This is a genomic window from Stenotrophomonas sp. (assembly GCF_032066555.1).
Lineage (GTDB): Bacteria > Pseudomonadota > Gammaproteobacteria > Xanthomonadales > Xanthomonadaceae > Stenotrophomonas.
Genome location: NZ_DAMBKV010000009.1, coordinates 77,667 through 126,096, shown reverse-complemented (window position 1 = coordinate 126,096; position 48,430 = coordinate 77,667). Strand labels below are relative to the sequence as shown.

Here is a 48,430-nt window from a genome sequence, read left to right as displayed (position 1 = left end):
CTCGGCAGAAGCCTTCCCGGCAAAGCCCAATGTAGTGCCGAGCCATGCTCGGCAGGGGCCTTGCCGACGCGACCCCGGTTGAATCCAGGGCTTCGCGGCTTACGCCGCTCCTACGGAGGCTTTACCGGGAAGGCCCCTGCCGAGCATGGCTCGGCACTACAGTTGACGCCTTCCCTCCCGGGTGCTGTCAGGACCCGGATTTTTCCGCAGCCGCAGCCCGCGCGCGATCTTTCTTGCTCGGCCGGCGGCCCTTGATACCGCCGTTGTCGTCGGCGACCACGCTGGCCAACGGCGCTGCCTGCGTAGGCTCAAAACCCTCAAGCACCTCGGTCTTGCTCTGCAGGCCATGGCGTTTGCAGATCAGGCGCCAATGCGCCATCGCCGCCGAATCGACGAAACTCAGCGCCAGCCCCTTTTCCCCTGCCCGTCCGGTGCGGCCGATACGGTGCAGGTAATCGGCTGGCGCACGCGGCAGGTCGTAGTTCACCACCACCGGCAAACGCGTGATATCGATACCGCGCGCGGCCAGGTCTGTAGCCACCAACACCCGCACCTCACCATCCTTGAAGTCCTGCAGCATGCGGAAGCGCCGCCCCTGCGAAAGCTCACCATGCAGCGCCTGCGCGTTGATGCCGGCCTTGCGCAGTTGTGCAGCCAGACGGTCACCGTCGCGGATGCTGCCGACAAAGACCAATACCTGTTGCCAGCGCGGATCTTCCAGCAAGGACAGCAACAACTCGGCACGTCGAGCGCTATCGACGTGGATGGCGCGCTGCTCGATCTCCGGCGCTGACTGCTGCCCGATTTCCAGCCGCTGCGGATCCTGCAGCCCCGCCGCAGCCAGGCTTTCGATATCCGCTGCGAACGTGGCCGAGAACAAGGCGGTCTGCCGCTTTACCGGCAATTCGGCCAGGATCTGCCGCAGCTCATCGCCGAAGCCCAGTTCCAGCAGACGGTCCGCCTCATCCAGTACCAGCAGTTGCACCTGCTTCAAGGACAGCGCGTTATGCGCCAGCAGATCCAACAGGCGCCCGGGGGTGGCCACGACGATGTCGGCACCACCGCGCAGCGACATCATCTGCGGATTGATCGACACGCCGCCCACCGCACAGACCAGGTGCGGCCGTCGCGGCAACTCGCGGCCCAAGGTGGCAAACACGTCGCTTACCTGCAGCGCCAGCTCGCGGGTCGGCACCAGGATCAACTGGGCCAGCACGCGCGGCTTGCGCGGCGTTGCCATGAAGAAACGCTGCAACGCCGGCAGCACGTAGGCGGCGGTCTTGCCTGAACCGGTCGGCGCCAGCGCCACCACATCGCGGCCCTTCAGCAGCAAGGGCACGGCCTGCTGCTGGATCGGCGTCGGCGCCAGGTAGCCGGCCTGCCGCAGGGCCTGCTGCAACGCTGGCAGCACATAGGGAGACAGGCCGAGTTGGGAGAAAGGCATGGTGCGGTTCCAGAACGCCGCCGGATGGCGGGAGGCGAGTCTACGCTGTTACCTGTGGCAGGCGGGCCACAAGGCCACGGGCCTGCAACTGCTGCAGCACGGCTTCGATGATGGCCAGGTTGTGGCCATGGGCGGCACCTTCATGCAGCAGGACGATGGCCCCAGGCCCGAGGTCCGGCGCAATCCGGGCGACAACGCCCTCCGGCGTGCAGTTGACCCCATCATATCCACGCGCACTCCAGCCTATCCGCGCCAGGCCGTGGCGCTTGAGCGCGGCCGCCACAAACGGGTTGGTCATGCCTACCACCGAGCGGTACCACCGCGGTGCTGCCCCGGCTATCGTGGTGAGCGCCTGCTGGCATTGGCCGATCTCAGCCGCCATCTGCACGGGGCCCAGCGCCCAGAAGCGCGCCTGCGGGTGCGAATAGCTGTGATTGCCGAGGTCATGCCCGCGCCGCAGCACCTCGTGCACCAGCTCCGGCCTGGCCAACGCACGCGCGCCCACCATGAAGAAGGTGGCCTTGGCGTCATGCCGGTCGAGCAGCTCCAGCACCGCCAGGGTCTCATCGGACGGGCCGTCATCGATGGTCAGCCACACGTCCCGGCCGGGCGCACGGCTGACGACCGGTGCATAGAAGCGGCTGTTGGGCAGGAAGATCGGCACGATGAACAGCGCGTGGCTGAGCAGCAGCAAGGGCAGGCCCCAGATCCAGCCCAACTGCCACCACAGCAGCGCAACCAGCAATTGCGAGACAAGCAGCCAGGGCAGCCAGCGCCAGGGGTGGACGGGAATGCGATGCAGGGTTTCCGGGGCAGTCATTCCCCATGATGCCATGCAGCGTAGAATCAGCTGGTCTACGACCACCTATACGAGTTCACGATGTCCCTGGACCCCGCCCTGCGTTCGCGCATTGAATCCATCCTCGGCGCCGACCGCGTCGTCCTGTTCATGAAGGGCCAGCCGACCATGCCGCAGTGCGGCTTCTCGGCCAAGGCTGTTGGCGCGCTGCAGGACCTGGGCGTGCAGTTCAACCACGTCAACGTGCTGGCCGACCAGGAGATCCGTGAAGGCATCAAGGCCTACGGCGACTGGCCGACCATTCCGCAGCTGTACGTGGACGGCGAGCTGATCGGCGGCAGCGACATCATCCTGCAGATGGCCAGCAGCGGTGAACTGAGCAGCCTGCTCGGCCTGGCCGCCCCGGACCGCACCCCGCCGTCGATCACCGTCACCCCGGCGGCGGTGGAAATGCTCAAGGGCGCACTGGCCGACGCCCCGGGCGCTGCGCTGCAGTTGAGCATCGATGCCAGCTTCCAGCCGAACTTCCAGCTGGCCCCGTTCGACGCCAACGCCATCGCCGCCGAATCCAACGGCCTGCGCGTGCAGTTCGATTCCGCCAGCGCGCGTCGCGCCGAAGGCATCACCATCGACTGGGTCGACGACATCCGCGGCCAGGGCCTGGCGATCAACAACCCGAACGCCCCCAAGCCGGTGCAGGACCTGGACGTGCGCAGCGCAGACGACCAGCTGCGTGCCGGCGCCATCACCGTGGTGGACGTGCGCCCGGCCGACGAACGCGCCATCGCCGCGATCAATGGCAAGTTCGAAACCTTCGACGGTGACAACCGCGCCAAGCTCGAGGCCCTGCCCAAGGACACCGCCCTGGCCTTCCTGTGCCACCGCGGCGGGCGCAGCGCGCAGGCGGCCGCGCAGTTCCTGGCACTGGGCTTCACCAATGTGTTCAACATCACCGGCGGCATCGATGCCTGGTCGGAGAACGTGGACAACAGCGTTCCGAAGTACTGATCGGAGCACGCCGCAGCAACAGGAAAAACGCCGGCATAGCCGGCGTTTTTCATGCCTGCACCATCCCCTGCATCGGCAGCTTGCAGCCTGCCTGGCGCATTGCAGGCGCAGGCCAGGCAGTCGCGCGGCAGGCTCGCCTTCGAACCACCCGGTGTGCCGGACGCAATCGTTCAGAACTGGATCGACCAACGTGCGCTGAGCGATGGGTCACGACTGGCACTGCCGTGCTGACCGCCGTAGTCCAACTCCAGCCGCTGCCGCGGACTCAGCCAGGCCGACAGCCCCAGCTCGGACGCAACGGTGCTTGCGTCCAGCGCCGCGCCCGTCACGCTGAAACGTCCCGTCTCCGCCCAACCCAGTTCTGCCACCTGCACTCGATCCCCGCTCACCCGCCGATAACCCAGGCCACCACGCAGCTGTAAACCACTCTGCGCCTGTCCTGCCGCTTTCAAGCCATAGGCGAAGCGCAGCCCAGCGGTGCCCAGCGTGCTGCGGGTGTTCTTCACCCGTCCCTGCAACGCGGCGACACCACCGTGTTCGTGGATGCCGGCCACGTCCACGCCCACCCGCGCCACCTGCAGATAGGGTTCCAACGCACGCCCGGCATCGCCCAGGCGGTAGCCAAACTCGATGAATGCCTGCCGTGTCCGTGCGTCATGGCGCGCCGCCAGGCGATCACTGAAACCGGCAAAGCTGACGCTGCGCGTACTCTCCACGTCGTGCCTGCTCACCGCCAGGCCCGTGCCCAGGCCCAGCCCACCCCATGTTCTGCCGGCATAGATGCCGGCGTGGCGGTTATCGATCTTCGCCTTGCTGGCGCGGCCTTGCGCCTGCTTGACGTCGCTATGCCCATTGCCCAGCAGTGCCCCCACCCTCCAGGCAGCAAGGTCGTGCTCCAGGCCCACCAGCACGCCATTGCTGTTGGCATCGGTACGTGCGGCGTTGAGACCGCCGTGCAGGGCACTGCTGCCGCCCAACACCTGCACCCAGGCCGCACTGCCGCCATCGCTGGCGTCAACCAGCGGCTGCGCCGCGCCCCTGCGCAATGCCGCATCGCGCAGATAGCGGCTGCTTTCCAACAAGGCGATCGGGGTGGCTGCGTACAGTTCACCCCCCAGTGCCTCCAGCGCGGCCCCCAACTGGGCGGGAAACAATTGCGTCAGTGGCTTTGGCAGCCCCTGTTCAATGGCGGCTGCATCAGCGAGCGCGGCCACCTGCAACTGGTTGGCCGTCACCGCTGCACTGACCAGGCTGGCGCCCCGTGCCACCTCGAGACGGGCGCCATCACTGGCATAGACCAGTGAAAACTGCAGGAAAGGCGAAAACGCACTGAAGTCCGTGCGCGCGAAACGTCCGATGACGCCGGCATCGGCATGCAGGAAGTTGAATTCCTCGCCCAGGTAGTACGTCCCGGGTTCGGGCAACGCAACCAAGGTGCCATCCAGGCGCGCCGTGCCGGTGACATGCAGCAGATCGCTGCGGCTACCGGGCGCGAGCTCGGCCAGCAACGACGCCGTCGCCGTCTGCTCGTAGTTGCCGTTGACGGTCAGCGTGCCGATGGAATTGCCCGGTGCGATCACACCTTCGACCCGGGTATCGCCCAGCTCACCGGTACCGGACAGTGCACCCTCGACGCCCACCTGCGTACTGCCGCCACGTTGCACGCCGTTGAATGACACAACGCCTCCCAGGACCGCCAGGTCAGCCCCCAGCAGCTGCGCCTTGCTGCTGATCCAGCTGCTGCCGCCAAGGTTGTGGAGTGCGGTCTCCTGCAGGATTCCATTCAGACGGAACTGGCCACCCTCCACCGTCACCGCATCCGTGAGGCGGTTCAGTCCATCCAGCTCCAATACACCGGCACGCACCACCGCGCCGTTGAAGCTGTTGTCACCACTCAGACGCAGCCAGCCAAGGCCGGATTTGCCCAGCTTGCCAGGCCCACCAATGTCGTTGCGCCAGTCATCCCAGGCGTCGCCCTCCCAGACCTTGGTGCCTCCCGCCTTCTGGTCCATCACGATGTTGGTATCCACCCGCAACTGCCCATAGCCGTCAACCGCCTTGGCCAGATTGACCAGGCCCCAACCATAGACTTCGTCCACGCCCGGTGCCCCCAGATCGGTGGCCGTGGTCAACAGCACGTCGCGCACCTGTGCGCTGTCCAGGTAAGGAAAGCGTTCGAACAGCAGGCCCAATGCACCGGTAACGTGAGGGGCCGCCATCGAGGTGCCGCTCATCGCCGCATAGTCATGGCTGGGGACCCTGTCCAACACGTCCAGCACTGCGTTGCCAGCCGCATCGATCAATAGATCCGCCTGCAACTCCGAATCCGGCCCGTATACGGTGGACACGATGTTGCTGCCTGGCGCGGCAAGGCACCAGTTGGCGGCGTAGCCGCAGCGATGCGATAGATTGTTCAGTTGCAGGTTCTGGTCAACATTCACCACCGCCAGCCAGTACGGCTCGACATCGTCGAACGCACGCGGCAGGCCTGCATGCACGTCGGGCAAGGGAGCTTGCTCCGGGCTTGGGTTGTAAGCGCTGGAGTTACCTGCTGCCCAGACCTGGATCAGGCCGCCGCTGCGCGAGCCCTGCGCGAACATATCCAGGTAATCGCGATACTCCTGATCGGCGAAAATCCCATCGACTTCCTGCAGACTCTGCGCCTCGTGGCTGAACCCCCAACTGTGGTTGAGTGCGCGCGCACCCTGCGCCTCCAGTTGGGCATAGAGCTGATTGAATACATCCGGGCCTGGCCCGATCCCCGCTACCGTGATGCCGGTCAAGTTGCTGGCCGGATCCACCGTGAGCATCGCCACACTGCCGAAGAACAGGCGCGCCACCGACAGGTTCGATGCGAACGCCACGCCGTGCATGCCCTTGCCATCGCGGTTGGCGGCAATGGTGCCTGCCACGTGCGTACCGTGGGTAACGAACTGCGGCCCTTCGAACAAGCCGTTCTGATGCAGGAACTCCAGCTGCGCCGGCGTGAATGCCGGATCGAGCAACAGATAGTCGATTGCAACCTGGTCGCCCTCACTACTGAAGCAGGCCGAGGGCCCAGACAACACTGTCGTGTTGCTGCACAGACTGCCATCGGCCAGCACGTCGGCCAGGTGCAGGCTGCGATTGTCCTTGCCGGCAAACTCGTCATGGTCCAGGCCGCTGCCGCTGTCAAACACGCCCAGACGCACGCCTTTGCCGGTCAGGCCACGTGCATAGGCGGCATCGGCGTTGATTGCCTGCAAGCCCCAATCGGCATTGAACTCATCGTTGCGCCACTGGGTGACATCGCTCGCATCCGCAGCAGATGCAGCAGGTACGCGGGCGGGCGCGTTGGATTCGTGTGCAGCCGCAGGCCCCTCCACAAAGGTGGATTGCACGGCACGCTGCCAGAGGTGCTGCTGCAGCGTGTCCGTTGACGACTGCGCGGCCGCGGTGGCGCTGACCACCAGGGTGGCGGCAATGGCCTTGGCCAGGAGATGCGGTACAAGCTGCCGTGCATGTGCCGCGTTGCTTCGCGTGATGGACATGATTCACTTCCTTGAGAGGACACAGCCGAGCCGGCGGAAACCACACGCGTGCTGCGTGCGCATCCGGATCGGACGTTCATCCTAGTCACGGAAAATGACTGCACATCGGCATCATGCGCGCTCAGCGCATGATGCTTTTTCATATGAGAAAGTCAGTGACGCTTGCAGTCACACGGCAAGTCAACGTCACAGGTCACGCGGCCGGCATTGCAGCTCCCCACGTCTGCGACCAACACACCGCCAGCTGTCGAAACGCTCAACCGGCAAACCCGCCCTCGGCGAGGAAATGCAGTTCCTCGGCGGTCGGGATGCGGCCGAGCACTGCGTTGCGGTGCGGGAAACGGCCGAAGCGGCGGATCACATCGCGGTGCACTTCCGCATACTTCAGGTACTCCAGATCACCGAGCACCTCGAACATCGCCACCGCCCGCTCCTGGTCCTGCGGGTCCTCGGAATGCTCGAACGGCAGATAGATGAAGGCACGCAGTTTGAGCGGCAGCTCACGGTCCAGGCCTTCCTCGATGGTGCGCATGGCGTAATGCCGGGCCAACCCATCGGTAGCATAGGAATGCGCGGTACCGCGGAAGCAGTTGCGCGGAAACTGGTCCAGCAGGATCTGCAGCGCGAGCGCGCCTTCGGCGTTTTCCAGCCAATCCTCGCAGGCGCGTCGGGCCGCTTGATAGTGCAGGTCGAGGAATCGCTCCCGGAACTGCGCATCAAACGCCTCGTTACGCTCAAACCAACGCTGCGGACCTGCCGCGCGCCAGAATTCAACCACCGAACTTGCCGTTTCCATTACTGACCCCTGGCTCACCACCTACCGTCAGGCGGTGACACTCCCCACCCATGCCGTCGCACCCGGGGAGCTCGCCGCAGTTGCTGGGGTGTAGCTTAATGGCCAGCCCCGCGCGAGGAAATGAGGAAATGGTGAAAAAAGATGCCATTTATTGCGAAGATGGCCGCAGAAACCATCTCTGCCTGCCGGAAATTGCGATAGGGTTCTGATCTTTCGAAACTGTTACGACCAGGGGGACACAAGCACATGCGTATTGGAATCGTGGTCGACTCGGCCTGTGACCTGCCCGCAGGTTACTTGCAGCGCAACAATATCGTGTTGCTCCCCATCACCGTACGCATCGGCGACACCCTGCTTCCCGACCACCGGGATGAGGAATCCACCTTGGCGTTCCTGCAAGGGCCGCTGAGTGAGCGCAGCGCCGAAGCCGAGACCATCCCCTACAGCGCCGAACAGATCCGCGAGCTGTTCCTGAGCCGCCTGGTCACCGATTTCGACCAGGTGTTCTGCATGACCATCACCCGTACCCGCAGTCCGCTCCATGACAACGCGGTGCAGGCCGGCTACAGCATCCTCAACGAGTACAAGCCCATTCGCCAGGCCGCCGGCTACAACTCGCCGTTCAGCCTGCGCGTCATCGACACCCAGAACCTGTTCGCCGCCCAGGCCGTGAGCGCGGTGGAAGCGGTGCGCCTGCGCGACAGTGGCGCTACCGTGCCGCAGATGCGCGAACGGCTGGAGCTGGTCGCCAGCAACGTGCACGGCTATATGGTCACCCGCGACCTGTACTACCTGCGTGCCCGCGCCCGCCACAAGGGCGACCGCAGTGTTGGCCTGCTGAGCGTCGCGCTCGGCAGCGCGCTGGACATCAAGCCGATCCTGCACGGCTACCGCGGCAACACCGAACCGGTCGCCAAGATCAAGGGCTTCGACAGCGCGGTGCAGGCGTTGTTCGATTTCGTCGGCAAACGTGTGGCGCATGGCCTGATGACCCCGGTGGTATGCATCAGCTACGGTGGCCCCCTGGACGAGCTGCGTGCGCTGCCCGGCTACCGGCAGCTGCGCGACAACTGCGACCAGCACGGCGTGACGCTGCTGGAAGCGGTGATGAGCCTGACCGGCATGGTCAATGTCGGCAAGGGCGCGGTCACCATCGGCTTCGCCGATGAACCCCATACCTTCGGCAACTGAGACTTGCACGCGATCTGTACACCATCGCCACGGCAGGCGCGCTAGTCTGACACTTCATCAAGGAGGTCCCCATGTCCGTGCACTACTCCATTTCGCTGCCCGACCCGGCCAAGGCGCGTGGCGCCGACCCACGCCTGTCGTTCACCGCCAGCGGTGCCGAAGCCTTTGCCGAGCAGTTGCAGGCAGCCCTGCGCACGCCAGAGCTGTTCGAGCGCTGGAAGGCTACCCAGGACGAACCCGATGACGTCGACCCGGGCCTGGGCGCCACCGATCCGCAGGCCACGGTGACCGGCCAGCAGGCCGACCTGCGCATCAACCTGGTCGCCAGCACCACCTTGTCCGGTGATCTGTTCAAGCAGCGCATGCGCTGGCTGGCCGGCAACCACTGGGAACTGCGCGATGTCCGCTGAGCCGTGAGTACCCCGGTTCTGCTTTCCTGGAGCGGCGGCAAGGATGCCGCCTGGGCACTGCATGCCCTGCATCAGCGCGATGACGTACAGGTGGTGGCACTGCTTACCACCCTGACCGAAGGCCATGCGCGCTCATCCATGCAGGGCGTGCGCCATGCCGTGCTGCAGGCCCAGGCCGAGGCGGCCGGCTTGCCGTTGCTGGAGGCCTGGATCCCCCAGGACTGCGACAACGCGCTGTACATGGCCGCGATGCGCGATGCCCTGCAGCGGGCCCAACAACGCTGGCCCGGCATTGCCAGCATTGCCTTCGGCGACCTGCTGCTGGCCGATATCCGCCAATGGCGCGAACAGCAGTACGCCGCGCTTGGTTGGCAGACCCTGTTCCCCCTGTTCGGCCGCGATACCGCAACGTTGGCCCGACAGATGGTCGATGCAGGACTGCAGGCACAGCTGTGCTGCGTGGACAGCCAGCAACTGGATGCAGGTTTCGCCGGCCATGCCTTTGACCACGGCCTGCTGGACGCCCTACCCGCCGATGTCGACCCTTGCGGCGAGAACGGCGAATTCCACACCTGCGTCAGCGCCGGGCCGATGTTCCGTACCCCGTTGCGTCTGCAGCAAGGCCAGACCGTGCTGCGCGAGAATCGCTACGCCTATACCGATTTCATCACCCCGGCAGTGGCGGCGTAAGCCGCAGGGCCAGCGCAGCCTCAACCGCGGGCAGGTGCTGCGTATGCAGAGACCACGCTGCCGCGATGCCTCGCTGCTTACGCCGCACCTATCGGAGGCGGTATATGGGCCGGTTGCGGCGTCTGCACGGTTCCCATGCAGACGCGATTGCGGCCAGCATGCTTGGCCGCATACAACGCAGTATCGGCCTCGGCCAGCAGCTGCCGCATGTCCCGCATGCTGGACGGCTGCACGAAGGCCACCCCGATGCTGATGCTGACCGGCCCCTCCGGCAGTGCCAAACCGGCCACCGCCAATCGCAGGGTTTCGGCAAGGGCCGCTACATCGCCCAGCGCAGCCTCGGGCACGATCACCGCGAACTCCTCGCCGCCATAGCGCGCCAGGCAATCACCCGCGCGCCGTACATTCGCCTGCAGGCGGGCCGCCACGGCCTGCAGGCAGCGGTCACCGGCGGGGTGGCCATGGGCATCGTTGAACGCCTTGAAATGGTCGATATCCACCAGCAACAGACCCAGTCCACCGCCACTGCGGCACGCCCGGCTCCACTCACTCTGCAACACCGCATCGAACTGCCGGCGGTTGGCCACGCCGGTCAGCCCGTCCTGCCTTGCCAACTGGTCCAAGGCCGCCTGGCGCTCCAGCAGACCGATCTGCAACAGCATGCTGCGCAGACCAAACCCCAGCGTGGCCACCACGAAGCCGGCCACTGCCAGCGCGCGGGCATGGTCGACCACCAGGGTGCCAATCACCAGCAGCAACAAGGGCAGGATCATCGGCCCGCCCGCCTGCACAAGGCGGGACAAGCGAGGGCTGGGCGCAAAGCTCGAAACGCGCACGGGCTTCACCGCCAACCAGCCCAGTATCAGAAAGGGCAGATCGATCAGCAGGTCGTTGTATGCGCCGAACGAATCTTCCGAAGAAAAATGATTGATGTAGCCCGCCGCCAGCAGGTAGCCCACGGCATACAAGGCCAAAGCCCGGAACAGGCCGCGCCACTCCGTCGTGTCCGCGGCCAGCCACCGCACGATGGCAAAGCCGGCGATGCACAGGTTCTGGATATCGAACATGTAGCGCATGTTGTCCAGCGCGGCATCGTCGACATCGACACGGTCGGCAAAGAATCCGGTATGCACGAAAAACAATACGCCCAGCAATCCCGCCATGATCGCGTCGATCAGACTGATGCTTGGGCGCTCGGAGCGCGCGCGGGCAAGAACGAACACCAATGGCACGGCATACAGCACGTACAACAACATGCTGGCACGCGGCGTGAGGTCTGTGCGGCCCGCTGCCAGCGCATCGACCAGGTTCAAGGCCATGCCGCCCGCCCACAGCAGCATCGCCACTGCGATCGCGCACCACCCCAAGGCGGCGGCATCCCGCCGGGCACGCCACAGGCAGCAGCCGGCGGCCAGCAACGGCGCCGCGATCAAAAAGCCGAAAGAGCCCGTGCCGGCGGTACCTGCCCCTGCAGCGAGTACCAGTCCATGACAGACCACGAACAGCAGGAACAGCAGCAGCGGCATGCATCCCCCGTCGAACAGGTCATTGCCTGCACGATAACCCGGCCACGACGCCGGCAACGTGACCCAGACCCCGCCACGGCATCACCGCCCCAAGCCTACGCAACCCGTCCGTAGTGCCGAGCCATGCTCGGCAGGGGCCTTACCAGCCCCTTCGCTGCGCGAAAGGAAGGGAGCACGCCGTAGTGCCGAGCCATGCTCGGCAGCGGCGTTACCGGCAGAACCTCAGCCGAGCATGGCTCGGCTCTACCAGAAACGGCTCAGCGCATCGCTTTGGCGTGATGGGCGATATGTTCGCCGATGAAGCTGCTGATGAAGTAGTAGCTGTGGTCATACCCCGGCTGCATGCGCAGCTGCAACGGATGCCCTGCGGCGTCACACGCCGCCTGCAGCAGCTGCGGCCGCAGCTGGTTCTCCAGGAATTCATCCGCACCGCCCTGGTCAACCAGCAAGGGCAGCTTTTCCTGCGCCCGCGCCACCAGCTCACTGGCGTCATGGGCTTTCCAGGCGTCGCGGTCTTCGCCCAGATAGGCGGCGAAGGCCTTCTGCCCCCACGGCACCTGCGACGGTGCCACGATCGGCGAGAACGCCGACACACTGCGATAGCGGCCCGGATTCTTCAGCGCGATGGTCAGCGCGCCATGCCCCCCCATCGAATGCCCGCTGATGGCGCGCACGTCGCTGGCGGCCACGTTGGCTTCCACCCACCTCGGCAACTCATCGACGATGTAGTCATACATGCGGTAATGCGCAGCCCACGGTGCGCGGGTGGCATTGAGATAGAAGCCCGCACCCTTGCCCAGATCGTATCCCTCGGCATCGGCGACGCTGTCACCGCGCGGGCTGGTGTCCGGCGCCACCAGGATGATGCCGTGCTCGGCCGCATAACGCTGCGCCCCGGCCTTGGTGATGAAGTTCTGCTCGGTGCAGGTGAGCCCGCTCAGCCAGTACAGCACCGGGCACGGACCGTGCGCGGCCTGCGGCGGCAGGTATACGCCTACCGTCATTTCACACCCCAACACTTTGGATTCGTGCCGGTACACGTCCTGCCAGCCGCCGAAGCAGGCGCGGTGTTCTAGTCGTTGCATGGTTTGGAATCCTTGGTTGCTGGGTTGCTGGGTTGCTGGATCTAGTGCGACTGATGGAGTGCGAGCTTCGCGGCTTACACCGCTCCCACAAACCAGCCTCAGTAGTGGATGACCGAGCGGATCGACTTGCCTTCATGCATCAGCTCGAAGGCTTCGTTGATCTTGTCCAGTTCCATCGTGTGGGTGACGAACGGCGCCAGTTCGATGTCACCCTTCATCGCGTCTTCGACCATGCCCGGCAGCTGGCTGCGGCCCTTCACGCCGCCGAATGCGGTACCCATCCACTTGCGGCCGGTCACCAGCTGGAACGGACGGGTGGAGATTTCCTGGCCGGCACCGGCGACACCGATGATCACGCTCTGGCCCCAACCACGGTGTGCGCATTCCAGCGCCGCACGCATCACATGGGTGTTGCCGATGCACTCGAAGCTGTGGTCAACACCCCAACCGGTCATTTCGACGACGACCTGCTGGATCGGCTTGTCGTGATCCTTCGGATTGACGCAGTCGGTGGCACCAAACTGCTTGGCCAGTTCGAACTTGGACGGGTTGGTGTCGATGGCGATGATGCGGCCGGCCTTGGCTTGGCGCGCGCCCTGGATCACCGCCAGGCCAATACCACCCAACCCGAACACGGCCACGCTGTCGCCTTCGGCCACCTTGGCGGTGTTGTGCACCGCGCCGATGCCGGTGGTGACGCCGCAGCCCAGCAGGCAGACATGCTCCGGGTTGGCTTCCGGGTTGACCTTGGCCAGCGACACTTCGGCCACCACGGTGTACTCGGAGAACGTGGAGCAACCCATGTAGTGGTAGATCGGCTCGCCGTTATAGGAGAAGCGGCTGGTGCCGTCCGGCATCACGCCCTTGCCCTGGGTGGCGCGCACCGAGGTGCACAGATTGGTCTTGCCGCTCTTGCAGAACAGGCACTCGCCGCACTCGGCGGTATATAGCGGAATGACGTGATCGCCCGGCTTCACCGAGGTAACGCCCTCGCCCACCTCGACCACGATGCCGGCGCCTTCATGGCCGAGCACGCAGGGGAACAGGCCTTCCGGGTCATCACCGGACAGGGTGAAGGCATCGGTATGGCAGACACCGGTATGGGTGATCTTGACCAGCACCTCGCCGGCCTTCGGCGGTGCGACGTCGATCTCGACGATCTGCAAGGGCTGGCCCGGACCAAAGGCAACGGCGGCACGTGATTTCATGGTTGTTCTCCTGCGGGAATGGCGAAGGACAGCGCAGTGCGCCGCCCGGGATTATTTGAGATAGGAACGGATCAGGCTGGACATCTCGGCAACACGCGCGGCCCGCTGCGCGTCCGAGCGCGCCGGCTGGCCAAACTCCTCGCGCAGGTGCGCCTCCATCACCTCCGACATCAGCCCGTTGACCGCCCCGCGGATGGCTGCGATCTGCTGCAGCACCGGGTTGCAGTCCGCGCCGGCTTCCAATGCGCGCTCCAGCGCATCGCACTGGCCGCGGATGCGCTTGACCCGGGCCAGGACCTTCTTTTTCTCTTCGGGCGAGTGCGGCATGGCGGCCCCAATATCCTGTACTGGGGGATAGTATATTTACGGAGCCAGCGGATTGCCATCGCCCAACTTGCAGACTCGGGAAAAGCCCTGCAGCTGGCTGCGGCCAGCGCTTGCCGCTAGCCCCGCGTCAGCCCGCGAAGCAGCAGATCCAGGGCAGCGGTGGACTTGCGCAGGCGCGCATCACCATCAGCGCCTTCGGCTATCCAGAAAGCAGCCTCGGCCAGGCTGCCATAGATCATTGACGCCAGGGCCTGGGCATCCACCTCTGCAATCAATCCCTGGCGAGCAAGTTCCTCGATCACGCGCTGCATCGAATCCACGCAATGCCGCTGCGAATCCAGGGTGGCGCCGCCGAGCACCGCACGTGCGTCGCGCAGGACGATGCGTTGGACCTCCGGTTCCAGCGCCATGTCCAGATAGGCCCGGCAGCGTTGCTGGAAGCCCTGCCAGGGATCGGTGGCGGCATCACTGATGGCCTGCAGCCGCGCGTCGGTCTCTGCATCGATCTGCTCGACCACCGCCGCCAGCAAGCCCTGCTTGTCACCAAAGTGGTGATACAGCGCGCCGCGGGTCAGGCCTGCCTGGGCAGTCAGCTCATCCATCGAGGTATTCGCATACCCGCTGTCGGCAAACATGCGACGGGCAGTAGCCAATAGCGAGGCACGGGTGGCCTCCATTTCAACGCGGGTGCGACGGACCAAAGTGATCTCCTTTCATACGATGCGTATGTTTATTTACATTCACGGCGTATGTATATAGTCTTTTACGTACACCTCGTATGTATTGTTACGGCGCGCACTTTCACAAGCAAGCCGCAGTTCCTGGAGCCCCCATGGTCAGCGCCTACCGCACACTCTTCTCCGTTCCCGGCGCCATCGCCTTCACCCTGGCCGGCCTGTTGGCGCGATTGCCGCTACCCATGACCGGCATTGGCATCATCACCCTGCTGGCCCAGCTGCGCGGCAGCTATGCCCTGGCGGGCGCGGTATCGGCCACCTTCGTCCTGAGCTATGCGCTGGCATCGCCGCGGATCTCGCGTTGGGTAGACCGCCATGGCCAGGCAAAGGTTTTGCCGTTGGCGGCCACCGCCAGCGTCGCGGGCATGTTGCTGCTGCTCCTTGCCAGCCACTGGCAGGCACCGGACTGGCTGCTTTTCACGGGTGCCGCGCTGGCCGGCTGCATGCCGAGCATGTCGGCAATGCTCAGGGCGCGCTGGACCGTCATCTACCGCGGGCAGGCACCGCTGCAGACGGCTTACTCGCTGGAAACCGTCTTCGACGAGCTCGGCTTCATCGCCGGCCCGCCCTTGGCCGTGGGGCTATCCGTTGCCTTGTTTCCACAGGCCGGCCTGCTGTGTGCCGCGCTGCTGCTGGCCTTGGGTACCGGCATGCTTGCGCTGCAGCGGGCAACCCAACCACAGCCCGATCCGGAGGCCACAAACAGCGCTGGCCGATCGGTGATCGCGGCGACGGATGTGCGACTGCTTGCCGTGCTGATGGTGGCAATGGGTGTGATCGTCGGCAGCATCGACATCACCAGCGTCGCCTTTGCCGAACAACACGGCCAGCCTTTTGCCGCCAGCATCGTGCTGTCGGCCTACGCCGTGGGCTCCTGCGCGGCAGGCCTGGTGTTTGGCGTGCTGAAACTGACCACACCGTTGCAACGCCTGCTGCTGTGGTGCGGCACCGCGACGGCACTGTGCACGCTGCCGTTGCTGCTGGTGACCAGCCTGCCTGCGCTTGCAGCAAGCGTGCTGCTGGCCGGCACCTTCTTCGCCCCCACGATGATCGTGGTCATGTCGTTGATCGAGCGCAGCGTGCCGCCACGGCAGCTGACCGAAGGCATCACCTGGCTGCTGGCCGGATTGAACGTTGGCGTGGCACTCGGCGCCGCAGCCACCGGACAGCGGGTGGACGCGGCCGGTGCCGGTGCGGGCTTCGCCGTGAGTGTGGTTGCCGGGGCCGCGGTGCTGCTGTTGTCGATCTGCGCTGCCCGCCGCCTGCGTCCCCGCCTGTTGCAACCCAGCAACGCCTGCTGACACCCAATACTCTCCCGGACCGGAACAGACCGTGCAAACACCATCCTCCCCGGCAGCCGCCGCGAATCATCCGTGGCTGGCAGTGCTGGCCGTCGCGCTGGCGACCTTCTCCGTGGTAACCACCGAAATGCTGCCGGTCGGCCTGCTTACCCCCATCGCCCACGACCTTGGCATATCCAGCGGCAGCGCCGGCCTGCTGATTTCCGTGCCAGCACTGCTGGCGGCAGTATTTGCGCCGCTGGTGGTTATCGCCGCTGGCGGCATCAACCGGCGCAGGATCCTGTGCGGCTTGCTGATCCTGCTTGTAGCAGCCAACTCGGCATCGGCGCTGGCGCCGAACATGCACTGGATGCTCGCTGCCAGGCTGCTGGTTGGTGTCTGCATGGGCGGGATCTGGGCGATTGCAGGCGGACTGGCGACACGCCTGGTCCTCCCACAGCGCGTGGGACTCGCCACCGCCATCATCTTCGGTGGCGTCGCGGCCGCCTCGGTGTTGGGCGTGCCGCTGGCTGCATGGACTGGCGAACTGCTCGGATGGCGTCAGGCATTCGCCGGCATGGCATTGCTGAGCGCGCTTGTCTTGTTGCTCCACCTTGCAGTGATTCCCTCGCTACCCGCGGTGGCATCGGTGCAGCTGCGCCACTTCGCCGAACAACTGGGCAGCCGCCGCGTACAGCTCGGGCTCGGCGTGACGCTGCTGCTGGTAACAGGACATTTCGCGGCATTCACGTTCATCCGGCCACTGCTGGAGTCGGTCTCCGGCGTGGGGGCTTCCTGGATCGGCGGGCTGCTGCTGGGCTATGGAACCGCCGGCATAGCCGGCAATTTCCTGGTCGGGCTGGTCGCCCCCCGCCATGTCACCGCCACCGTGATGGCCATTGCAGCCGGCCTCCTGGCCACGGCACTGCTGTTTCTTTGCATCGGCCATGCCCCGCTCAACGGAAGCATCCTGCTCTTGCTCTGGGGTCTGGCCTACGGCGGGGTATCGGTTGGACTCATGACCTGGATGATGCAGGCCGCGCCGAATGCGATAGAAGCAAACAGCGCCCTGTATGTGGGCGCATTCAATGTCGCCATCGCAGTGGGCGCATGGGCAGGCGGCCGATTGTTGGACCAGCTTGGCCCTGCAGGAAACCTCTGGGCCACAGCGGTGCTTTCGATGGCCGCACTGCTGTGCTGCATCGCTGCATTGGCTCCCGGACGCCACCGCTGATGCAGATAACCCGCGCCGGTCGACAGCCCCCCCGTCCTGAACCACCAACCCTGTCGAAAGGATCGAGGAAACAAGGAACAGACGGCTGAACTTCGACGCCCACGGGCACATGACTTCCGGCAGGGATGCATGGTGTTATACCTAACTATAGTATCAACACACTGAGCGGAGCGGTTCGCAGGTCGTCGCAGAGCCGTCCGCGTGTTCCTGCAAGCATCTGCACCAGCGTCCAAGGGGAGCAAATGAGTACAAACAGCATCAAGGTGTGGGCCATGGCAGCCTTGCTGATGGCTGCCTCCAACATCGCCCACGCCGGCGAGATATTGGTGGACCGCGGCGCCTACAGGCTGAGCGCCGAGCAGTCCGGAGCCGGACCGGTCACGGTGGTCTTCGAGTCGGGCTTCGGCCAGGCCAAGGACACATGGAAGGACGTGATCGCTGCGCTCGGCCCCGACTACCGCAGCATCAGCTATTCACGCGCGGGGCTTGGCAACTCGGGCAGCGATGGCAAGCCCAAGGACATCGACGCTCACCTCGTTGACCTCGGTGCCGTGATCAGTGACCTCGCCGGTGGACAGAAGGTCGTGCTGGTCGGCCACTCGTATGGTGGACTGCTGGCCACCGAGTTCGCACGCCGCCATCCGCAACAACTGCAGGCGCTGGTCCTCGTCGACCCGGCCACCCTGGGCCAGCGACACGCGTTCAAGCAGGCCGATGCAGCACGCGTACTGGCCGATGATGCCGCTCTGCTGGGCATGCTGCCGCCGCCCATGGCCGCCGACTATCGGGCATTGATCACCCAACTGGATGCGCCTGGCGCGCGCACGCCCAGCGCCATGCCGGACCTTCCGGTCGCGCTGCTCACCGCCACGCAGGTCGCCGCCGAACCCTTCGTTTTCGAGGAAACAGCTGCCGGCAAAGCGCTGTGGAAGGCGCAGCACGCCGCATTGTTCAGCGCCTTCGACCGTGGCTTCCAGCGCTACTTCGTCAGCGGCCACAACATCCACCGCGAGAACCCGGCAGCGGTTGCCGATGCGATCAGGGACATTGCAGGCAGGCGTTGAACTGCCTGCTCCTTGGCACGGCAGCCGGCACAACGTGAAGCCCGGGCAACATCTCACCATCACCGTCATGCACCCGATACTGATCCCAGTACCGCGTCGCCATCGCCTTTGATTGAACAGACCCGAACGAGATGAAGAGATTGGCTGCCTTGTTGATGCTTCTTCCGGCCTTGGCGCTCCCGCTATCGGCGCATTCGGAACCTCATCCGTCACAAGCAGTGCATGCGGAAGTGCATGCAGAAAGGCTTGATGACTTCATCAACCATGTCGAGGACAGCAATGGCGGCATTGGCAGCCTGTCCATCTTCAAGGACGGCCGCGAGGTCTATGCCAGAAGCTTCGGGCAACCGAACCTGCCTGGTGTTGCTTACGACGAGAGCAGCAAGTATCAAATCGCATCCGTAACCAAGATGGTCACAGCGATCCTGGCCTTCAAGCTGATCGAAGACGGCCGTCTGAGGCTGGATGACAGACTGTCCAGCTTTTTCCCGGACATGCCTTCCTCACATCGGATAAGCATCGGCAACCTGCTGGAGCACACCAGCGGTCTTGGCAACTTCGCGATCAGGAATGGTCAGGTATGGGTAGTTGATCCGCTAAGCCAGGATGACATCCTGCAGGAAATACGAACCCAGGGTGCTGCATTCGAACCTGGTGAACGCGTTGCCTACTCCAACTCCGCCTACTTCCTCCTGCGGATGATCATCGAGCGGGTAGATGGGCGCGACTACCACGATATCGTCGCGCAGGAAATCGCAGCGCCTCTTGGCCTGCGCAACTTCGCTTCCACGCGTTCCCACCCCGGCAACACCTTCAAGTCCTATGCATTCGCCGGGCAATGGCGGCAGATCAAGGATATCGAGTACACCAACGTGATCGGCGTGGGTGACATCGCAGCCACCACACACGACCTGAATGTACTGATCACCGCGCTGTTCGAGCACAAGCTGCTGCACACGGAGACTGTGGAGCAGATGCAGCCGCGACCGGGTGGCAGCGGCTGGGGGCGAGGACTGGCTGAGTTCACGTACGACGAGAATCATTTTTTTGGTCACGGTGGTGACGTGCTGGGCTCGCACGCGCGCGTCATTTACAACCCGGCGGATGACGTGGCGATCGCGTACGCCACCAACGGCGAGCGCATTCCTACCAACGAATTCCTGCGCACGATCGTGGAGATCGTCTATGGACGCAACGTTGCGCCACCGGCGTTCAAGTAGTTGCATGACTGCGGCCAGAGCCAGACTTCAGGAAAGCCCGACTCTGACGCCGACTCAGGTCCTGCTTACAGTGCCGAGCGGTCAGTGACGAACACCGGCAGCGGTACATCCAGCACGTCCGCACTCAGCCCCCGCCCCGCCAGGAAACCGGCGATGTTGTCGGCGATGGCGGGATTGCCCAGCCACATCTCATTGTCGTGGCTCGCGCCGCGCACCAGCAGCTCCTTGCCTTGGCTGAAGCCGGGAAGCAGCGCCTGGGCGTTGGCATGCGGGGTGCGGCCATCGAGCGTGCCGCTGATGAACAACACCGGCACGTCACTGCGCAGTGGCGCACGGAAGGCGTCTCCCAGATCCAGCATGCCCAGCCCATCGGCAACTTCCGGGAACGGGAAGTTCAAGGCGTCGCCGAGCAGACTCTGCCGTGCCTGCGCCGCCGCCAGTGCGCGCCGCTGTGGACTCTGCCCGGAAGCCACATCCATTGCCGTTGGCATGGCGCGCCAGCCGCCCAGGCCCTCGCGCACCATCAGGGCGATCGCACCGAGCAGGTCGTAGTTGCCGGCCTCGGCCTCACGTAGCGCCAATGGCAGCACGCGCTGGGTGGAGCGGCGACCAAGCGCGATCGCTATCGCCATCTGTGCGTCGAACTCACCAATCGTCACCTTGCGGCCGTCATGCATCGGGCTGCTGCCCTGCCCCGGCTGCTGCCGCAGCTTGGCCAACACCCGCTGCGCCGATCCCTGCAGATCCTCGAAGCCATCCTTTCGGGCGATGACCGCCAGCTCGGCTAGCAATGCGTCGGCAGCCAGCGGTAGCTTGATCGTATCGTCCGGACCTTCGCTGCCCATCAACACCACGCGCTCAAGGCTGCCCGGATGCCGACGCACCGTGGCCAGGGCCAGATGCGTGCCGTAGCTCATGCCCCACAGGCTCAGCTTGGGCAATGCCATCGCCTTGCGCAGGTACTCGATATCGTCGGCGCTCTCGGCGGTGGTGTAGGCGCCCATATCAACCCCGGCGTCCTTCCAGAACCCAAGGCAGCTGACCAGTGCCGCCTTCACTCCGACCAAAGCCGCGTCACGCTGCAACGGCTGGGCGTCGTCGAACTTCTGCTCGTGCGGACACTCCGGCGGCATTTCGGAGAAGTCGGTGCCGCGCTGATCAAGCAGCAGCACATCGGTCTCGCGGCGAACCCGGTCGAATACCGGCCAGCGCGGGCCCAGTGCGGTGCCGAAGCCAGAGCCACCCGGGCCGCCGGCCAGATAGACCACCGGGGCACTGCGGCCATCGCCACCGGTCGCCGGCAAGCGCACCACACGCAGGCGGATGCGCGGCCCGTTCGGCTCACTGTGGCGACGCGGAACGTCGAGGAAGGCCTCTTCGCTGGCGATGGTGCCATTGCTCCTGGTCTGCATCGCATAGGGTGCGAACACCAGCGGCGCAACCGAGTCCTTGGCCAGCGCCGGCGAAGCGCAGGCCAGGGTCAGGCAGAGCACCAACAGGCGAGCGGCACGTCCCGGCTTGCCCTTGCCGGTCGCAACCGCCCCACCAACGCCGGGTTGATGCGCAGCGACAAGCGATGCGGTGGAAGAAGCCGCCGAGAACTGCAGGCAAGGATGACGGGCAGTGGAAACAGACGAAGGGTTGATGGACATGGCGGGCTCCTATCGGGAGGGAAGGTAGGTGTTGCCGTGGCCTCTGCAACCCGGAGAAAGCTCCCGTCGCCTTTGCCACGGAGCCAGCATCCCTCCCCCAACGGCGCCTGCGGGGCGCGCGTCCGCCGAACGGCTCCAACTCACCGCCCAGCGTCTCCGCGCAGCCGATACGATAGGCCCATGCCGATCCTACGAATCCTGAGCGTACTGGCCGTGCTGGTCTTCGCGGTCGCCGCGTGGCTGGCTGTGCTGCTGCGCGACGTCAACAGCGTGCAAGTACTGAGCGGAGAGATGGCACCCGCCAGCGTGACCTCCGCGGGTAGCTTGCCGACCTCGCCGCCCGCCGACATCCATTGGCAGCCCATCGATCAACAAACGCTGGCCAGCTGGCGCGGCCCGTACTGGCTGCGCTGGCAATCGCCCGCGTCCACCCAGCCGGACGATGCTGGCCGCGCCCTGCGCCTGTCACTACGTGGCGCCAGCCAGCTGTACTGGAACGGCCAACCGATGCTGAGCAACGGTGTCGTCGGCATCAGCGCCGAGCAGGAGCAGCCCGGCCTGGTCGACATTACCCGCGTACTGCCGCCTTCCTCGCCCACGGGCAGCGACGAACTGCTGGTGCTCGCGTCCAGCCACCACCAGCAGTTCGGCCTGTACAGCGCCGATGCCCTGGTAGCAGTGGCGCCGGCCGTGGTGTTGTACCAGCGCATGGTTCTGCCTTGGCTGATCGCCGCCCTCGCCACCGGTGCACTCGCAGCAGCCTGTCTGTACTTCCTTGCGCTGCAGCGCGGCCGGCCGCAGATGCCGGGCGGGCAACTGTTGCTCGCGCTGTGCGCGGTCGGGATTGCATTGCCGGTGATCGAAGGCTGGCGACCATTGCTCGGCTATCTCTATCCGTGGCACGGCCTGCGCCTGTATGCGCTGCTGGCCTTGCACGTGGCAGCGGCCATGCTGCTGCCTGCCTATCTTGCGCGGCGCTACGGCGTTGCCATGCCCAAGGGGCTGGGCATCGCTTACGCGACCGCGCTGGTGTTGGCCGCCGTGCTGCTGCCCAGCTTCGATATCCGCTCGGCGATGGCACTGCTGCTGAGCCTGCTGGCCTCGTCTGCGTTGCTGCTGCGGGCCAAAGGTGAACGCGAAGAACGCTGGCCGATCCTGGCCCTGCTGGTCGCCGGCGTACTGGCCTTGTTGTTTGCCCCCGGGGCCTTCCTCGATGGCCCCTACTTCCTGCTGCTAGCGGTGCTGGTGGGTTTCCTGCTGCTCTGCCATGCGGCGCAGGTTCGAGCCTTGGATATGCACAACGCACGCCTGCGCGAAGAACGTGCCAGCCTGTCGCTGCAGTTGCTGCAGCGTGGCATCCAGCCGCACTGGCTGATGAATACCCTCACCTGCCTGCAGGAACTGATCGAACAGGCTCCGACCAAGGCCAGCCGCCTGGTCGAGTCACTGGCCGAACAGTTCGACCGTTTGCGCGAGAGCAGCAGTCGCCAGAGCGTTCCATTGAGTGAAGAGCTGGCCCTGTGCCGCAACCATCTGGACATCGTTGGCCAGGCCCTGGACCAACCGATGACGCTGGAGGTGGACGCCGACGACCTGCAACTCTCGCTGCCGCCCGGCGTGCTGCATGCGCAGGTGGAGAACGCGCTGACCCATGCCGGCGCGGTCGCCTGTGCGCAACGACCGTTCCGCCTGCGCGTGCAGCGCGACAAGCAACACTGGGTGCTGGAACTGCGCAGTGCACGTGGCTCCGCTCCGCACCGAGGCCAGGGCACCGGAACCCGTTACATCGAGGCCAGCCTGGCCGCCTCCCACCCCAACCGCTGGCATTACAGCCAAGGCGCCGATGGCGCCGACTGGTGCAGTCGGATCGAACTCACATGCGCATATTGATCGTCGAGGATGAGCCGTTGGTCCGCCAGCGCCTGTTGCGCCTGTGCGCTGAACTGGCCGGCACGCGTGCCCGCTTCGATGCGGTCGCCGACCTCGATGCCGCCGGCGACCGGTTGCAGCGCAGCGTCTACGACGGCCTGCTGCTGGACCTCAACCTCGGCGGTGAGGACGGCTTTGAGCTGCTGCGCAGCGCGGTGGCTGGCCGTTACCACTGCGTGGTTGTATCCGCCCATCGCGAGCGCGCCCTGCAGGCCTTCGAGCACGGCGTGCTGGACTTCGTACCCAAGCCGTTCTCGCGTGAGCGCCTGGGCCAGGCACTGGAGCGCCTGCTGGATGTAGGCCGCTACAGCTCAGGCCGCGCACGTTACCTGGGCATCTGGCGCGCGCAGGGCACGGCCCTGGTCGAACTGGCCGATGTGCAGTGGATCCGGGCCGACGGCGACTACAGCGAGCTGCGCATGCGCGACGGTCGCAGTGAGCTGCACGACAAGTCACTGGCGGGCCTGAGCGCGGTATTGCCGCCGGACTTCGTCCGTTGTCACCGCTCCTACCTGGTCAACCTGCGCCACATCAGCACCCTGCATTCGGGTAGCGGCAGCCGCTATTGGCTGGTGCTCACTGGCGGTGCGGAGCTGCCGGTGGGCCGCGCCCATGTGGCCGGCCTGCGACAGGCACTCGCGCTTGAGTGAACCAGCCGCCGCATGGAAGTGCGCAGACGCCGTAGCCCGGGTAAGCGCAACGCACCCGGGAACTTGCAGAGCGGTGCGAAGTCGCGTGCCCATACAAGCATTGCAATAAGCACATCAACGCCCTATCTGACTCAACGATTCCCCGGGTGCGCTGCGCTTACCCGGGCTACGTGGTTACGCTGAAGATCTCAGGCGGTTCGTCTGCCGATGGAATCTGCGGCGCCTGCTCAAGGGCGCTGGGGAGTGGAACGCGCCTTGCTCAAGGCATCCTCAAAACTCTCCTTGTGCGCGTCCACCAGCCGGGCGAGCAGGTCAGGGTCCACAAATGCATCCTCGTCGCCATCGGCACGTTGCGCCTGCCGCTCCAGGATGCCGGTGGTGTCGGGATGACCGCTCAGGACGATGTCCGCCTGCATCGCGCCAAGCTTTGCAAACGTCGCGCGGAAATCCTCGGCGATAGTCGGGTAGCTCCGGTTCCCAATCAGCGTATTGCCGGCGACGGTAATGCTGCACAGGAACAACACCTCGCGCGACGTGCCGCGGTCGTTCACGGTCATGCTCCAGCTGGTGCAACCGGCGGTGTGCCCGGGCGTAAGATGCGCCGTCAGCTCGACGTCACCAAGCCGGAGCTTCTGCCCATCGCTGACGACCTCATCCAGCTTGATCGGATCGAAGGGCTGGATGCCGTAGTTGTTGTCGCCCTGGTTCCTGCCGTTCTCAAGCGCCCAACGGTCGCCAGCGCTGGCAGCATAACGTGCACCGGTGTCGCGCTTGAGTGCTGCCATCGCACCGACATGATCCGCATGGGCATGGCTGCTGAGCAACAGCCGCACATCATGCAGCGGCACACCCAGGCTTTCGATGTTGCGCTCGATCTGATCCGCATTGGCAGCAAGCGGAGCATCCAGCAGGATCGCCCCCTGCTCCGACACGATCAGGTAGGCCGCCAGTCCCTCGCTGCCTACGTAGTAGATGTTGTCGACGATATGAAATGGTTTGATCGGTGTCGTCCAGTCCGCGGGCGGTCCAGCCCACGCCGCCGCCGACGCCGCTCCGGCAAGCACCAGCGCCGCCACCTGCAATCTCCTGCGAATTCCCTGCTTCTGCATCATCTCTGCGCCTTGTCCAATACGTGCAGGAACTGTGCGCCGGGGAGGAGCTTGCGACAAATGCGTAGAACTGGGTCGAGGCATGAGTTTTTCTTGGCCTTCGCCTATCTGCGGGCAGGCCGGCACGATACGTGCCAGGCACCTCGCCATCCGGCAATAAACGGCCGGCGTCCGCAGCGCACCGTAATTGCGATTCTCCGGTCCGCATTTTTTACGGTGTTTTCATCGCGGCGTATCACCACCCAGCCGCGCCCAGCAGTATCTTCGCGTCCATCCACCCCGAGAAGCCACAATGATCCGTCGATCCTTGTCCCTGCTGCTTCCATCCCTGTTTGTGGTTGCAGCGCTGTCGGGCTGCGACGCTCCCGACAAGGCCACCGCCGTTGCCAATAAGGCCCCGGCAGCAGATGCCAATGAACTCCCGCTGTTCGACACCTTCGGCGACCTGCACCGCGACATAGGCAGCAAGGTGCCACTGGCACAGCGCTACTTCGACCAAGGCCTGCGTCTGGCCTATGGCTTCAACCATGAAGCTGCCGGACGTGCATTCGCCGAAGCCGCGCGCTTGGACCCGGCATGTGCAATATGCATCTGGGGCCAGGCCTTGGTGCTTGGGCCAAACATCAATCTGCCAATGGACCCGGCAGCCGCCAAAGATGCCACGGCATTGGCCGCGCGTGCTGCCTCCCTTGCCACTGGCGCGCGACCCGTCGATCAAGCGCTGATCCAGGCGCTACAGAAGCGTTACGCCGACCCTGCACCGGAGGACCGCAAGCAGTTGGATCGCAACTACGCCGATGCGATGGCTGGGGTGGTCGCTAAGTTCCCTGAAGACGATGATGCCGCAACGATGTACGCGGAGGCCTTGATGGATCTCTCACCATGGGCTTATTGGCAGGATGGCAAGCCCGCCGAGTTCACCCAGGCATTGGTCGGCGAGCTGGAGCGCGTGCTGGCGCGCAACCCGCGCCATATCGGCGCGATGCATTACTACATCCACGCCATGGAATCCTCGCCCGAGCCCAAGCGTGCCGAGCCCTACGCAGATGCGCTGGCTGCGCTGGCACCGGGATCCGGCCACCTGGTGCACATGCCTGCGCATATCTACATCCGTGTGGGCCGCTACCACGATGCGACGATGACCAATCTTTCCGCCACTACCGCCGACAAGGATTTCCTTGCAGTCTGCCGTGGCAGCAACGGCGTCTATCCGCTGGGCTACGTGCCACACAACTGGCATTTCGCGACGATGACCACCGGCCTGACCGGCTCGCGTACCTTGTCACTGCAGGCCGCGCAGCAGACCGCCGCGCGCGCCGACCGCAAGGTGATGGGCGAAGCGCCAATGCAGTTCATGCAGCAGTTCGTGGTCACCCCGCTGCTCACCCAGGTGCGGTTTGGCGACTGGGACGCGATCCTCGCCGACAGGCCCGCCGCAGCGGAACTGCCCTACCCCGCTGCGATACGCCACTTTGCGCGTGGCATGGCGCAGGCGCGCAAGGGCAACCTGGAGCAGGCGTTTGCCGAGGCCAGTGCACTGCACACGATCGCCGCCGACCCGGCAATGGCACAGATCAGCTTCTTCGACATCAATCATGCCGATGGTGTGCTGCGGGTAGCCGACGCGTTGTTGCAGGGCGAACTGCTGCGCACGCAGGGCAAGCACGATGCGGCGGCGGCCGCGCTGCGGGATGCGGTGCGCGCCGAGGACGTCCTGGCCTACAACGAGCCTGCCGACTGGCCCTTGCCGGTACGCCCCTATCTGGGGGCCGCGTTGTTGGAAGCCGGCGATGCCAAGGGTGCGAGCGCCGCCTTCGATCAGGACCTTAAAACCTATCCCGCCAACGGTTGGTCCCTGCAGGGGCTGGCACAGGCGAAACAGGCACTGGGACAGAAAGAAGCGGCTGCCGAAACCCAACGCCAGCAAGAAGCCGCCTGGCAATGGGCCGATGCGCCACTGACTGCAGCGCGTTACTGAACCGGCGGCGCCGCAGTGGCTTGATGGCCAGCCTGCTGCAGCTCGGCCATCGCCGCCAATGCGGTCGTCTCTCGCTGCTGCCAGCTGCCGCGCAGCTGGCGATAAGGCACCTGGCGCGCTTCAAGCTCGCGCAGGTACCAGCCATGCTGCCAGCGGCGGAAGTCCGCATCACGGCGCGTGCCGTCCTGCACGAAGGGCACATCCGGCGCGCACAGCAACACCAGGTCGTAATGACGGGTCGACAATGCCAGCAGCAACGGATCGGCACGCCCGAACATGGCATGTGCATACATCAAGGTGGTCAGCGGCGAGGTGTCGCAGGCCAGCCAGGTGCTGGCAGTTTCCAGCAGGGCCTCCTCACGCGCGATCTGGGTCTGGGCGATATGCAGCAGATCGGCTTCCTGCAGTTGGCCATTGTTCGCCTCCCACAGCTCCCGCCCGTACTCGGCGGCATGCACGCTGCCACAGCATTCGGCCAAGCGCTGCGCCAGCGTGGACTTGCCGGTGGACTCGCCACCCAGCAACACCACCCGCTTGACGAAATGGCGGTATACCTGCGGTGCCAGCTGCTGCCGCTGCGCATGCAGATCGGTACGCAATGCAGTTCCCGAGATCGGCACCGTGCGCCGTGCCGGGTCCACCGCCACATGTACCACCGCAGTGCCACCGTGCAACTGCTGTTGCTGTGACAGCACTTCGGCAAAGCCGGGGCCGTAGTCCTCACTGCTGAACACCACGTCCACCTGCTGGCGGATCACCTCACGCAGCAACCAGGCCATGAACAGCCGGTGCACCGCGTCGCTGGCGTCGTTGTCCGGCAGAGCGCGCTTGGGCAAGCCCAGCCGCTGGCAGTGCGCGGCCAGGCGCGCATCGTCCAGCACCCAGTGCTGGGCGCCCGGGTACAGGCTGCGCAGCCACTGCTCACGCCGCTGCGGCTCCATTCCGGCGAACTCGGGCTTGGTATAGCTGACCACGATCAGCTGCGCGCAGGCGGCCTGCGCATGGTCCAGCAGCAACTGATGGCCGCGATGCAGCGGGCAGAACTTGCCCACCACCAGACCGGTGCGCGGCATGCTCATGCCTGAGCGCCCTGCGTGCGCCACAATTTGCGCCAGTGCCGCCAGGCCAGCCATGCATTGATCCAGTAAGCCGCGTATAGCACGGAGGTCAGGGTGAGCCCGCGCGAGGCGTACAGCGGCACCGCGATGGTGTTGACCAGCACCCACACCGGCCAGGTCTCGATGCGCCTGCGCATCAGCAGCAGCTGCGCCAGCACCGACAGGCACAGCACCGAAGAATCGGCGAACGGCGCGTAGGCGTCGGTGAAGCGATGCAGCACCAGTCCGTAAGCAGCACCGGCCAGCAGCGCACCTGCGCCCATCAGCGCAAAACTGCGCAACGGCGTGCGCTTGATCTGCAGTGCCGCATGGCTGGCACTGGCATGCCAGTTCCACCAGCCGAACATACTGGCCACGACGAAGAACACCTGCAGCAGCACATCGGCATACAGCTGGGTATGCCAGAACAGCAGGCCGAACAGCGAGCAACCGATGATGCCGGTCCACCAGGTGTGCACGCTGTTGCGTGCCGCACACAGGATGGACGCGGTGGCGAAGGCGTTGGCGGCGATTTCCAGTGCGGTCATGCGCCCAGGCCTTCATCGAGATCGGTGGTGTATTGCAGCACTTTGTCCTCCGCGTGCATCAGCACGACCTGCACCGGCAGGTCGTCCAGGGTATGTTGCAGGGCCGCTTGCGCCTGCTGTGCGTAACCGCCCTCGGCGACCGGCAGATGCAGGCTCACGCTGCCATCGCCGCCTTGATGCACGCGAAAGCGCGACAGCGGCAGCGCCGCCAGGGCGTGGGTCAGGTCGATGTTGTTGATCCAGCGACCGCTGCGGGTGCGGTAGCGTACCGGTCGCCTGCCCTGCAGGTCGACAATCATCGGCACATCGCCGCACATCGCCAGCGCGCCACGGTCGCCGGTGCGGTAACGCAGCAGCGGCAGGCAGAAGTTGAAACCACCGGTCAGGGTGATCTCACCGAACTGGCCATTGGCGACGGCACGACCGGCATCGTCCAGCACCTCCACATACATGCCCGGCTGCAGCAGAACGTGGCCACCGGCGGCGGCATCATGCACCGCCAGCGGACCGGCTTCGTTCATTGAATAGATGTCCAGTACCGGGCAGTCGAAGCGCTGCTGCAACGCCTGCCGCAGGCCCGGCGACAAGGCCATCGACACCGACAGCAGCGCGCGCGGCCGGTGACTGACCTCCAGTTCCAACAAGGTGGCGAAGGAGATCGGATCACCAGCGATCACCTCCGGCTGCAGCGCATCGATATAGCGCGCGCGGTCATCGGGGTGGCGCCACTCGTCCGGATGCAGGTTGATCTTGGCCAGCCCGGACTCGTCCATGCTCGGCGTCACCGACACGTAGGTAAAGCAACGCTGCTGCATGCCCAGCAGCATCACGCCCATATGCCCTCGCCCGTTGCGCAAGGCCACGCCAGCGCGTGCCAAGGCACGCTTGTGATACGCCAGGTAGCGGCCAGCCACGAGCGGATGCGAGGGCAGCACCAGCGGATGGCCGGTGGTACCGGTGGTGCGGAAATTCATCATCCGCTGCAATGACACCGGATCGGGAACGAACTGGGCGATGTCGGCAGCCAGGTCACCGCGATAGGTGGTGGCGATGTCCTCGAAGCATGCAGCATGCCCGCGCGCGCGGAAATACGGCACCTGTGCCACCACATCCTCGACAAAGCCCTGCAGCCACGGTGGCGGTGAACCCGGCTGCCACTGGAAACCAGCGCTGAGGATGTCGTGCTCGTACGCGCGCAGTTGCTGCACTTCCTCGGCGAGCAGACGATTGCCGCTCTGGTTGCGGTAGCGCGGTGCTGCCGGGTGCTCGCGCATCCGCTGCAGCATCGCCCTGCCCGCTTCGCTCAGGGTTGGATAGCGCTCACCGTCGTGCGGGTCTTGATTCACTCGCGCGGTCACTCGCGCGTCCATTTGTCCGCCGATTCCTCGGCGGCCTTGCGTGCCAGCGCCTCGCGGATGGCACGCGCGCGCGCTTCGGCAGCGCGGCTGGCGTCCAGCAGGCGACGGCGTTCGACGCTGCTGACGCTGGCCAGGCGATCAGCTGCCTGGGCGGCGGTTTCACCCGCAGGCAGCAGGCCCAGCCGCGCGATGGCGGTACGCACCAGTTCCTCGCGCCGATCCGGGTCATGTAGATAGCGGTTCACTGCGGCCTCCGCTGCCAACGCAGGCACCGCTTCGGCAAATACCGGCAGCAGCACCTCGCGCGGGAAGCGCAGCGCATGCCACGCTTCATCGGCGAGCAGCCAGGCCATCACCGCGGACAGACTCAGCTGGTTGGCGGTGACCGCGGCCAGGTTGCCGGACAGGCTGGCCTGCAACGCAGCAGGCAAGGCGACACCATGCAGCGCCAGCACGTCGTTGACCACGGCGGCGACCTGCAGCTGTCCTTCGCGGCCGCGCCGTGGCGGATCGAGGAAGTCCGGTGGTGTATCGATCAGGCGACGCAGCAGGGCGTCCAGCGAGGCGCTGTTGCTCATGGTTGGTTCCGTAAGGTGGTCTTCATCGGCCAGCCATGCCCGATGACTGGTAATGGCGTTGACTGAACTCGCGCGCGAAGGCCAGCAGGTCGGTCATGTCACGCACGACGTGGATATCCCAGCCTTGCTCGCGTGCGCGCAGCAGGTCGGCGGTCCAGCCTTTGGCGCCGACCATGCTTGCTGGCAGCGGGCTGTAAAGATTGAGCGCCATGGTGCCGCCAGCCCGGGCCGCGCGCAGCGCCTGCGCGGCGACATCCCAGCCGCTGTTGCCGCGCTCGTCCTGCTCGAACATGGTGGTGATGCCATCGTCGGAGATATGCAGGATATGCACGGCTCGCGCAGCCGCCGGCCGCTGCGCGTAGGTGCTGCGCAGGCGATGGATGGGAAAGGCGGTCGCCCCGCCGAAATAACCCACCAGCACCTTGAGGATGTCGTCCTCGCTGCGCACGAAGCCATCGGTGTGCAGGCATTGCTGCTTGCCACTCCACAACGTGGCCTGCACGCGCGCGCCCGCACGCAAAGCCGACAACGCGATCACCGCACCGGCCAAGGTCAGCCAGGAGGTGACGTGCTGCGGATCGGGCATGGAGCCTGAGCTGTCCACGTACAGGTCCAGATCAATCGGTTCATTGGCAGGCTCGTTGCCCGGCGCCGGCCCCATCACCCGCTGCACCGTGGTCACCCCCGGCACCACGGTGGGCGACTGCATCACGGTCTGCAGCCAATCCACCGCGTCCAACGGATCGCCGGGCTCCCAGGCCTCCAGCCCTTCCAGTTCGAGCTCCTGTGCCTGCGGTTGCGGGCTCAGCGGGAAGCGGACCAGGTGCGGCAACGCCCGCTCGCGGTAGTAGCGCACCGCGAATTGCTGCGGGTCCATGTCCAGCCCGGCCGCACGCAGTATCTCGCCGTACTCGAACGGCTCACGGGTCTGGCCGTGGCCGGGCACGTTGGTCGGCAATGCGTCCTCCGCCACCACGTCTGCTGCGCCAGCCTCTTCCTCACCAGTGATGCGCGGATCGAGCGCCGGATGCAGCACCGGTGCGAGTTCGTCTTCTTCCAGCCGGTCCAGTCCCACCGGTTGACTGCCGCGGCCGGCATGGCGGGTATCCATCAGCGCGTCGACGCGCGCGTCAATGATCGCCTCCAGCAAGTGCGGCAGCAGCAAGGCACTGAAACGGCTGGCACCTTCCATCCATTCGCCCGCATAGGTGCGGATCACCCGTGCGCCCAACCAGGCATCGCCGCGCAGGCCTGCATCTTCCAGCGCTGGACCGCCCAGACTACCGGCCGGCTGCTGCCACAGCTGTTCGTAGATGCCCATGTACAGCTGCCACAGCGGTGAACTGCCGCTGGCGCCGGCGGCAAGCCGCTGGTAGATCTCGGCCATGCGCAGGCCGCATTGGCGTTGCAGACGGTCGTTGATCAGCAGGTCGGTATAAAGGTTGGCGACCATAGGCGCGTGCGCTTCCAATGTCGGCAATGCGCGATGGATACGCGCCAGCAGCCGCGCGTGATCGGTGGCTGTTGCTGGTGCCAGCACGTGATGGCCGATCTCGTGGGCGAGGATTTCGCGGGCGTGATCCTGCAGCCCCAAGCGCTGCACCTGTGGCAGATCGATCACCACCCGCTGGTCGGCCAGGCGGATCATCGCGAAGCTGCCGCTCAGGCCTTCCTTCGCCGCCTCGATGCTGCTGGCGCACAGCCGTGGATCCTGCAGCCGGGTGAAACGGCTCCAGTCGGCCAGCGCCAGTGGCCAGGCGGCGCGCCAGTTGGCCAGCAGGCTTTCCTGCTCGGTGCTGCTCATGCCGCGCCCGGCAGCAGGCGCACGTGGTGCGACCATGGCGAATACAGGGCGATGCCGGCCGGTCCAGTCACCGCCACAAGGCCATCAGCGGGTGCGGCGTAAGCGATGGTGGTCGTGCCAATGCGCGCGCCCTGGCTGTCGAACGAAAGCTGCGTGGCAGGTGTCGTCCGCGCCGCAGCAAACTCTGCTGCACTGGCGGGCAACACCACGCCGCCGAAGGCATCGGCGATCAGCAGGTAATGGCGATCGCCGCTACGTGCGATGAAGCCTTCCGCGCTGGCGCGCAGCTCCGGCGGCGCGGCGAAAGGGCCGCCAAGCCCGGTGAAGCCACCCACCGTCTGCCCCTGCGCGCTCGCCGCTGCACCCTGCGGGTGCCACCAGCGCTCGCTGCCGAGTCGGCTGCGCAGCGACGGCCACTGCGCGCCGTCGACGCCCAAAGCCTCTGCGGCCAACACGGCAGGCAGACCATCGGCCTGCGCCAACGCCGCCACGCGCAGATGCGCCATGCCGGCTTGCCATGCACACAACGCGCCGACGCTGCGCAAGGCCGCCGTGCTGTCGCAACGCGGTGCCAATGCCACCATGCGCTGCAACCATGCGTCGATGCGCACGCCCGGCACCTCGTGCATGCGCACGACCGCGTTACTGAGTGCACCCAGTGTCTCCAACGGTGCAGCTGCGATCAGTCGCGCGGCAGGTGCTGCCAGCTGCTGCCACGCGGCGTCCACCCACGGCAGCCGAGCTGCCGGTCCCGCGAGTCCCTGTGCAACCAGCTCCAGGCCCAGCTCGAAGGCGACCTCGGTGGCCGCCGGCATCGCCGCTTCGTCCACGGCGGCAACCGCCAGGCACAGGGGATCCAGCGTCTGCGCGACAAAGACCGAGAACGCCGCGGTATCCAGAGTGGGCCAGCGTCGCCTTGCTTCGGCAACCTGCTGATTGAGCAGGCTGCGGCGCGATGCCAGCAGGCCGGTCAGTGCGGGTGACAGCACCTCAGCGCGCCTGCTGCCAATGCAGGTAGTTGGTGTAGCGTTGGTGCAGGTACTTGAGCTTGAGCAGGTCGTCGTACAGATGACCGTAGAGCTTGCGGCCCTTCACCCGCTCCTCCACCAGCCGTTCGATGCGCGTGAGACGCGCACGCGTCTCGCGCTCACTGACACCATCCAGGCCGCGCGCGAACTGCGCGGACAGCTCGCCGACCGGATCGTTGCGGTCCAGATCCAGGCGGTCGTACTCGGCATTGGAGCTGTCCAGCAACCAGCGCAGCCAGCTGAGCCGGTCACTGCGGTAAGCAGCGTTTTCCGGCAGCGCGAAGAACGGCGCATCCAGATCCGGTTGCAGTTTGTCGTTGAGCACGAACGGCAGCACCTGGCGCACATCGTCCAGCGCGACCGCGGCATTGCCACGGAACCAGGCCAGTGCCTTGGCAAACATCAGCAAGGTCATCAGGTTGCGCACCGACAAACCATTGCGGGTCTGGCAGCCCAGGTCCTTCATGCGATCACGTCCGGAATCGGCGGCAATCGCCTGGGCCCAGTCAACGCCGGCCAGGCGCACGGTGTCCTTGGTCAGGTATTCGAACTGCGCACCCGCAGTCTCCATCAACTCGAACTGGCTGCTGAAGAACTCGATGCGCCTGCGCACATCCTGCGGCACTTCCACCGCGCGGATCAGCTGCAGCATCTGCTCGCCTTCTTCCTCGCTGAAGATGATCTCGCGCGGCACCACTTCTTCCGGACGGATGTTCTGCTCGATGCGCAGCAGCATCTCTTCCAGGAAACGCGGGTTGAAGGCCAATGCCTGCACCACCACGTCGATGCGGTCGCGCAGGGCTTCGATCACCTGGTAGGTGCCGCCGCCACGGTCGTCGTTGGCGGTGAGGTACCACGCCGATTCCGGGCATTCGTAGACCTGGTTGAGCACTTCGGCGTAGTTGTCGCCCATCACCGTCAGCAACGCGCTCTGGGTGCGGGTGGGGATGCGGTTGTACTCGTCGATGATCTTGACCCGCATGCCCAACCAGCTGCGCCAGGCGATGCGGATCTGCGACATGTCCTGCGCGGCGACCAGATCGGCCGGCAACGGATTGCCGAGCAGGTCGGCGATGGTCATCTGCGGGTGACCGTGCTGCATGGCGCGGCGCACCTCGCGCACCGGGTAACCGGCAAGCACGCCCATCAGGATCGCACTGGCGGTCTTGCCGCGGCCGGGGCCGCCAACGAACAGGCATTTGCGGCGGGTGGCGAAGGTCAGCAGCGGCAGCAGCACATAGCTGGAATAGCTCTGCGCCGAGGGCAAGGTCAGCTGGCGGCGGGTATCACCCACATTGAAGCTGGCCGATGGACCGGCGTGGTACTCGATGTCGTAATGCGGGCTGATGATGGCGTTGTTGACGATCCAGAAGTAGGCCTGCCGCAGCTTCTCGTCCAGCGCCAGTGGCGCGGCATCGGCGGCGCCGGTCAACTGCACCGGTCCCTCATACAGTTCGGCCACATCGAAGGTCCGCGCCACCGGCTCGGCCTTCGGGTTGGTTGGTGCCTGCGACAGGCGCTGGAACAGGTTGAATGGCGACACCGGGCGTCCCTTCATCACGGAACCCGGATTCTAGCGTGGGGGCCGTGACCCCGACCGCCGCTCAGTCAGTCGGCTGCGCGGCCTGCTCGAACCGGAACACCTGCACACGCTCACCTGCGGAGGCGGTAGCCGTCAGCTGCCGGCCGTTGCGTTGGTAGGCGATCCGCTGCGGGAAGTCATGTTGGAGATTTTCGAACACCACCGACTGCGCGCCCTGCTCCACCAGCGCAAACCTGACCGGCGCAGGATTCCCTGCAACATCGGCGACGTAGTAGAGCTGCCCGCCTTCATCGATGATGCGCAGGCGCTCCTGGAACCGCAGTTCGCCTTGCCGATAGCTGCGCCCCTCGCCTTCCAGGACATCCGCCTGGCGACGCCATTGCTCAGCGCCGCTGGTACCTGCTGCCATGCCGGTGCGTTGCCAGTTGCCCAGCAACCAGTCCAGCGACGCCAGTTCCGCCGCAGCGGCGGTCACGGCACTGGCTGCACCGACCAGCAGGACCAGCCAGGGCAAGGACCTGCGCATCAGCCGCGCGGCGGGATCAGCGCATCATCCAGTGCGCTTGCCCGCTGCCAGGCCGGGCGGCCGCGCAGGCGTTCGCCATAAGCTGCAAATGCGTCGCGCGCAGGCATGCTCTTGAACATCTGTCCCCACAGGATCTGGCTGCCGACATAGACATCGGCCGCACTGAAGCGCTCGCCAAGCAGCCACGGCGACACCGATGCGGCCAGTTGCTCCAGGGTATCGATGGTCTGCTCGAAGCTGCCGTAGCCCACGGTGCCGGCCTTCTCCAGCGGGGCAAGCAGGCCCAGGGCCTTGGCGCTGACAGCGGCTTCCACCGGTCCGGCGGCGAAGAACAACCAGCGCAGGTAACTGCCGCGCAGCGGATCATCCAAGGCGGGCGCCAGCCCCGCTGCGGGGAACGCATCGGCCAGATAGGCGCAGATCGCCGCCGCCTCGGTCACCACCACGCCACGATGCACGATGGTCGGCACCTTGCCCATCGGGTTGATGGCGAGGAACGCCGGGCCTTTCATGCTCTGGCCGTACTCCAGCACCTCGGTGCGATACGGCTGGCCCAATTCCTCAAGCATCCAACGCACGATGCGGCCGCGCGACATCGGGTTGGTATAGAAGACGATTTCTTCTGTCGTGCTGCCCATGCGCCTGACTCCAGGGGATGAGGCCGCAGTCTAGCAATTACGCCGGCACTGTCATTCCCGCCTTGGCGGGAATGACAGCGAAGCAAGGCCGCCCCCGAAGACTGGACCCTCGGCTCGATCGCCCGCTTCAATCAATACGCAAACTCGCCGAACAGGGGATCCACGCTGCCATTCCAGCGGCCATGGAACAGTTCAAGCTTGCGCTCGGCCGCGGTCTTGCCGGAGTCCACGATCTCCTGCAGCACATCCAGGAAGCGCGTCTCGTCCTGGCCATCGGCATTGAGCGCGGCGCGACGGCGCAGGCCGTCACGCGAAATCGCCAGCGCCTCACGCGCCAGGTCGCGCACCGTGCCGTTGCGGAACGGCAGGTTCATCGCCTGCTTCGGCACGCCGTCGCGCAGCACGTTGCGCTCGGCCAGGCTGAAGTCCTTGACCAGGTCCCAGGCCGCGTTCAACGCCGTTTCGTCATACAGCAGGCCCACCCAGAACGCAGGCAGCGCGCAGATGCGGCTCCACGGGCCACTGTCGGCACCGCGCATTTCCAGGTACTTCTTCAGCCGCACTTCCGGGAACGCGGTGGTGGTGTGGTCCGACCAGTCACGCAGGGTCGGCAACGCGCCCGGCAGTACCGGTAACTTGCCCTGCAGGAAATCGCGGAAGCTCTGCCCGCTGGCATCGTGATAGATGCCATCGCGGTAGGAGAAGTACATCGGCACGTCCAACAGATAGTCGACGTAGCGCTCGTAGCCGAAGCCATCCTCGAACACGAAATCGAGCATGCCGGTGCGGTCCGGATCGGTATCGGTCCAGATATGCGAACGGTAGCTCAGGTAGCCGTTGGGCTTGCCTTCGGTGAACGGCGAGTCGGCGAACAGCGCGGTGGCAATCGGCTGCAGCGCCAACGACACGCGGAACTTCTTCACCATGTCCGCTTCACTGGCGTAATCCAGGTTGACCTGCACCGTGCAGGTGCGGGTCATCATGTCCAGGCCGAGCGAGCCGACCTTGGGCATGTAACGCTTCATGATCTGGTAGCGGCCCTTGGGCATCCACGGCATGTCCGCACGCGCCCACTTGGGCTGGAAGCCCATGCCCAGGAAACCCAGCTGCAGCTCGCCGGCCACCTGCGCCACTTCATTGAGGTGGCTACCGGTTTCCACGCAGGTCTGGTGCAGGGTCTCCAGGGCCGCGCCGGAAAGTTCCAGCTGACCGGCCGGCTCCAAGGTCACCGAAGCACCATCACGCAACAGGGCGATGGTATTGCCGTTCTCCTGCACCGGCTCCCAGCCGAAGCGGGTCAGGCCGTTGAGCAGCGCATTGATGCCGCGCTCGCCCTCGAAGGTAGGCGGACGCAGGTCATCCAGGCGAAACCCGAACTTCTCGTGCTCGGTGCCGATCCGCCATTGCGACCTGGGCTTTTCACCCGAGGCAATGCTCTGGACCAACTGGTCGCGGTGGGTGATGGGGGTATCAGCGACGTGGCTCGGGCTCGACAAGGGCAGGCTCACAGAATTCTGGGCAGGGCGGGAAGGTGGGGGCCAGCCCCCGCCATCGCAAGGGCGCACTATATCGCGGCATACATTGCCATCGTGTCACGGCAGCGGTTTTCAGCATCCTATAAAAGCAGACTTGACCGGCCCGGTTACTGCGCCTGCGAGTCATTCCGCGATGGCCGTTGCACTGGCTCTACACTGTGCGCATGAGCCGCAGCCACCATCGTGAAACCCACCGTTCGGAGCGTGTAGGCTGGCTGCGTGCCGCCGTACTGGGGGCGAACGACGGCATTGTCTCGGTCGCCGGCCTGGTGGTCGGCGTGGCCGCCAGCGGCGCCAGCCCCTCGGCCATCCTCGCCACTGGCGTGGCCGGCACGGTGGCCGGCGCCATGTCGATGGCGGCCGGCGAATATGTCTCGGTGATGTCCCAGGCCGATGCCGAACATGCCGACCTGGCCGTGGAACGCCGCGAACTGCGTGAAGACCCACATAGCGAACTGCAGGAACTTGCCGGCATCTATCGCCGCCGCGGCCTCAGCCCCGAGCTGGCGCAGCAGGTGGCCGAGCAGCTGACCGCACACGATGCCCTCGCCGCCCATGCGCGTGACGAGCTGGGCATCACCGAGGAACTGCGTGCCCGACCGCTGCAGGCCGCCGCCGCATCGGCCAGCGCATTCGTCGTCGGCGCCGCCCTGCCGGTACTGACTGCATTGCTGGCTGCCCCGGCACGCGTGGCGGAAATAACCACCGCCGCCACCCTGGTTGGGCTCTGCATCACCGGCGCGTTGGCGGCGAAGGCTGGTGGAGCACCCGTGGTGCGTGGCGCCTTGCGGGTGGTGTTCTGGGGCGCATTGGCGATGGCTGCAGCCGCAGCCATCGGCCACCTGTTCCACATCACGGTGTAAGCAATGAAGGCAGAGAGCGACGCCACGCCCGCTTTGCTGGCCCAGCTGTCTTCCTTGGTCGACTGCCAGCGCGCCGAAGGGTATGCCTGCATCACCGCGCGCCGCGAACACGGCGCCAGTTCGGTGGACATCCCGCAGCCCCAGCTCGCCATCCTGCTGCAGGGGCGCAAACAGGCCCGCACTGCACAGCAGTCACTTGAGTTCGGCCCCGGCGATCTGTTCCTGATCACCCGCCGCAGCCGCATCGATGTGGTCAATATTCCGGACCCGCACAGCGGCCTGTACCTGAGCGCGATCGTGCCGCTCTGCCCGGAAGTACTGGCTGCAGCCCGTGCCTTGTGGACCGACGCCCTGCCCGATGCCGGCCCCGCGCTGGCACGCCTGCCGCTGGCCGCCCATGGTGCCGCCCTGCTGCAATGGCGGCAGGCCTTGCAGCACGGCCAGTACACGGAAGCACGGCTGGCCCTGGCCGCGCTGGTGCTGGCGTTCTGCCGGCGTGGCCATGGCAGCCTGCTGCTTGCGCCCGAACCCGGCCTGGGCGACCGCATCCGCGACCTGGTTGCCGCGCAGCCGGAACGCGACTGGCAATCGCGGGACTTCGAATCGCAGCTTGGCATCAGCGGCGCCACCCTGCGGCGCCGGCTGGCGAGCGAACATCTCAGCATCCGTGAACTGTTGGTTGATGCACGACTGGCCCATGCCATGCAGCTGCTCTATACCACCCGCCTGCCACTGAAGACCGTGGCAGCACGCGCCGGTTACCGTTCACTGGCCAGCTTCAGCAAACGGTTTGCCGCGCGTTACGGGTTGGAGCCAGCGGCAATCGGCAACAGCTGAGCGCGAAGCGAGCGTTTCGCGCGCCATTGTGAGCGAAACGCGGCGCCACGTCGGCGCAGCATGACGGTCCCGCGGCACTGCCGTACTCGCAGGAACCCCCGATGCGTATCCGCCCCCATTACCCTCTCGCGGCCTTGATGATCTTCGCCGTCAGTTGCGTTGCGCAGGCACGCAGCACGCATGTCGTGCAACAGCAGGTTGCCGGCGTCCATCACCAGCAGATCGGCGAGCTGCAGGTCACCGCCCTGTTTGACGGCGTGGTGGCATTGGGACGCCAGCAGCTGGCCGGGATTGATCCCGGCGCGGTCACCCGCCTGCTTGAACATGGCTATGTACCGGAAGATGGCAAGGGCCTGCAGACCGCGATCAACGCCTATCTGGTACGCCACGGCAATCACCTGAGTTTGATCGATACCGGCACCGCGCAATGCTTCGGCGCTGATATCGGCCTGGGCCAGGTGCTGGGCAACCTGCGTGCCGCCGGCTACGACCCGGCCGAGGTCGATGACGTGCTGCTGACCCACGCCCATCCGGACCATATGTGCGGCCTGCTGGATGCACAGGGCAAGCCGGCTTTCCCGAAAGCCACGGTATGGCTGTCGCAGGCCGATGCCGCCTATTGGCTCGATCCGACCAGCGAAACCACCGCCCCGCAGCCACTGCGGTTCGCGTTCGGCCTGGCCCGCAAGGCGGTGGCGCCTTATGTTGCCGCCGGCAAGTTGCACCGGTTCGGTCCGGGTGAGCCCCTGCCGGCAGGGATCACCGCGCTGGACAGCCACGGCCATACCCCCGGCCACGTCTCGTATCTGCTTGCGGGTGGCAGCGGCCAACAGCTGCTGGTATGGGGCGACATCGTGCATTTCCATGCCGTGCAGTTCGCCCGCCCGGAGGCCGCATTCGAAGCCGACAGCGATCGCGGCGCTGCCATTACCAGCCGCCACCGGCTGATGGCCGAAGCATCCGACAAGGGCTGGTGGGTGGCCGGTGCGCACCTGCCGTTCCCGGGCCTGGGCCATGTTCGCCGCGAAGGCGAAGCCTTTGCATGGGTACCGAACGAGTTTTCGCCGTTGAAGTGATGCTGTTGCTGTTGCTGCCGTTGCTTTGGCTTTGGCTTTGGCTTTGGCTGTTGCTTTTGGCTTTGGCTTTGGCTTTGGCTGTTGCTGCTGCCGTTGCTGTCCCCTCTCCCGTTTACGGGAGAGGGGTAGGGGTGAGGGCAGCTTTGGCTTTGGCTTTGGCCTCGAATCGCACAACAACCTGGAAAGCACAAAAACAAAAACGCCGCCTTGATCGAGGCGGCGTTTTGCATGCACCCAGGTCTGGCAGACCATCAGCTTCGCGGCTTACGCCGCTCCCACAATCCGAGCATTTTGGGCTTCGCGGCTTACCCCGCTCCCACGTCCCCTGCATCGTCCGCTGCCGGCGGATTCAAGCCCAGCCAGCCGCCGATGATGCCGCGTGCTTCGTCCACGCCCTGGCGCGATTCGCCTGAGAAGGTCTGCACGCTGACCGTGTCGCCAAAGATCGAGTGCAGCTCCTTGCGGACCTTCTGCAGGGTCTGCATCTGCTGGCCACGGCCCAGTTTGTCGGCCTTGGTCAGCAAGGCATGCGCCGGCAGACCGCGCTGCACCGCATAGCCCAGCATCTGCCGGTCGTAGTCCTTCAGCGGATGACGGATATCCATCACCACCACCAGGCCCTTGAGGGCATTGCGGGTGCGGAAGTACTGGTCGATGAAGGCCTGCCAATGGGCCTGCAGGTCCAGCGGCACCTTGGCGTAGCCATAACCGGGCAGATCGACCAGGTGCGCGTCTGGCGTCACCTCGAAGAATACGAGCTGCTGGGTGCGGCCCGGGGTCTTGGAGACACGGGCCAGGGAGTTCTGGCGGGTCAGCGCGTTGAGCGCGCTGGACTTGCCGGCGTTGGAGCGGCCGGCAAATGCCACTTCGGCCCCCAGATCCGGCGGCAACTGCCGGGCATTGTGGGCGGAAAGGTGGTAACGGGCGCGTTCGATGAGCAATGACATGTGCATAGGATCGCATGTTGCGGCGCCGCGCGTCGGCCTGGCCGCTGTCCCGGGACCACCGACCGGATCGATTTTGCTGCACTGCTTCGTTGACCGTGCCGCAAAACGCCGTTGATAATCCGGGCGATGCCGGCGGAAAGCCCCGCCCGGCCCGGTCCACACGGAGCTTCAGCATGCGCCATGCTCGTGTTCTTGCCGTTGCAGCACTGGTAGTCCCCGTAATCGCCGCCGTCGCCTTTGCGCAGAGCTCGGTCATCGCCGTACCGGACAACGCGCCGGTACAGACCGCTTCGCTGGAAATCGACTTCAGCAAGACCAAACCCGGTGATGCCAAGGCCGGCGAGGCCAAGGCGTCCACCTGCGCCGCCTGCCACGGTGCCGACGGCAATTCGGCGGTGGAGATCTACCCGCGCCTGGCCGGCCAGAGCGAACGCTATATCGCCAAGGAAATGGCCCTGATCGCCAATGGCCAGCGCAACGAAGGCGCAGTCGCCGCGATGCTGCCGTTCGTGCAGGGGCTTACCCCGCAGGACATGCGCGATATCGGCGCCTTCTTCGCTACCCAGAAGTCCGGCGCCGGCGTGGCCGATGACGCGCTGGTCAGCGAGGGCCCCTATGAAGGCATGAAATTCTTCGAAGTCGGCCAGAAGCTCTACCGCGGCGGCGACGCCAGCCGCAACATTCCGGCCTGCATCGCCTGTCACGGCCCCACCGGCGCGGGCAACCCCGGCCCGGCTTATCCGCATATCGGCGGCCAACATGCCGGCTATGTCGCCCAACGTCTGCAGCGCTACCAGGCAGGCCAGACCGGCGAGACGGATGCCACCCAGTTCAAGATCATGGCCCAGATCAGCCACGCACTGACCAGCCAGGAGATCCAGGCGCTGGCCAGTTACATCCAGGGCCTGCATGATCGGGCCAACGACGCCACGGTCGCCACCGCCGCCGCGCAACCCTGATCCCGCCGGTCGCCCCGGCGACCCGGCACTGCCCCACGCAGACACGCCGGCCGCAAGGTCGGCGTCTGTTTTTCCAACGGAGACTCCCCACGATGACGCTGTTCCCCCGACTGTTGCTGATGCTGCTGGCAACCGCCCCGCTCCTGGCCTGGGCCGCCCCCCCCGCCGCACCAGTGGAGGGCCAGGACTATGAGCTCATCGCCGAACCGGGCCCCTTTGCGCCGCTGGCCGGCAAGATCGAGGTGGTCGAGGTATTCGGCTATACCTGCCCGCACTGCGCCCATTTTGAACCGCAGCTGGAAGCCTGGGTGGCCAAACAGCCAGCCGACGTGCGCTTCACCCCGGTGCCGGCGGCGTTCGGCGGTTACTGGGATTCATACGCGCGCGCCTTCTATGCGGCCGAGCAGGTCGGCGTACGCCAGCGCAGCCACGCCGACGTATTCAAGGCCCTGCATGTGCAGGGCAGCCTGCCGGTGCAGAATGTTTCGCCGGATGAGCTGGCTACCTTCTATTCGCAGTACGGCGTGCAGCCGCAGCGCTTTGTCGAGGCCCTGCGCAGCCCGCAGGTGGACGACAAGGTCAAGAATGCCCGCGCCTTTGCCATGCGGGTCAAGGTCACTGGCACCCCGATGCTGATCGTCAATGGCAAATATCTGGTCAAGGGCAAGACCTTTGATGACACCCTGCGCATCGCCAGCGCGCTGGTTGCCCGCGAACGCGGCACCGGCCGCCGCTGATCCCCTGGCTGAACCGGGTTACCGGTTCAGCCGACAACGCCCATAATGCGTCCCTGCGCGCGATGGCCGCGGCTTCGTTGCCCGGCACCACAACAAAACTCTGCTGGAGATCACACCCGATGAAGATCCGCTTCGCCCTGGCCCTGACCGCCCTGCTGCCGCTGATGGTTGCCTGCAAAGCCCAGGATGGCACTGCCGATACCGCCGCTCCGGCAAGCACCCCGGCCGCTACCGAAGCCGCCCCGGCCGCAAACCCGGCCCCGGCTCCGGCTCCGGCCGCTGATGCTGCAGCCACCGCCCCCGCTGCGGCTGCCAGCGATACCGCTGTCGCCCCGCCGGTCCCGGCACAGGCACGCCTGGTCGGCCCGGAGCCGGTCGCCGGCACCGACTATGTCGCCATCGAAGGTGGCCAGCCGTTCCAGCCGGCAACCGGCAAGATCGAAGTGGCGGAAATCTTCGGCTATGTCTGCCCGGCCTGCGCCCGCTTCCAGCCCCTGATCAGCTCGTGGAAGGCCGGCCTGCCCTCGGACGTGAGCTTCGTCTACGTGCCGGCCGCCTTCGGCGGTACCTGGGACAACTACGCACGTGCCTTCTATGCCGCTGAAACCCTGGGCGTGCAGGAAAAGACCCACGACGCGCTGTACACCGCCATCCACATCGAGCAGACCCTGAAGGGCGAGCGCGGCACCGATTCGGTGCAGGACATCGCCAACTTCTACGGCAAGTACGGCGTCGATCCCAAGACCTTCGCCGATACCATGGGCAGCTTCGGCATTGCCGCCAAGGTCAACCGTGGCAAGCAGTTCGCCCAGCGCAGCAAGATCGCCGGCACTCCGTCGCTGATCGTCAACGGCAAGTACCTGGTCAAGGGCAAGGGCTATGAGGACATGCTCCGCATTGCCGACCACCTGATCGCGCGCGAACGCGCCGCAAACGCCAAGTGAGGTATCAAGGGCCTCGGTAACGAGGCCCTTGAGTTCGACCCGCCGTGAAATCCCCCACCCAGACACTGCGATTGCTGACCGCCAACATCCAGGCCGGCTCCAGCACCCGCCGCTACAGTGATTACGTGACCCGTAGCTGGTCGCATGCGCTGCCTGCCGGGCAGAAGCGCTCCAGCCTGGACGCAATCGCCAAACTGGCCAGCGGCCGCGACATCGTCGGCCTGCAGGAGGCCGATCCGGGCAGCCTGCGCTCTGGCTTCACCAACCAGACCCACTACCTGGCCGAACGGGCAGGTTTCAACTATTGGGCGCACCAGCCCAACCGCCGCATGGGCGGCGTGGCCTCCAGCGCCAACGGCCTGCTGAGCCGGCTGGAGCCGGTGGAAGTACAGGACCACGCCCTGCCCGGCCGCATCGGTGGCCGCGGCCTGCTGGTCGCCCGTTATGGCGATGGTCCCGAGGGCCTGACCGTGGCGGTGGCACATCTGTCGCTGGGCACCGGCTCGCGCCTGTCACAGCTGGATTTCATCTCCGACGTGCTGGCCGACTACCCCAACGCCGTCTTGATGGGCGACTTCAACTGCAAGGCTGACCGCCCGGAAATGCGCGTGCTGTACCACAAGACCCGGCTGCAGCCGCCGAGCTGCCTGGTACCGACCTTCCCCAGTTGGGGACCGGACCGCGCCATCGATCACATCCTGATTTCCGACACCATGAAGATGCTCGACACGCGCGCCGTTGCCGCCGCGTATTCGGACCATCTGGCGGTGGAAATGGAAGTCGACGTCCCCGCCAACAGCCTGCGCTAAGCCCCGCCTCAGTCCGCGGCTACCGCCGGCGGCGGTCGCCGCCGCGCGGTCAGGGTGCTGCCCGCCGATGCCAGCACCGTGCAGCCGATCGCCAGCCACTGCAGGCCGCTGAGATGTTCGTGCAGCAAAAGCAACGCCCATAGCGCCGCTACCGCCGGCTCCATGCTGATCAGGATGCCGAATGTCTCCTTGGGCAGGCGCTTGAGCGCCCTCATTTCCAACGACATCGGGATGGCACTGGATACCACCGCCACCCCGAAACCAGCCAGCAGGATCTTCGGCTCCAGCAGCGCCATGCCCGCGTGTGCCACGCCTACCGGCACCACCACCAGCGACGCTGCCAGCAAGCCCAGGGACACACTGTGGCCGGCATGCAGATGGCCGGTACGCTTGCCGTAGATGATGTAAAGCGCCCAGCACAACGCCGCACCCAGCGCATACATGACCCCGACCGGATCCAGCGCCTGGCCGCCATCGAGCGGCAACAGCAGCACCAGCCCCATCAGCGCGCAACCGACCCATACGAAATCGATCGGCCGCCGCGAGGAGAACATCGCCACCGCCAGCGGACCGGTGAACTCGATGGCAACGGCAATACCGAACGGGATCGTGCGCAGCGCCATGTAGAACAACAGGTTCATCAACCCCAGCGTCAGCCCATAGCGCAGGATCGCGGCACCATCGGCGCGACTGGTATGCCAGCGCCATGGCCGCCACAGCAGCAACAGGAACAGCGCCGAAAAGCCCACGCGCAACGCACTGGTGCCTTGCGCACCAATGAGGGGGAACAGGTTCTTGGCGTAGGACGTGCCGATCGACAACGAGGTCACCGAGCCGAGCACCGCCAGCACCGGCAACAGCGATGCGAATCGGGAATTTTGCATGCCGCTAGTGTATTCGGCCGCTGCTGCAAACGCTTGGGCGAAATGGCCGTGGGCGCCAGATCCGATGATGCCGCCGGACCTGCGTGGCAGTGCGGTCACAATCGCCGCTGGACAGGCATCAACCATCCCATCGGCTGGTTGATGCCTGCCACGCGCGGCACGCTACTGGATGAAGGCGATACGCTGCATATGCGTGTTGTTGGCCGCCGCCAGCACCTTGGCCATCACCTGGTACTGCGCATCGGGGGAGGCATCGATGCGCAGCTCCGGCAGATTGCCGACATGCAGATCCGCCTGTGCCTGCAGGCGGGCCTGCAAGTCGCCGATCGCCAGCACTTCGCCGTTCCAGTACAGCTGATCGGCAGCATCCACCCGCAGCTCGATTGGCGGCGGAGGCTCGACACGTTGCACGATCTTGTCGGTTCGTTGTGGCAGATCAACCGGGATCGGCACCGCCACCATCGGTGCAGTCACGATGAAGATGATCAACAACACCAGCATCACGTCGACCAGCGGGGTCACGTTGATATCAGCCAGTGGACGTCCGGTATTGCCTGCTGCACTGAATGCCATTCCAGTTCCCCCAGGGCGAGGCCGGCTGCCTCGCCACCGAAGCTACGCCTGCTTCCAGGCGTTTCCAGCCATGCGGCGGATTCCATTCAGTTTCCGTTTGCGCAGCAGCGACACGTTTGTTCATGTGCGGGTCGGGCTGCTGCTCTGCCGTTGACGCTGCGGCCGTTATCCTTCCGTCATGAATAAAATCCTCCTGCTGCCTCTGGCTACCCTCGCCGCGCTGCTCAGCGCCTGCGTCCAGGCCCAGAACCTGGACGCACAACGCACGGCGATGCGCACCGCCATCGACAATGCCGAGCGCGGGCAGTTCGATGCCAACGCGACCGCGCCGCTACGCAATCACCCGCTGTACGGCTGGCTGGAGTTCAGTGCCCTGCGCCGCAACATCGACACCTTGCCGAATGCGCAGGCACAGGATTTCCTGAAGCGCTACCAGGGCCAGGCCGTGGCCGAGAGTTTCCGTTCGGCCTGGTTGCCCGCCCTCGCCCGCCGCCAGGACTGGCCGACCCTGCTGGCCAACTGGAAGACCAGCAGCGATCCCGGCCTGCGCTGTGCCGAACTCAATGCACGACAGGCCACCGGCAAGGCCGATGCGCAATGGACCGGCGACGCACAGGCCTTGTGGCGCAGCGCCGGCAAGTCGCTGCCCGACGGCTGTGACCCGGTGTTTGCAGTCCTCGCCAGCCGCGGCGGCCTGCCCCCGGCGCTGCGTTGGGAGCGCATCGACGCTGCCGCCGACGCACAGCAACCGGCGGTGATGCGTGCCGCCGCACGTGGTCTGCCAGCCGCCGAGCTTGCCCAGGCCAATGACTACGCCGCCTTCGTCGACAAGCCCGACGCACGCGCCCTGAACTGGCCCAAGAACGAACGCAGCCGTCGCATCGCCGTTGATGGTCTGCAGAAGCTGGCCAAGGCCGACCCTGGCGCGGCCGAGCTGCAGCTGCCGCAATACGCCCAGGCACTCGCCCTCAACGCCGAGCAGCAAGGCAAGGTGTTGTACGAAATCGCACTATGGACGGTGGCCTCCTACCTGCCGGATTCGGCACGACGCCTGGCCGCCGTGCCCGAGTCGGCCTATGACGAACGCCTGCACGAATGGCGCACCCGCGAAGCGATGGCACGCGGCGATTGGCCGGCAGCACTGGCCGCCATCCGCAAGATGCCGGCCAGCCAACGCAACGATTCGCGCTGGCGCTGGTTCGAGGCCCGCCTGCTGGAGAAGACCGGCAAGCCGGCCGAGGCGACAGCGCTGTACCGCGCCGCCGCCAGCGAGCCTACCTTCCACGGCTTCCTGGCCGCCGACAAACTCAAGCAGCCCTACAACCTGTGCCCGTGGAATCCGGGCGACAGCGCGGCGGCAAAGACCGCCGTCGGCCGCGACCCGGCGCTGGTGCGGGCGATCGAGCTGTTCAAGATCGAACGTCCAAGCTGGGCCGCGCGCGAATGGGCCGAGGCCTTGTCGCGTTTCGACGACAGTCAGCGCCGTCTCGCCGTGGAAGTGGCCAGCAACAACGGTTGGTTTGATCGCGCCGTGTTCGCCTTGAAGGGCCCGCAGGAGATGCGCCTGTACAACCTGCGCTTCCCGCTGCACCACGACGACACGATCCGTCGTGAAGCCGCCCGCAATGCGCTGGACCCGGCCTGGATTGCTGCGGAAATCCGCGCCGAAAGCATCTTCAACCCGAATGCACGTTCGCCGGCCAACGCCATGGGCCTGATGCAGGTATTGCCCGCCACCGGCGCCAGCGTGGCCAAGAGCATTGGTTTGAGCGGCTATGGCGGTGCGTCCAGCCTGTATGACTCGGACACCAACATCGCCATCGGTACCGCCTATCTGCGCCAGCTGATGGACAAGTACAACGGCCTGCCCTACGTCACCATCGCCGCCTACAACGCCGGCCCGACGCCGACCGCACGCTGGCAGACCCAGCGTCCGAATTACGATCCGGATTTCTGGATCGAGACCATCAGCTACAAGGAGACCCGCGAGTACGTGGCGCGCGTGCTGGCCTTCAGCGTGATCTACGACTGGCGCCTCAACAACAACGCCCTGACCCTGAGCGACCGCATGGTTGGCAGGACCGAAGGCGCCCGCAAGCCCTTCAGCTGCCAGCGAACGCAGTAGCGCCTGTAGAGCCGAGCCATACCGCTTCTGCTCCCTCCCTTTCGCGCAGCGAAGGGGAGGGCTGGGGAGGGGTGCTTTTGGGCCTTTGCCTGTAAAGCACCTGCCGAGCATGGCTCGGCACTACCGCTTCTGCTCCCGCCCTTTCGCGCAGCGA

General features: G+C 65.7%; 43 protein-coding genes. 19 read left to right on the top strand and 24 right to left on the bottom strand.

Annotation, left to right across the window (positions count from 1 at the left end):
- Window positions 1-187: 187 nt before the first annotated feature.
- Window positions 188-1,444, bottom strand: a complete 1,257-nt coding sequence (locus RT131_RS12310) for a DEAD/DEAH box helicase (protein WP_313173096.1) — start codon at window positions 1,442-1,444, stop codon at window positions 188-190.
- Window positions 1,445-1,484: 40 nt separating this feature from the next.
- The gene (locus RT131_RS12305) at window positions 1,485-2,264 is read right to left on the bottom strand and encodes a polysaccharide deacetylase family protein (protein WP_313173095.1); all 780 of its coding nucleotides are present in this window, start codon (window positions 2,262-2,264) and stop codon (window positions 1,485-1,487) included.
- Window positions 2,265-2,324: 60 nt separating this feature from the next.
- Here RT131_RS12305 and grxD point away from each other — a divergent pair, with 60 nt between their 5' ends.
- Window positions 2,325-3,251 (top strand): Grx4 family monothiol glutaredoxin, encoded by a 927-nt coding sequence (gene grxD / locus RT131_RS12300; protein WP_313173094.1) that lies wholly within the window; start codon window positions 2,325-2,327, stop codon window positions 3,249-3,251.
- Window positions 3,252-3,421: 170 nt separating this feature from the next.
- Here grxD and RT131_RS12295 read toward each other — a convergent pair whose 3' ends face one another.
- Both RT131_RS12295 and RT131_RS12290 read right to left on the bottom strand, forming a co-directional pair.
- Window positions 3,422-6,781 carry an autotransporter domain-containing protein gene (locus tag RT131_RS12295; protein ID WP_313173093.1) on the bottom strand — a complete coding sequence of 1,120 codons (3,360 nt, stop codon included), beginning with the start codon at window positions 6,779-6,781 and terminating at the stop codon, window positions 3,422-3,424.
- 256 nt (window positions 6,782-7,037) lie between these two features.
- Window positions 7,038-7,577 (bottom strand): DUF924 family protein, encoded by a 540-nt coding sequence (locus RT131_RS12290; protein ID WP_313173092.1) that lies wholly within the window; start codon window positions 7,575-7,577, stop codon window positions 7,038-7,040.
- Window positions 7,578-7,823: 246 nt separating this feature from the next.
- Between RT131_RS12290 and RT131_RS12285 the strand changes: the two genes are divergently transcribed.
- The 3 genes from RT131_RS12285 (at window position 7,824) to RT131_RS12275 (ending at window position 9,868) form a co-directional block, all read left to right on the top strand.
- Window positions 7,824-8,768, top strand: a complete 945-nt coding sequence (locus RT131_RS12285) for a DegV family protein (RefSeq protein WP_313173091.1) — start codon at window positions 7,824-7,826, stop codon at window positions 8,766-8,768.
- 71 nt (window positions 8,769-8,839) lie between these two features.
- Window positions 8,840-9,178 carry a hypothetical protein gene (locus tag RT131_RS12280; RefSeq protein WP_313173090.1) on the top strand — a complete coding sequence of 113 codons (339 nt, stop codon included), beginning with the start codon at window positions 8,840-8,842 and terminating at the stop codon, window positions 9,176-9,178.
- Between the two features lie 3 nt (window positions 9,179-9,181).
- A complete protein-coding gene (locus RT131_RS12275; protein ID WP_313173089.1) occupies window positions 9,182-9,868 on the top strand; it encodes an ATP-binding protein in 687 nt (228 codons plus the stop codon).
- A gap of 77 nt (window positions 9,869-9,945) precedes the next feature.
- Here RT131_RS12275 and RT131_RS12270 read toward each other — a convergent pair whose 3' ends face one another.
- From RT131_RS12270 to RT131_RS12250, 5 genes are all read right to left on the bottom strand, one after another.
- The gene (locus RT131_RS12270; protein ID WP_313173088.1) at window positions 9,946-11,394 is read right to left on the bottom strand and encodes a GGDEF domain-containing protein; all 1,449 of its coding nucleotides are present in this window, start codon (window positions 11,392-11,394) and stop codon (window positions 9,946-9,948) included.
- A gap of 257 nt (window positions 11,395-11,651) precedes the next feature.
- Window positions 11,652-12,479: an S-formylglutathione hydrolase gene (gene fghA / locus RT131_RS12265; RefSeq protein WP_313173087.1), complete on the bottom strand. Its 828-nt coding sequence runs from the start codon at window positions 12,477-12,479 to the stop codon at window positions 11,652-11,654.
- Window positions 12,480-12,577: 98 nt separating this feature from the next.
- The gene (locus RT131_RS12260) at window positions 12,578-13,687 is read right to left on the bottom strand and encodes an S-(hydroxymethyl)glutathione dehydrogenase/class III alcohol dehydrogenase (RefSeq protein ID WP_313173086.1); all 1,110 of its coding nucleotides are present in this window, start codon (window positions 13,685-13,687) and stop codon (window positions 12,578-12,580) included.
- Between the two features lie 51 nt (window positions 13,688-13,738).
- Entirely contained in the window at window positions 13,739-14,014 is a 276-nt protein-coding gene (locus RT131_RS12255) for a metal/formaldehyde-sensitive transcriptional repressor (RefSeq protein WP_282268719.1), read from the bottom strand.
- Between the two features lie 116 nt (window positions 14,015-14,130).
- Window positions 14,131-14,715: a helix-turn-helix domain-containing protein gene (locus RT131_RS12250; RefSeq protein WP_313173085.1), complete on the bottom strand. Its 585-nt coding sequence runs from the start codon at window positions 14,713-14,715 to the stop codon at window positions 14,131-14,133.
- Between the two features lie 131 nt (window positions 14,716-14,846).
- Here RT131_RS12250 and RT131_RS12245 point away from each other — a divergent pair, with 131 nt between their 5' ends.
- From RT131_RS12245 to RT131_RS12230, 4 genes are all read left to right on the top strand, one after another.
- Window positions 14,847-16,052: an MFS transporter gene (locus RT131_RS12245; RefSeq protein ID WP_313173084.1), complete on the top strand. Its 1,206-nt coding sequence runs from the start codon at window positions 14,847-14,849 to the stop codon at window positions 16,050-16,052.
- A 31-nt stretch (window positions 16,053-16,083) separates the two neighbouring features.
- Window positions 16,084-17,265, top strand: a complete 1,182-nt coding sequence (locus RT131_RS12240) for an MFS transporter (RefSeq protein WP_313173083.1) — start codon at window positions 16,084-16,086, stop codon at window positions 17,263-17,265.
- Window positions 17,266-17,507: 242 nt separating this feature from the next.
- The gene (locus tag RT131_RS12235; RefSeq protein ID WP_313173082.1) at window positions 17,508-18,329 is read left to right on the top strand and encodes an alpha/beta hydrolase; all 822 of its coding nucleotides are present in this window, start codon (window positions 17,508-17,510) and stop codon (window positions 18,327-18,329) included.
- 140 nt (window positions 18,330-18,469) lie between these two features.
- Window positions 18,470-19,549, top strand: a complete 1,080-nt coding sequence (locus tag RT131_RS12230) for a serine hydrolase domain-containing protein (protein ID WP_313173081.1) — start codon at window positions 18,470-18,472, stop codon at window positions 19,547-19,549.
- A gap of 65 nt (window positions 19,550-19,614) precedes the next feature.
- Here RT131_RS12230 and RT131_RS12225 read toward each other — a convergent pair whose 3' ends face one another.
- Entirely contained in the window at window positions 19,615-21,201 is a 1,587-nt protein-coding gene (locus RT131_RS12225; RefSeq protein ID WP_313173080.1) for an alpha/beta hydrolase, read from the bottom strand.
- A gap of 180 nt (window positions 21,202-21,381) precedes the next feature.
- Here RT131_RS12225 and RT131_RS12220 point away from each other — a divergent pair, with 180 nt between their 5' ends.
- Window positions 21,382-23,091, top strand: a complete 1,710-nt coding sequence (locus tag RT131_RS12220) for a histidine kinase (RefSeq protein WP_313173079.1) — start codon at window positions 21,382-21,384, stop codon at window positions 23,089-23,091.
- Window positions 23,079-23,780: a LytTR family DNA-binding domain-containing protein gene (locus RT131_RS12215; protein WP_313173078.1), complete on the top strand. Its 702-nt coding sequence runs from the start codon at window positions 23,079-23,081 to the stop codon at window positions 23,778-23,780. The genes RT131_RS12220 and RT131_RS12215 overlap by 13 nt, the downstream gene beginning before the upstream one ends.
- A 227-nt stretch (window positions 23,781-24,007) precedes the next feature.
- On the opposite strand, the gene bla is transcribed toward RT131_RS12215, so the two are convergent.
- On the bottom strand, window positions 24,008-24,856 hold the full coding sequence (gene bla, locus RT131_RS12210) for a subclass B3 metallo-beta-lactamase (protein WP_313173077.1): 849 nt from the start codon (window positions 24,854-24,856) through the stop codon (window positions 24,008-24,010).
- A 325-nt stretch (window positions 24,857-25,181) separates the two neighbouring features.
- On the opposite strand from bla, the gene RT131_RS12205 reads away from it, so the two are divergent.
- A complete protein-coding gene (locus RT131_RS12205) occupies window positions 25,182-26,867 on the top strand; it encodes a hypothetical protein (protein WP_313173076.1) in 1,686 nt (561 codons plus the stop codon).
- On the opposite strand, the gene RT131_RS12200 is transcribed toward RT131_RS12205, so the two are convergent.
- From RT131_RS12200 to RT131_RS12155, 10 genes are all read right to left on the bottom strand, one after another.
- Complete coding sequence (locus RT131_RS12200) at window positions 26,861-27,946, bottom strand: AAA family ATPase (RefSeq protein ID WP_313173075.1); 1,086 nt, start codon at window positions 27,944-27,946, stop codon at window positions 26,861-26,863. The two genes, RT131_RS12205 and RT131_RS12200, sit on opposite strands and share 7 nt — an antisense overlap.
- Entirely contained in the window at window positions 27,943-28,512 is a 570-nt protein-coding gene (pnuC, locus tag RT131_RS12195; RefSeq protein WP_313173074.1) for a nicotinamide riboside transporter PnuC, read from the bottom strand. Before pnuC ends, RT131_RS12200 begins: the two co-directional genes overlap by 4 nt.
- On the bottom strand, window positions 28,509-29,882 hold the full coding sequence (locus tag RT131_RS12190; RefSeq protein ID WP_313173073.1) for an AMP-binding protein: 1,374 nt from the start codon (window positions 29,880-29,882) through the stop codon (window positions 28,509-28,511). Before RT131_RS12190 ends, pnuC begins: the two co-directional genes overlap by 4 nt.
- On the bottom strand, window positions 29,867-30,448 hold the full coding sequence (locus tag RT131_RS12185) for a hypothetical protein (RefSeq protein WP_313173072.1): 582 nt from the start codon (window positions 30,446-30,448) through the stop codon (window positions 29,867-29,869). The genes RT131_RS12190 and RT131_RS12185 overlap by 16 nt, the downstream gene beginning before the upstream one ends.
- A gap of 22 nt (window positions 30,449-30,470) precedes the next feature.
- Window positions 30,471-32,288 (bottom strand): hypothetical protein, encoded by a 1,818-nt coding sequence (locus RT131_RS12180; RefSeq protein ID WP_313173071.1) that lies wholly within the window; start codon window positions 32,286-32,288, stop codon window positions 30,471-30,473.
- Window positions 32,249-33,241, bottom strand: coding sequence for a hypothetical protein (locus RT131_RS12175; RefSeq protein ID WP_313173070.1), 993 nt, complete (start codon window positions 33,239-33,241; stop codon window positions 32,249-32,251). The genes RT131_RS12180 and RT131_RS12175 overlap by 40 nt, the downstream gene beginning before the upstream one ends.
- Window position 33,242: 1 nt before the next feature.
- The gene (locus tag RT131_RS12170) at window positions 33,243-34,838 is read right to left on the bottom strand and encodes a MoxR family ATPase (RefSeq protein ID WP_313173069.1); all 1,596 of its coding nucleotides are present in this window, start codon (window positions 34,836-34,838) and stop codon (window positions 33,243-33,245) included.
- A gap of 46 nt (window positions 34,839-34,884) precedes the next feature.
- Window positions 34,885-35,349: a DUF6265 family protein gene (locus tag RT131_RS12165; protein WP_313173068.1), complete on the bottom strand. Its 465-nt coding sequence runs from the start codon at window positions 35,347-35,349 to the stop codon at window positions 34,885-34,887.
- Window positions 35,349-35,987, bottom strand: coding sequence for a glutathione S-transferase family protein (locus RT131_RS12160; protein ID WP_313173067.1), 639 nt, complete (start codon window positions 35,985-35,987; stop codon window positions 35,349-35,351). The genes RT131_RS12165 and RT131_RS12160 overlap by 1 nt, the downstream gene beginning before the upstream one ends.
- A 131-nt stretch (window positions 35,988-36,118) precedes the next feature.
- Window positions 36,119-37,483: a glutamate--cysteine ligase gene (locus RT131_RS12155; RefSeq protein ID WP_313173138.1), complete on the bottom strand. Its 1,365-nt coding sequence runs from the start codon at window positions 37,481-37,483 to the stop codon at window positions 36,119-36,121.
- A gap of 203 nt (window positions 37,484-37,686) precedes the next feature.
- Here RT131_RS12155 and RT131_RS12150 point away from each other — a divergent pair, with 203 nt between their 5' ends.
- From RT131_RS12150 to RT131_RS12140, 3 genes are all read left to right on the top strand, one after another.
- Window positions 37,687-38,385, top strand: a complete 699-nt coding sequence (locus RT131_RS12150) for a VIT family protein (protein ID WP_313173066.1) — start codon at window positions 37,687-37,689, stop codon at window positions 38,383-38,385.
- A gap of 3 nt (window positions 38,386-38,388) precedes the next feature.
- The gene (locus RT131_RS12145) at window positions 38,389-39,222 is read left to right on the top strand and encodes an AraC family transcriptional regulator (protein ID WP_313173065.1); all 834 of its coding nucleotides are present in this window, start codon (window positions 38,389-38,391) and stop codon (window positions 39,220-39,222) included.
- 101 nt (window positions 39,223-39,323) lie between these two features.
- Window positions 39,324-40,298: an MBL fold metallo-hydrolase gene (locus tag RT131_RS12140; RefSeq protein ID WP_313173064.1), complete on the top strand. Its 975-nt coding sequence runs from the start codon at window positions 39,324-39,326 to the stop codon at window positions 40,296-40,298.
- A gap of 305 nt (window positions 40,299-40,603) precedes the next feature.
- Here RT131_RS12140 and yihA read toward each other — a convergent pair whose 3' ends face one another.
- Window positions 40,604-41,245 carry a ribosome biogenesis GTP-binding protein YihA/YsxC gene (gene yihA, locus RT131_RS12135; RefSeq protein WP_313173063.1) on the bottom strand — a complete coding sequence of 214 codons (642 nt, stop codon included), beginning with the start codon at window positions 41,243-41,245 and terminating at the stop codon, window positions 40,604-40,606.
- Window positions 41,246-41,418: 173 nt separating this feature from the next.
- Between yihA and RT131_RS12130 the strand changes: the two genes are divergently transcribed.
- The 4 genes from RT131_RS12130 to RT131_RS12115 all read left to right on the top strand — a co-directional run bounded on the left by RT131_RS12130 (window position 41,419) and on the right by RT131_RS12115 (window position 44,694).
- Window positions 41,419-42,204, top strand: coding sequence for a c-type cytochrome (locus RT131_RS12130; RefSeq protein WP_313173062.1), 786 nt, complete (start codon window positions 41,419-41,421; stop codon window positions 42,202-42,204).
- Between the two features lie 92 nt (window positions 42,205-42,296).
- A complete protein-coding gene (locus tag RT131_RS12125) occupies window positions 42,297-42,941 on the top strand; it encodes a thiol:disulfide interchange protein DsbA/DsbL (RefSeq protein WP_313173061.1) in 645 nt (214 codons plus the stop codon).
- Between the two features lie 119 nt (window positions 42,942-43,060).
- Window positions 43,061-43,885 (top strand): thiol:disulfide interchange protein DsbA/DsbL, encoded by an 825-nt coding sequence (locus tag RT131_RS12120; protein WP_313173060.1) that lies wholly within the window; start codon window positions 43,061-43,063, stop codon window positions 43,883-43,885.
- 71 nt (window positions 43,886-43,956) lie between these two features.
- Complete coding sequence (locus tag RT131_RS12115; RefSeq protein WP_313173137.1) at window positions 43,957-44,694, top strand: endonuclease/exonuclease/phosphatase family protein; 738 nt, start codon at window positions 43,957-43,959, stop codon at window positions 44,692-44,694.
- A gap of 8 nt (window positions 44,695-44,702) precedes the next feature.
- On the opposite strand, the gene RT131_RS12110 is transcribed toward RT131_RS12115, so the two are convergent.
- On the bottom strand, window positions 44,703-45,578 hold the full coding sequence (locus RT131_RS12110; protein ID WP_313173059.1) for a DMT family transporter: 876 nt from the start codon (window positions 45,576-45,578) through the stop codon (window positions 44,703-44,705).
- Window positions 45,579-45,740: 162 nt separating this feature from the next.
- The gene (locus RT131_RS12105) at window positions 45,741-46,151 is read right to left on the bottom strand and encodes a biopolymer transporter ExbD (RefSeq protein WP_313173058.1); all 411 of its coding nucleotides are present in this window, start codon (window positions 46,149-46,151) and stop codon (window positions 45,741-45,743) included.
- A gap of 178 nt (window positions 46,152-46,329) precedes the next feature.
- Here RT131_RS12105 and RT131_RS12100 point away from each other — a divergent pair, with 178 nt between their 5' ends.
- Window positions 46,330-48,276 carry a transglycosylase SLT domain-containing protein gene (locus RT131_RS12100; protein WP_313173057.1) on the top strand — a complete coding sequence of 649 codons (1,947 nt, stop codon included), beginning with the start codon at window positions 46,330-46,332 and terminating at the stop codon, window positions 48,274-48,276.
- Window positions 48,277-48,430 lie beyond the last annotated feature (154 nt).

Excerpts from the sequence above, each read along its gene's own strand:
- RT131_RS12290 (WP_313173092.1), bottom strand. The coding sequence starts at position 7,577 with ATGGAAACGGCAAGTTCGGTGGTTGAATTCTGGCGCGCGGCAGGTCCG.
- RT131_RS12245 (WP_313173084.1), top strand. The coding sequence starts at position 14,847 with ATGGTCAGCGCCTACCGCACACTCTTCTCCGTTCCCGGCGCCATCGCC.
- RT131_RS12205 (WP_313173076.1), top strand. The coding sequence starts at position 25,182 with ATGATCCGTCGATCCTTGTCCCTGCTGCTTCCATCCCTGTTTGTGGTT.
- RT131_RS12120 (WP_313173060.1), top strand. The coding sequence starts at position 43,061 with ATGAAGATCCGCTTCGCCCTGGCCCTGACCGCCCTGCTGCCGCTGATG.
- RT131_RS12165 (WP_313173068.1), bottom strand. The coding sequence starts at position 35,349 with ATGCGCAGGTCCTTGCCCTGGCTGGTCCTGCTGGTCGGTGCAGCCAGT.
- RT131_RS12305 (WP_313173095.1), bottom strand. The coding sequence starts at position 2,264 with ATGACTGCCCCGGAAACCCTGCATCGCATTCCCGTCCACCCCTGGCGC.
- RT131_RS12270 (WP_313173088.1), bottom strand. The coding sequence starts at position 11,394 with ATGCCGCTGCTGCTGTTCCTGCTGTTCGTGGTCTGTCATGGACTGGTA.
- RT131_RS12235 (WP_313173082.1), top strand. The coding sequence starts at position 17,508 with ATGAGTACAAACAGCATCAAGGTGTGGGCCATGGCAGCCTTGCTGATG.
- RT131_RS12200 (WP_313173075.1), bottom strand. The coding sequence starts at position 27,946 with ATGAGCATGCCGCGCACCGGTCTGGTGGTGGGCAAGTTCTGCCCGCTG.
- RT131_RS12225 (WP_313173080.1), bottom strand. The coding sequence starts at position 21,201 with ATGTCCATCAACCCTTCGTCTGTTTCCACTGCCCGTCATCCTTGCCTG.
- RT131_RS12255 (WP_282268719.1), bottom strand. The coding sequence starts at position 14,014 with ATGCCGCACTCGCCCGAAGAGAAAAAGAAGGTCCTGGCCCGGGTCAAG.
- RT131_RS12295 (WP_313173093.1), bottom strand. The coding sequence starts at position 6,781 with ATGTCCATCACGCGAAGCAACGCGGCACATGCACGGCAGCTTGTACCG.
- RT131_RS12150 (WP_313173066.1), top strand. The coding sequence starts at position 37,687 with ATGAGCCGCAGCCACCATCGTGAAACCCACCGTTCGGAGCGTGTAGGC.
- RT131_RS12260 (WP_313173086.1), bottom strand. The coding sequence starts at position 13,687 with ATGAAATCACGTGCCGCCGTTGCCTTTGGTCCGGGCCAGCCCTTGCAG.
- RT131_RS12170 (WP_313173069.1), bottom strand. The coding sequence starts at position 34,838 with ATGAAGGGACGCCCGGTGTCGCCATTCAACCTGTTCCAGCGCCTGTCG.
- RT131_RS12110 (WP_313173059.1), bottom strand. The coding sequence starts at position 45,578 with ATGCAAAATTCCCGATTCGCATCGCTGTTGCCGGTGCTGGCGGTGCTC.
- RT131_RS12100 (WP_313173057.1), top strand. The coding sequence starts at position 46,330 with ATGAATAAAATCCTCCTGCTGCCTCTGGCTACCCTCGCCGCGCTGCTC.
- RT131_RS12140 (WP_313173064.1), top strand. The coding sequence starts at position 39,324 with ATGCGTATCCGCCCCCATTACCCTCTCGCGGCCTTGATGATCTTCGCC.
- RT131_RS12285 (WP_313173091.1), top strand. The coding sequence starts at position 7,824 with ATGCGTATTGGAATCGTGGTCGACTCGGCCTGTGACCTGCCCGCAGGT.
- RT131_RS12125 (WP_313173061.1), top strand. The coding sequence starts at position 42,297 with ATGACGCTGTTCCCCCGACTGTTGCTGATGCTGCTGGCAACCGCCCCG.
- RT131_RS12190 (WP_313173073.1), bottom strand. The coding sequence starts at position 29,882 with ATGGACGCGCGAGTGACCGCGCGAGTGAATCAAGACCCGCACGACGGT.
- RT131_RS12185 (WP_313173072.1), bottom strand. The coding sequence starts at position 30,448 with ATGAGCAACAGCGCCTCGCTGGACGCCCTGCTGCGTCGCCTGATCGAT.
- grxD (WP_313173094.1), top strand. The coding sequence starts at position 2,325 with ATGTCCCTGGACCCCGCCCTGCGTTCGCGCATTGAATCCATCCTCGGC.
- RT131_RS12180 (WP_313173071.1), bottom strand. The coding sequence starts at position 32,288 with ATGGTCGCACCACGTGCGCCTGCTGCCGGGCGCGGCATGAGCAGCACC.
- RT131_RS12105 (WP_313173058.1), bottom strand. The coding sequence starts at position 46,151 with ATGGCATTCAGTGCAGCAGGCAATACCGGACGTCCACTGGCTGATATC.
- fghA (WP_313173087.1), bottom strand. The coding sequence starts at position 12,479 with ATGCAACGACTAGAACACCGCGCCTGCTTCGGCGGCTGGCAGGACGTG.
- RT131_RS12160 (WP_313173067.1), bottom strand. The coding sequence starts at position 35,987 with ATGGGCAGCACGACAGAAGAAATCGTCTTCTATACCAACCCGATGTCG.
- pnuC (WP_313173074.1), bottom strand. The coding sequence starts at position 28,512 with ATGACCGCACTGGAAATCGCCGCCAACGCCTTCGCCACCGCGTCCATC.
- RT131_RS12130 (WP_313173062.1), top strand. The coding sequence starts at position 41,419 with ATGCGCCATGCTCGTGTTCTTGCCGTTGCAGCACTGGTAGTCCCCGTA.
- yihA (WP_313173063.1), bottom strand. The coding sequence starts at position 41,245 with ATGTCATTGCTCATCGAACGCGCCCGTTACCACCTTTCCGCCCACAAT.
- RT131_RS12145 (WP_313173065.1), top strand. The coding sequence starts at position 38,389 with ATGAAGGCAGAGAGCGACGCCACGCCCGCTTTGCTGGCCCAGCTGTCT.
- RT131_RS12310 (WP_313173096.1), bottom strand. The coding sequence starts at position 1,444 with ATGCCTTTCTCCCAACTCGGCCTGTCTCCCTATGTGCTGCCAGCGTTG.
- RT131_RS12220 (WP_313173079.1), top strand. The coding sequence starts at position 21,382 with ATGCCGATCCTACGAATCCTGAGCGTACTGGCCGTGCTGGTCTTCGCG.
- RT131_RS12280 (WP_313173090.1), top strand. The coding sequence starts at position 8,840 with ATGTCCGTGCACTACTCCATTTCGCTGCCCGACCCGGCCAAGGCGCGT.
- RT131_RS12215 (WP_313173078.1), top strand. The coding sequence starts at position 23,079 with ATGCGCATATTGATCGTCGAGGATGAGCCGTTGGTCCGCCAGCGCCTG.